The sequence below is a fragment of the Candidatus Methylobacter oryzae genome (assembly GCF_003994235.2).
Classification (GTDB): domain Bacteria; phylum Pseudomonadota; class Gammaproteobacteria; order Methylococcales; family Methylomonadaceae; genus Methylobacter_A; species Methylobacter_A oryzae.
In genome coordinates, this window is the sequence record NZ_RYFG02000105.1 from 1 (window position 1) to 57,671 (window position 57,671).

A 57,671-nucleotide genomic window follows, 5' to 3' on the forward strand; every position below is an offset into this window, starting at 1 on the left:
ATCCGTATTTTTAATAATCGTAACTGTTCAGAACACAGAAAAATAGAACACGGATGGCACGGATTAAACGGATAATCACGGATTTAAAAAAAATGTAAACAAATCGGGTTTGGATAAAAAATCAGTGTAAATCCGTCCTATCCGTGTCATCCGTGTTCTATTGAACATACGCTGAGTACTTACTAATAATCAAAGCAGCCCTAGAACACGTCCCAGCGTGCTTGAAAATGCAGGCCGTCGTCCTGCAAATCGCCTTTTTGCCGCGGCTGGGTTTTGTTTAAGGCATAACCGTAATAAAGACCTGCGCTGACGGGCTTGAACTGCCATTCGAAACCGGCACCGACCGAGTAAAGTTCGGCCGATTGTTCGCCATGATTCCAGGCTCTACCGTAATCCGCGAACGGAATCAATGTTAGATGATGTCTTGCGCCGGGATCGCTACCGCCTATCACCGGAAAATGAAATTCCGCCGACATTGTGTAGCCTTGATCCCGCACCAGTTGGTTTTCCCGATAGCCGCGCACGGTGTTCAAGCCGCCTACGGCAATACGTTCCAGAGGTAACAACGGGTCGTCGCTGAACTGGGCGTTGCCGCGCAACACGAACTGGCTGCCGTTATCGAGCATCCGCCAGGCATATTGAGCTTGCCCCAGCCAGGCAAAAAACTCGCTGTCAGGATATTGCCGGTACAGGCTGCGCAAATTATCCGGCACCGGACGTTCCGGCGTGGCTCCCAGCGCATTCATGCCGACGCTGAACGTCGAACGGAATGCCAGGGCGTGGTTATCCCAACGTTGACTGTAATCCTGAAACAGACGCCATACCGTAGCCTGGTTGCGCCCGGTCGGTTCGCCCGGCACGAACGAAAAAGACCTACCCATCAAACTGGTCTCGTTTTCGCGCACAGCCAACATGATGCCCAGATTCAAACGCTGGCGTAAAGTGTTGATGATCGGATGGCTTACCCCACCCTCGAGACTGTGCACTTGGCTTTTGATGTCGATGTTACGGATAGGCTCTTCCAAAACCATCGAATCGCCTTCATCGAAGTGAAAGAATACCTGCGTTCCCCAATCGGTAACCGGCACGCTAAAGCCGCCTGCATAACGGTCGGAACCATCGCTGGTGATATAGGTAAAGTCGAGAATATCGCCCAGGCCTGTGAGATTACGCAGCTGGCCGTTCAAACCGAAAGCTTCCGCGCCTATCGAGGGAGGACGCTGGTTGTTGCCGAAAAAACTGAGCTGATATGGTTTGGCACGGACCACATCCAAATCCAGAATACTATGCCCAGGCGTCGCACCCGGCAAAATCCGGCCGTTCATCCGAGTAATCAGCGGATCGGACAGCAGCAATTGATAATTGTCTTGCAATGCTTGTAAATTAAAAGGCTTATCCGGCCCGTCCGATAAACGGTTGATAACGTAGCCTTCGCGTAAGCGCTCCAAACCTTTTACACGCACTTCGTCAAGCCGGCCTTCGACGATGTTGATATGTAACTCGCCGTCTTTAAACGCATCCGCCGGGATAACCGCGCCCGAATTGACGTAACCATGGTCGATGTAATAGCGGGTGAGTTTTTGCCGCAATTCTTCCAGCTCGGCAATAGAAACTTCGCGTTGTTCATAAGGATGAACGATCGAACCCAAATCCTGTTCAGGAAAGACGCTGTTACCCTCGAGGTTGATATGCTTGACGAACAATTTGCGCCGATCGACGTTTTTGCCGACGGGCTCGGGAACCGGCGGCAGGCTGAAATTTTCAGGTGGTTTGTTGGGGGCATAACCGGGAGTAGGCAGTGAACGCGCACTAGGCCTGTCCATCGATTCCGCGCCGCCGACAGCCCAAACCGGTTGCGCGGAACTGACAAAAAACAACGCTGCAAGAACGGCCTGGGGTTGATTTCTAATAGTAAACACAGCGCACCTTTGTATTTGTAGATTTTAAGACTTACAGGCCAGACAATTATTTCTTGATGGATTAATAATGCGATATCGGAAACTGACTCAACGATTGCTATGACTGTACTAAGTTGGCGTTTCCGAACTGTCTAATAGCTGACGGTAAATCAATCCCAACTGGCTAAACACATTAGCTTCAAATGTTTTATACAGGACAATTTTATAGTCTGTATTCAATTTCAACGGCTTAACAACATCGGTCAAAGTACGAACCAGCTTGTCCGGAAATATCGGGCTGGGGCTGCCGGTAACAACCTGCTTCCCAGGCTGAATGGGGAATTTCTTGCTCAATCCGGTCAGTTCATCATGGAATAAGTGCTCACACTGACGAATAATCATATCAACAGCGCTATTTTCTTTTGCCGTATCCTCGCCAATTAACGCTATTTCAGACAAGTTGTGTTGACTAGCCACGGCCTGATAGCTGTTGTCGAAATTGCCGCTAACCTTGGCGATATAGTTTTGCTTAATATCGTTCCTGACAGAGCGAAGGTACTCCTGCAATTTAGAATATTGATCTTTACTTATCGCTTCGCGTTTTCTGCCTAACTGCATGCCGAATTCGAAATCGATCTGCATACAGCACCCATCGACCAACTGCTCGAAATTCTGCAAAAAGATTGATTTAATAGAATTACTGAAAACACCTGCCGAACCGGATGCTTGCCCTACTCCATGCCGATGACCGGAATTTTCAGGAATAGACCCGTTACTGCCGCTATCGTCATTATTGATAACCAGGCCGCCCGGCTCTTCCGCAGCACCGGCGACTCCGCCTTTCAAAATCTTAGCCTTAAAATAATTATTAAGTAATAAAAATGCGGCTGCCTCGCTGGCCCTGCCATCACTGCAGACAACAATGTACGGCTTCTCGCGGCTTAATGTTTTAAGTTGTATTCTTAATGAAAAGAAAGGCTCATTGATACTGCCTTCAATATGCCGTTTTTTATATTGCTCGGGCGTACTGACATCCAGCAATATGGCGCCTTTCTTGACCGCTTCCTGCATCTCTTGATACGAAATAAACGCTAAAGAGGGTTCTTTAATCAAAGATACAAACTGTTGTTTATCCAAGCGTAATAACGAAGCATCCGTCAGCGCTGTGATCGTTAAGTCCCTTGGGGCGCCGGAAATCAATGCGTCTTCGCCAAAAGTATCGCCGGTTGCAAGCTGGCGTATCTTGATACTCTTGGCGTTCGGAGATACTTTACGTGTACACAAGCATTGGCCGTCTTTGATCAGATAGTAATAATCCCCCTCGCTGCCCTGAGCGATAATGACGTCATCCTTTTTAAAGTTTACGACTTCCAATCCCATTATGATTTTTTGTAAATTAACAGGAGGAAGCCGCCGGATAACCGGCGATTTTAATAACGCAGTCATCCAATCGTCCGAATGCGCGCCAATCTCTTCTACAGCCATGTCCCTACTATCCTCGTTCTCTACATTGACGCTCATTGCCTGGTTCGCCACACTTACGAAAATTAAATTCTACGATCACTAACCTTTACTACTGCGCTTTTTATGCCCTTTGGGCATAAGTTTCGTTTGAGCAGGCAAGCTGCTCAACTCAGCTTTATATTGACCAACCTAAAAACTGTTATTTTTCATTTAAATGCCATACACCTTGTTCGGTTAATAAGCCTCGTTTAAGCCAACTTTCCAGAGTCAAGCGGTCTTGCCGGTATACCTCCGGGCACGGCAGGGCGGTTTCTTGTTGATGTTGCTCAACCGCAGCAAGCCAATTTTCCCAAGCTGCGATATTTTCGGCCGAAAAACGTTCATCTTCCGGACGGCCTAACGCATAAAGCATCGCAGGGGTATTTCTACCTTTAACGCAGATAAAGCCTAAGCGTCTGGCGGGAATATTCAATTCTCTTGCTGCCGCAAGCAGCTCTTCCGTCACAATAATCTCGGCATTGAACATTCGCGTCAAACCTTCCACTCGTGACGCCAAGTTTAACGGATCGCCGAGTATGCCGAATTTTCTCACGCCATGCTTAGGCCCCAAATCCCCCATTACCACAAGACCCGGCGTCAAGCCAATGCCGGCATTGATGGTTTTACCTATTTGCTCCAATACTGTCGGTCCGAATTTATCGCCATATCGAAAAGGTACCGACTCGAAAAAATTCTGTTGCAAAATGGACAATTCTAACGCCGCCTGTAAAGCGTTCTGGTAAACCTGCTCCTTATTGCTTTCAACAAAAGGCCAGTAGTAACAAACCATATCGCCGACATAACTTTCGAGCCAGCCGTGATATTTATCCTGCAACATCAATGACGTTTCATTCAGATAATCGTTCATCAGGTCGAGTAGGCTTTCAGGTTCCTCCAAGATACCGGTTATCGTGGTATAGCCTTCAAGATCGCTCATTAACACCACGACCTGGCTACAAGTATTCTTAAAACTTTCATCGGTTTTTAATTTGAGCAGCATGCTGTGAACTTGCTGAGGCAGATATTGGCTAGCCAGTTTTCCTTCGCGAAAACCTATTACCAAGCGCGCGCCTGTCGTCTGTAAAGCACCTGCAATAAACGTCGCCATGGCCGCGGTAACCGGCCAGAGCTGCAATACCGGATTAAATAAACACAATGCGATCATGATAGTAAAGATCAGGCTGCCCACTAACCATAACATCCAGGGTCTCAGGTAAGCGCCTGCCAAAACGCTGATTATTGCTATGCCAATGAGCAATATCACATTAATAATTTTGTCGAGCCTGCGCGGATAATCGTGATTTAGCAGCGTCTCTATAGCATCGGCAAGGTATTGCGCTCCAGGCGTTAACAGCTTGGGACCGGCAACAGCGGTCGTCATCGGCGTGATAACCGTATCGGTTGTCTCAGTGGGAATCGTGACCTGAAAGATAACAGCTTTGTTTTTGACCAGGGCTGCAGTTTTAAGTGCCAGATCCTGGTCGCAAGATGCCAACGTACTCAAAGGCAGGAACAGCCTTTCATCGCTGCTTTGAACTTGATAGAGCGGCTTGCTTAAGCGAATCCGCCGGCAGGGAAGCCCTTTGTCGCAAATCTCGTTTTGGCTTTCATCTTCCAAAGACGCCCTTAATAACTCCGGATTAACCGATTCGGCAAGTCTTAGGACGGCATGCCCCTCAGTTAAATCAATCCAGCGTGCAGTGGGGCTGTGGCGTGTGACCAAGTGGTCCAGCGCCTCGACACCTTGCCCAGAAATAAACGCAGCCGCATCGAAATCAAACAGCAGAAATTCCGGCAGATCCTTTTGCCCGGGAGGAAAAGGAGCCATGCTGAATTGCGACATAGCCTGTCCTGCCATCTTCAACGGGGCCTTGCCCGCGTCGCTGCTTAATACTTGGCACTGATTGCCCGATGTCACCGTGCATTGAGGTATAGACCAGCGAACCTCGCCGGTTGGCTCAATGCAGGATGCGTAAGGCATTCGTCCTTCCAGTTCTTTCGGCACCCTGGCATCGAGGAACATGCCTTTACTCCCTGCCGCGGCCAGGCGCTCCGCCGCCAACGCGAACAACGGCAATGACTGGATACGCGACACATCCACCGGAATACCTTCGTCCATAACGACAACGGCAACATATTTCCATTGGCCGCGAGCCTGCCTGACAACGGCCGAATCATGAATCCAATAATCCATGCTGTTGTCGAACGTGTAATCCAATCCGATACCGGCCAATGCCGCTACCAATATAAAGTTCAGCAGCAGCTTGGTATTGATCAGCGGCGATTCGGACATCGGATTTTAAAACCGGTTTGTTAACCAGACAGCTTTTGACGATTGCGGGTAGGAGAAATCCTTGATAACAGCCGTCAGACAATCGATAAACGGCTTATCGGTATTTTTGGTTTTATCAGCGGCAGGGATTACCGTGCCCGCCCGGCTATTTGTTTCTACCAACCAGGTAATTTCAACCCGTGCGTCGGTATGATTGATAGCCCGGCATAAATCGACATCCGGTTGCATGGCTGAAACAATTTGTTCCTTATCGGGCTCAGCGCCATCCTGCGACGAATCGGTTTTATCGGCCTCGCCCATTGTCGGTAATGAACGCATTCTGACCGACGTTGTTCTTTCTTCAAGCCCTTTAGGCTGTTGCTCAGCATCAATAGCTGCAATCACGCAACTGAGAGCGTTGGGACCCGCCGAGCTATCGCCGCAATTCATTTTGTTACCCGTCCATGAATTGCAGTTAACCAAGCCATTGGTTTTTATCCACGGCTGCTTGTCGCTATCTACGCTAATTTGAATAGGCTTTGACGAGCGGTTTTGACAAATCCCCTGCGTTTTTTTTGCATCGGGGCCTATGGCCTGCGACTTAAACCACAAACGCGCACCGGGCATTAAATTAAACTCGCTCCCTACGGCAATATCGTCACCCGTCTTGCAGGTATTGCCGGTAACAGCGACCCCATTACTTTTGTTAGCCAGATAGCGCAAAACGCCGCATTCATCGGCATGCGAGATGCTGGCGTAGCCCAGAAATAAAATAGTATTGATCAATATGATATTTTTCTTAAATTTTAATGGCATCTTCGCACCTAAGTTTTTTATTTACTAAAATTTATATCTAAACGTATAGCAGTCAGGTATGACCCAATCTACTCTCCGGGACTGCCGTCTTCGTCGATCCTTTTCTTCCCCCCAAACCGGACACCGATACACGACGATTCTTTTCATATCTATTTTCATATCTAAATGAGCAGAATTTAAACCTTTTTTGAGTTACTCACTAGTTTTTATCTTAATCGATAAGGAATTCGGCCGTCACGGCAAATAAACCCGCCATTTCATGCCTCCCAGCGCGTCGCTTTTTTTTCCTTCCAGCAACCCTCCCAATAGCCTGATTAATTCATAAACGACAGCCATGCCGATACCATGTCCATGAATATTCTCGTCGGCACGGACACCCCTTTTTAAAATCTCGGCCAATTTTCCGGCCGGGATTCCCGGCCCGTCATCCTCAACCTCGAGCAGCACTGCGAAATTCCGCCTGCCTTTGCGCTGATCCAGGGAAACGCTGATCTTCACTGTGTTTCGACACCATTTGCAGGCGTTGTCCATCAGGTTGCCGGCTATTTCATACAAATCGCCTTCTTCACAATAGATCGGGCTTTGTGCCGGGACGGCCAAATCGAAGCTTATATTTTTATCGATATAAACTTTAGCCAGCGATGCGCTTATTTTTGTTATGACGGCCGATAAATCGACGGTTCCGGCAGTCTTATGCTCGCCTTTTGCCGCTGCTCGCTGCAATTGATACTCGACAATCTCGTCCATGCGGGAAATCTGTTCTTTTACTGTTTCCGTATTAACGCTGAACATATCGGCGCAACCGCGCAGTATCGACAGCGGCGTTTTCAGGCTATGCGCCAAGTCGGCCAAGGCATTGCGGTAACGTTCGAGATGCGCCCGCTCACTGTTGATGAAAGCATTAAGATTTCCGGCCAACCCTTCCAATTCCGTTGCATAATCTCCGTCCAAATGGGTTTTGCGCCCTTTTTCTATTGCCTCAAGATCTTTTACGATAATTCGTAAAGGTTTTATGCTCCAACGCAATAAGATCAACTGGATAAATATCAAAAACAAACCGAGAGCCAGCAGCCAAACTCTTAAGGTTTTCCTGAATCGTTCCACCTCGCTGCTGACAAACTGGGCATCTTCGGTCACGGTAAAAATATATTCCCGCTCTATGCCGGCTACATTTTTCCAGATGACCGCATAATGCAGCGCATAGCGATTATGTTCGGCTAACAAGAATTCGGAATTGCCCGCGATTAATTCCGGAGGAGGCTTTACATCAAGGCCGATGGCCGAAGGCGAGCGCCAAACCAGGTGTTTTTTGGCTAAATGTATAAAACCGTAAAGCCCGGACCCCGGAGTAGCGAACTGAGGTTCGGGTAAATTGGCCGGCATGATCAAATCGCCGGAATTTTTCAGTTCCGCGGCCGATAACAACGAATACACATAAACCTGCAATTTTTCCTTTAAAGCCTGCTCGGCGCTCTCGCGAAAGCCCTGTTCAAGCACCACGGCAGCCAGAGCAAAGAATGCGGCAAGCACAAGGCCGGCGGAAACCAGCAATCGAAAGCTTAAGGATTTAACTTGCATGGGTTTGATGAATGAATCAAGAATCGATGAATCGTAACTATTCAGCCACAGGTGAACACAGATTAAACGAATAAGGCGAAAAGCGAAAAAAACTGAACTTCAACAAGCCTGCACTCTTAGCCTTGTGCTTTGTGCCTTTCGCCTTTTGTCTCACGCTTAATTAAGATGGGTAAGTTCTTTATATTTCAGTTTTTCAACCTGCATCGGCACAATCTGCGGCTAAAAATCAATCGCGCTCGGCATGAATCATATAGCCCCGGCCACGCAACGTTCCTATCGGTTTGCGCGTACCGTCCGGATCAAGCTTCTTCCTCAAGCGCCCGATAAACACCTCAAGAACGTTGCTGTCGCGCTCAAAATCCTCATCGTAAATATGGGCTGTCAGCACAGATTTTGAAACGACTTCGCCTTTGCGGAACATCAGGTATTCCAATACCTTGTATTCGTAAGCGGTTAATTCCAGCTTGACGCCGGACACGGTGACTTCCTGGGCCACTGTGTCCAGTTCGATATTGTCATGAGTTAGCACCGGATGAGCGACTCCGGCCGAGCGCCGAATCAAGGCATTGATCCTGGCCAGCAATTCTTCATAATGAAAAGGCTTAACCAGATAATCGTCGGCTCCGGCTTCCAAGCCTTCTACTTTTTCCTGCCAGCGGCTGCGTGCGGTCAGGATCAGGATCGGAACCGTCACCTTATCTTTACGCAAACGTTTGATTAATTCGATACCGGAAAAATCGGGTAGGCCGAGGTCGACTACGGCAGCATCGATTGGATATTCCTTGCCCATGTAATAGCCGTCTCGGCCGGTATTGGCGGTATCGACGGCAAAGCCTTTATCGGCAAAGAACTGCTGGATCTGTTCGCAGAGTTTTATTTCATCTTCAACAATAAGAATACGCATATTTTTGTCTATCGCGCTTAATTGACTAATTGACCGGTTTGAGCGTCAATTTTGTAATATTGAATACGGCCGTCGGGCGTCAGCACTTTAATAATATGAATTTCCTTGCCGTCGATCAGCTCTGTTTGCGCGCCCAGCACCTTATTATAGGTCCCTTCAATAATGTGCTTGGTAGCTTCGTCCAAACTGATGCTTGCCGGCAGGTTATCTTCTGCAAAGCAATTGGAGGAAAACATCAAGAAGAATACCGCGACTTTAAGCAAATTTCTCATAGGCAATCCGGAGTAATGAGGCTAACAGGTATGCAAAATCTACCGTTAAGCTTGAAACGAGCAAAGCAAGCTTTGGCCTCCCTGGGTACTGGAGTTAAAGCTTGCTTTGTTATTTAATAATGTTACATACAAAAATCCATCGCCCTACCTATGCATATAGAGCGAAAAGAATTTTAACCCATCACCCTGAACCGCTACTGAAGCTTTAATGTAAGGATACGCCCTGAACCATACTACCGATGGCTTGTCCAAACGATGCGCCGAGCTTGCCTGCGATTTTATCAAGCAAATGTTCCTGCTGGCTGAAATCGACCAGCGTTTCCGCGCCAATTAATTCCTTCGCAACGTAATCCTGATTGCCAACCGCGTCAACGATGCCTAATTTGACGCCTTCTTCACCGGTCCAGACCAAACCTGAAAACATGTCGGGATATTCTTTAAGCCGGTCGCCGCGGCCGGCTTTCACTGCGCCGATAAATTGCTGATGCACTTGATTTAACAGGCCTTGTACATAATGTGTTTCCTCTTCCTTGGATGGAGAAAAAGGATCAAGCATGGCTTTATGCGCACCTGCGGTGAATAAGCGGCGTTCCACGCCCAATTTTTGCATCACATCGACAAAACCGAAACCGTCCATCAGCACGCCTATGGAGCCGACCAAGCTGGAAGGATTAACGAAAATCTTGTCGCTGGCTGAAACGATATAATAACAACCCGATGCACAAATATCGCTGACCACTGCGTAAACCGGTAAATTAGGATGTTCTTTCTTGATTTTCCTGATTTCTTCATAGACATAGGAAGACTGTACAGGGCTGCCGCCCGGCGAATTGGCGTGCAAAATAATACCTTTGGTGTGTTCGTCTTTAACCGCGTTTCTCAAACTTTCGATAATACTGTCCGCGTTGGCCTCTTTACCTTCGGCGATCATGCCGACCACATCGATAACGGCGGTATGATCCTTACTGTCGACGCCAAAATCCCGGCTGATTTTGGGGTAGATCGCAACAGCGGACAAGACGATCAAATACGCAAACATCATGCTTTTAAAGAAAATCCCCCAACGCCTTGCCTTGGCTTGCTCCGCGACGGCGGCTAACGCCAACTTTTCAATGACCTCTCGCTCCCAACCGGGTTCGCGTGTAACTTCTGCTTTGCTCTGGTTGTCCATGCTTTGTTAACCTCTAATAATATTCAGTAATTCCGCCGGTTGCTGCAAGCATATCAACGGACTGTATTGTTGCAATATATGTTGCGGATGCGCTCCGCACGACACCGCTATCGATGATATTTGGGCATTCATCGCCATTTGCAAGTCATGTGTCGAATCGCCGACCATCAAGCTGCGTTCATTGGCTGCCTGCGTGTGTTGCATGATCTGATGCAGCATCAAAGGGTCCGGCTTGGAAGCGGTTTCATCGGAGCAGCGGGTGATGCTAAATAGTTCTTCGGTACCGGTCGCTGTCAGCGCCTCCTGCAGCCCCGTCCTGGTTTTGCCGGTCGCTACAGCCAGCTGGTAACCGTCCTGTTTCAGTTCGACCAGCATATCGTAAACGCCGGGGAACAAATCGTTGCGGCTTAGCTGCCTGGATAAATAGGTTTGCTGGTAACAAGCTGTCAACTTCGTCAACGTTGCTTGATCGGCATCGGGAAATAATGTGGCGCAGGCGTTCGTTATACTTAAGCCGATCACGTCTTTTGCCGCCTGGGCCTCGGGAATATCGTAACCGCACTGCTCTCCGGCCGTTTGCAGGCAATGCACTATCCAGTCTATCGAATCGATCAAGGTGCCGTCCCAGTCGAATATGATTAAATCAAACCTGTTCTTCATGTTCTAACAAATCTTCCAATTGCTGCGGCAAAGGCGCCAAAATGTTTAGCTGCGCACCGGTAACCGGATGCTGAAATTTTAATTTTTCCGCATGCAGGAACATGCGTTTGTAGCCTCTGCCCTTAAATTTTTGGTTAATGTCATCTCGTCCGTAACGCTCGTCACCGACGATCGGATGCCCAAGACTGGCTGCATGAACGCGTATTTGATGAGTACGCCCGGTTTTTGGCGAAGCCTCAACCAAGGTCGAATCGGTAAACAGCTTCAAGCGCCGAAACAGCGTCTCGGCCTCTTTGCCGGCTTGACTGATCACAACCATTCGCTCGCCGCCTTTACTGACGTTTTTCAGCAAAGGCGCGTTCACTATCAGCTTTTTCCTGGCCCACTGTCCTGCCAGCAAAGCGAGATAGGTTTTATGAATATGGTCATCGCGGAACAGCTCGTGCAAACGCTTCAGCACGCTACGTTTTTTGGCAATTATCAGACAGCCGGAGGTATCTTTATCGAGTCGATGCACCAGCTCTAAAAAGTGAGCTTCAGGCCTTATCAGGCGTAGTCCCTCGATAATGCCCGAACTCACGCCGCTACCGCCGTGCACCGCATAACCGGCCGGTTTATTGACAATCAGGAAACCGTCGTCTTCAAACAAAATGCCCTGCTGCAACGCGGCTTGCAAACCTTGCGGAACATAGGATTCTTCGTTGCGTTCGGCGACCCTGACCGGCGGAATCCTAACAATGTCGCCTGTAGCCAAACGGTATTTAATATCGACGCGTCCTTTGTTAACCCTGACCTCGCCTTTACGGACAATCCGGTAAATCCGACTCTTCGGTACGCCTTTCAAGCGGGCAATTAAAAAATTATCCAAGCGTTGATCGCAATATTCTTCGCTAATCTCGATCAGTTGAACTTTTGGTGTTGCGTTTTTTTCTTCACTATTCATAGTGCAAATAATACCAGCATCCGGTCATGATTGATTCTTTAAATTGATGTATAGCAATAAGGTTGCTATATTAAGTGCGTTTTTTTAATATAAAAAACATACTTTTGCTCTGCGGTTTTTGCTAGCAGAACTGCCTTGGAGCATACTCGATGATGATAAACGTAGCAAAAAACCACCACGCTGTTACATCATTGTAAGATTTTCGGGTTCATCGTTCGACCCTAGACGAACGATTTATAGCTCCTGTTTAAGACGGAATTTACAACCAAGACTGACATAAAGAATATTTATTTGCTTAGGCTCTGTCGGTGCAACTACCCGCGGTCATTCAATAAATGAAGACCGGGATATCAATGACAACACGCAGAAACGGAATATTAAAACCGTACAAACTAAGTTATGTAGAAGCGGACTTATAACCCTATCTACACAAACACGATGAACAAAAAACAGTCTGTCCAGTAAAATCTGACCATGGAGCAGGACACAACAAGGAATATTGAATGAAAAGAATGCTTATCAACGCTACGCAGCCGGAAGAACTGCGAGTCGCTTTGGTAGACGGTCAAAAACTATATGATTTTGACATAGAAGTACCTTCGAAAGAACAAAAAAAGTCAAACATTTACAAAGGCATAGTAACCCACGTAGAACCCAGTTTGGAAGCCGCCTTCGTCAATTACGGCGCTGAAAAACACGGCTTTTTACCTTTCAAAGAAATTTCTCCGCTCTACCGTCAACCACAAGATGGCGTCGAAAACGATGGCCGTCGTCCAGGCATAAAAGACCTGATCAAAGAAGGCCAGGAAATCGTTGTTCAAATTGAAAAAGAAGAACGCGGCAATAAAGGCGCAGCCCTAACCACTTATATCAGCCTGGCAGGCACCTACTTGGTGCTGATGCCGAACAATCCCAAGGCAGGCGGTATTTCACGGCGCATCGAAGGCGAAACCCGCAGTGACCTGCGCGAAGTCATGGCTGCGCTTGAAATTCCCGAAAGCATGGGACTCATTGTTAGAACAGCCGGTTGCGGCAAAAATGTCGAAGAATTGCAATGGGACTTAAATTACCTGTTGCAACTTTGGGAAGCCATTGAACGCTCTGCCGAAGAACATCCGGCACCCTTTTTAGTTTTCCAGGAAAGCAACGTCATTATCAGGGCTTTGCGCGATCATTTGCGCGGCAACATTGACGAAATTTTGATCGACAATGAAGACTCTTTCAGGCTGGTGCAAAATTTCTTGAAACAAGTCATGCCGCACTTTTTGCCCAAGGCAAAGCTTTATCAAGATGCGGTCCCGCTATTTAATCGCTACCAAATTGAATCGCAGATTGAAGTGGCTTACGGCCGCGAAGTGTCATTGCCGTCGGGCGGTTCAATCGTTATCGATCATACCGAAGCATTGACTTCCATCGACATCAATTCGGCACGCGCTACCAAAGGCAGCGACATTGAAGAAACGGCGTTAAACACCAATCTTGAGGCAGCCGATGAAATTGCCCGCCAACTGAGACTGCGAGACTTGGGCGGACTGTTCGTTATCGACTTCATCGATATGATGTCCAACAAGAACCAAAAAACCGTTGAAAATCACTTGCGCGACGCTCTTAAAATCGACCGCGCCCGTATTCAAACCAGCCGCATCTCGCGTTTCGGCTTATTGGAAATGTCCAGGCAAAGAATGCGTCCCTCATTGGGCGACTCGACCCAATTGCCGTGCCCGCGCTGCAAAGGCCAAGGCACGATTCGCAACGTGGAATCGGTTGCGCTTTCCGTGCTGCGTATTCTCGAGGAAGAAGCGATGAAAAAAGGCACTGAAAAAGTCATTGCCCACTTGCCTATTGAATGCGCGACTTTCCTGTTAAATGAAAAACGCAGCGCGATTGAGCAAATCGAAAACAGGCTGAAAGTCGGCATTGTGATCCTGCCCAGCAAACATTTGGAAACACCGGCCTATGATATTGAGCGTATCAAGGAAAAAGAGGCCGGCGAAAACGGCAAAGCCAGCTACTTACAGATTAAAGCTGAAGACATCACTATTCCTGAGTTCGCGCAACAAATTAAACCAAACATTCCGAAGGCCGCAGTCAAGGAATTCCTGCATGACTCTCCGGCACCGGTACAGAACAGAGCTGAGTCAGCCAGCCTGATCCAACGCTTCTGGCATAAACTGATCGGTTCCAAATCGGCACCTAAAACCGCAGTCATACAAACTGCAGAAAGAACCAAACCGACTGACGAGAACCAGCCAGGTAAAAACAGAGACAACAGGCAAGGTCAAAACCAGGACAGAGGACGCGGACGTAATCGCAGCCGAGGACAAGGGCGCGGACAAAACGGTCAAAATGAGCCGGTCCAAGCACTGGAACAGGGCCAACCTGCAAGACAAAAACCCGAACAGAACCAAGATTCTGCACGTCAAAACCGCCCTCCGCGCGGACAAGGCAGAAATGTAAAACGCAATCTCGAGCCGGCCAATACGCCTGTAGTAAAAACCGAACAGGTAAAAACGGAATCAGCCGATTTTGAGAGCGTTGTCGAAGAAGTGACTTCAAATGCGCCGGAAATTACTTCTCCGGTTGTTGCCGCGACCGAAAGAGAGCACCCAAAAAGAAACAATGCCAGAAGGGGGCCAAACCGTAGAAGGCCGCGCAATCCCAACTACAAAAAACCTGAAACAGATGGTGATTCAAATCCCGCATACGAATCGTTTAGTGTTAGCGATGAATCCAGTCCGGCCTCCCGTTCTTATGATAGCGACTTTGCGGAAAGAGTGGAAAAAGCAGGGCATGCCGAACCGCAGGTTAATGTTTCTAGCCAAGCTAGTAATACAAGTAGTCAAAATTCAGAAGCCGGAAAACCGGCCGCAACCGCTGAACCGGCTCCAACCCCCAAACCCGTTGAAGTGATAAAACAACAAGCGGAATAATCAAAAGCGAGGATAGGGCAAGACGCCCTATCCTCATTTAGTTAAGACATAGCACCACCAAGATACAAACCTCAGGTATAAGTTAAAAATCCGTTTTCAATCTTAACTATCTTTACCTGTACTTAACCTCCACTGCTTCCCTCCCAACCAAAGTCCGCAACCTCGCCACCAATTCGTCAGTAGGATGCACGCGCCAGTCGTCGCCCAGTTGCAGGCCGGCTTTGGCTTTCGCAACCGGCGAGCTGTACGCGATACCGACCGGACAATTGCCGCCTTTGAACGGCTCCAACACCTCTTTCAACTTCGCCATGAAACGATTGTTTTCCTGCTGGTTGTCGGTCGCATCCCAGACCAATTGGATACTGCGGGCAAACGCTTCCCTGGCCTGCTCCATGTTGTATAGTTTTTCTACCGTTAAGCGCAACGTACCCAAATAATCGTCGACGCCCAGCGCGCCTTCGGCAATCAACAAGCTGTCGCGGGAAAAGATAGTCCGGTATTTTTCGTAAATTTCGCCAAAGGCCGCGACTTCAAGCCTGCCGGTTCTGTCATCGATGGTCGCAAAGCCCATCATCTTGCCGCTCTTGGTCTGACGGGTGCGCACTTCGACAACCAACCCCGCTGCCCTAGCTTCCATTTTGCCGCGGGAGCGCTCGGCACTGCCCATCAGCGACTCTATCGTTCCATTCGTAAACTGGCGCAGTTCGGCTTCGTACTGGTTGATCGGGTGGCCGGTCAGGAACAGGCCCAATACCAGTTTTTCGTTGTTCAGACGCTCGTTCTCGGTCCACGGCTCGACGGCGGTCGCGTAAGCTTCTTCGTCGCCGGCGTTATCGACATTGACCGCCAAGCCGAACAAGTCGTCCTGCCCGGTTTGCGCCATTTTGCCGTGCTGCTCGGCGACTTTTAATACCGTCGTCAGTTCGGCCAAATGCCCTGCCCTGTTGTCGTCGAATTCGTCGAACGCGCCGGCTTTAATCAACGCTTCCAGCACACGGCGGTTGAATTTGCGCAAATCCACGCGCTTGCACAGATCGTACAAGCCGGAAAACGGCCCGTTTTGCTCGCGCTCGAGCAGCATTTCCTCGATCGCCGCTTCGCCGACGCCTTTCAGCGCGCCCAGGCCGTAAATGATCCGGCCTTGATCGTTGACGGTGAATTTGTATTTGGACACGTTGATCGTCGGCGGCAGGATTTTGAGGTTCATATGCCGGCATTCCTCGATCAAGATCACCACTTTGTCGGTGTTGTCCATATCGGCCGACATCACCGCGGCCATGAATTCGGCCGGGAAATGGGCTTTCAGCCAAGCGGTCTGGTAAGCGACCAACGCGTAAGCGGCCGAATGCGATTTGTTGAAACCGTAACCGGCGAACTTCTCCATCAAGTCGAACACATACGTGGCGGTTTCTGCTTCGACCTGGTTTTGCACCGAACCGGACATGAATTTGTCCCGCTCCTTGGCCATTTCCTCCGGCTTTTTCTTACCCATCGCCCGGCGCAGCATGTCCGCGCCGCCCAGCGTATACAGCGCCATTTCCCGGGCGATCTGCATGACCTGCTCCTGATACAAAATAACGCCGTTGGTGGGTTTTAAAATCGGCTCCAGCAGCGGATGCGCGTACGAAGCCTGGGCGCCGTGCTTAACGTTGATGTAATCGTCGACCATGCCCGATTCCAGCGGGCCCGGCCGGAACAACGCCACCAACGCGATAATATCGTCGAAACAGTCCGGCTTCAGCTTTTTAATCAGCTCTTTCATGCCGCGCGATTCGAGCTGGAACACGGCCGTGGTCTGGGCGTTCATCAGCAATTTATACGAGTCCTTATCGTCGCGCGGAATCGCCGATATATCGACCGGCGGCTTGCCCAGGCGCTGCTGCTTGGCGTTGATGTCCTGCAAGGCCCAGTCGATGATAGTCAGCGTGCGCAAGCCTAAGAAGTCGAACTTAACCAGGCCGACCGCTTCGACATCGTCCTTGTCGAACTGGGTGACCAGGTTGTTGCCGTCCTGGTCGCAATACAGCGCAGCGAAGTCGGTCAGCTTGGTCGGCGCGATCACGACGCCGCCGGCGTGCTTGCCGGCGTTACGCGACGTGCCTTCCAGCGACAGCGCCATATCGATCAGCGCTTTAACTTCCTCTTCGGTATCGTACAGCTGCTTCAACTCAGGACTGTCTTTTAGCGCTTTGGTCAACGTCATGCCGATTTCAAACGGCACCAGTTTGGATAAGCGGTCGACGAAACCGTAACCGAAACCCAACACCCGGCCGACGTCGCGAATAACCGCTTTCGCCGCCATCGAGCCGTAGGTGATGATCTGCGAAACCTGGTCGCGGCCGTAATGCCGGGCCACGTAATCGATCACCTCGTCGCGGCGGTCCATACAGAAGTCGACGTCGAAGTCGGGCATCGAAATACGCTCGGGGTTCAGGAAGCGCTCGAACAGCAGGTCGAATTCGATCGGGTCGAGGTCGGTGATTTTCAGCGCATACGCGACCAACGACCCGGCCCCGGAACCCCGGCCCGGACCGACCGGAATCTGGTTGTTCTTGGCCCACTGGATAAAGTCGGCCACGATCATGAAATAGCCGGGGAAGCCCATCTGGATGATCATTTTCAACTCGAAATCCAGCCGGTCGTAATAAACCTGCCGGTTTTCCTCGTCGCTGCCTTTGCCGACCGCCGGATGATGCTGCAAACGCTCTTCCAGGCCTTCGGACGCCTGCTCGGTCATGAATTCGCCGATAGTCATGCCTTCCGGCACCGGGAAATCGGGCAGGAAGTATTTGCCCAGCGTCAGCTTCAGGTTGCAGCGTTTGGCAATCTCCACGCTGTTCTCCAGCGCCTCGGGTATATCGGCGAACAGCGCCTGCATTTCCTCGACGCTGCGTAAATATTGCTGATCGGTGTAATCCTTGGGGCGGCGCGTATCGTCGAGCACCCGCCCCTGGTTGATGCAAACCCGCACTTCATGGGCCGCAAAATCCTGTTGATCGATAAAGCGCACATCGTTGGTCGCGACGACAGGCAAGCCGGTCGCCTGAGCCAGTTCAACCGCGGCGGCGATATAGCGCTCCTCGTCCGGCTTGCCGACCCGCTGCAATTCCAGGTAAAAACTTTGCGGAAACAAACCGCTCCAAAACTCGGCCAAGCGTTTGGCTGCCTCATGATTTTCAGCCAACAGCGCTTTGCCTATGCACCCGCTCATTGCGCCGGACAACGCAATCAAGCCGTTGTGATTGGCCTCTATCCATTCCTGCCTGAGCATCGGCACGCCTTGATGCTGGCCTTCCTGGTAAGCTTTGGAGATCAACTCGGTCAGCGTGATGTAACCGGCGTAATTATTGACCAGCAGTGTCAATCGAAACGGCGTGGCCGGATCTTCGGGATTAAAAACCAGCACATCGGAACCAGCTATCGCCTTGATACCCTGCCCTAACGAGGCTTTATAAAATTTGACCAGCGAGAACAGGTTGGCGTGCTCGGTGATCGCAATGGCCGGCATATTCAACTCGGCCAAACGCTTGACCAAAGGCTTGATTTTGACGATTCCGTCGACCAGGGAAAATTCGGTGTGGAGTCTTAAATGGACAAATGCCGGCTGCATGGGACTGAAAAAATGGCTTCGCGTTACATTATACTGATCGGCTATTTTACCTTGTTCATAGGACTTGGCGCGACCCGGAAAGACGACCTCTTAGCGTTCGGCGCTTAGTAATGATGTTGCGCAGTGTCCACGAAAGGCACGAAAAAATATTTGCCGTTGATTTCTCGACAGCTGTGCCCTATCCAGCTTTTATTATACCCAATAGGCATAAGTTTCGTTTGAGCAGGCAAGCTGCTCAACTCAGCTTTAAAGGTCCCGCCTGTTCAGGATTAGGCCTTCCAGGTTTTACGACTACCAGGGATGGCGGCCGAGACTGCTCCCGGCAGTCCTCGGCATTTCCTCCATCCATGATGGTCAGAAGTGCCGGAGCCGCCGGGAGCGGCTCCAGTAAAAACCTGGAAGGTCTGCCTATCGGCCTATTTCTCGCTTAACGCCAAGGTAAAGAACTATCGGAATGATTCCTTCCGCAGAAACTTGTATATAACAATATTACGTGGGAAACGATAAACAATATAGCTGATGTTCTTTTCGTGTTGTTCGTGGATCCCGCTTTTTCATAACCTGCGTAACATCAGTTAGTAATACTACTTATTGATTAAAAGCGGCGATTTTCTTATTGTAAATTCTTCGATTCAACGATTTTCGGTAGGACGTAGATAAACCAAGCAAAACCGCCGCAGAGGGAATAATCATGAAATTAACCTGGATACTCGTTGCCGATAATAGCCGTGCGCGTATTTTTACTGCCGATTCACTTTCTTCTCCTTTAGAAGAAATCGACGATTTATGTCATACGGCAGGCCGCTTGCACGACCGGGAAATAACCTCCGACCTGCCTGGAAGAATCTCAAGTTCCGGCACGGTGAGCCACACTTATGAACAACCTAACGATCCGAAAAAACACGAAATAGACAATTTTGCGCGCCGAATCGCCCACTATCTGGAGGATGCGCTCAATGCGCACCGGTTTGAGCAACTGCTGATTGTTGCCGGCCCCTCTTTTCTGGGCTTACTGCGCAACCATTTGTCGGAACAGCTTAAACAGCGGGTGCGCTTCGAACTCAACAAAGAACTCACTGCGTTGAGCGTCGCCGATATTCGCCAACATCTTCCCCAATATCTGCCGAACCTTTGACAAAATACCGCGGCTGGCTGAATATTCGACATTTTTTTAATTTGTCACGTTCAACAGCACGCACTGGAGCACGTCTGAAAAACGATGCGAGGTCCCTATTAAATATTTTTTCAATAACATCTATATCGCCGCAACATTGGGGATTGCAGTTATTTTATTTGTTTTAAAAAACTTTCAATTTATTTTCGGTTCTTCCCCGCCGTTATTACTCTTCTTGGTCGTAATCGCTTTCGCTGCCTGGATTGGAGGGCTTAGGGCGGGAATTTTTACCACACTGTTAAGTGCGGTAGTCAGCATTTACTTTCTGGACGAACCTTACAATGCGTTTTATATCGCCCAACCAAGTGAACTGCTGCGTATCGTTTTCTTAGTGACTGTAGGCGCGATGTTCAGCTTATTCATTGCTCGCCTGCACGATAAAGAACAACAAACGTTACACAAGGTCATGGAACGAGAGGAAGAGCTTAAACAGCAAATTGCCGAGCGCAATCGGACGCAAGCAGAGCGGGATTTATATATCTTACTCGCTAAAAGCAGCTCCGAATTTATCGGTATGTGCGATACACACGGCATCCCTTTTTTTATCAACGATGCCGGACTACGCTTGGTAGGCTTGGATAGTCTTGAGCAAGGCCTTAAGACTCCGGTTAAAGAGTTCTTTTTTCCTGAAGACCAAGCTTTTATTATCGAGCAATTCTTCCCCACTGTGTTCAAAAGCGGCGCAGGCGATGTCGAAATCCGTTTCCGGCACTTTAAAACCGGGGAAGCCTTATGGATGATCTACAACGTCTTCAGCCTAAAAAGCTCAGATAATAAAACGATTGGCTTGGGCACGGTGAGTACCCATATCACCGAGCGCAAACGCATAGAAAAAGCGTTGCGCGAAAGCCAGATAGACCTGAACCGCGCCCAAGCCGTCGCTCATGTCGGCAGTTGGCGCATGAACCTCCTCACAAATATCTTAGAGTGGTCCGATGAGAACTTTCGGATTTTTGGCCGGCCAAAAGGCTCACCCCAAACCTATCAGTCCTTTCTTGAGGCTGTCCATCCTGAAGACCGCGAGCGAGTCGATACGGCTTGGCAAGCAGCGCTTACCGGCAAACCTTACGACATTGAACACCGCATTATAGTCGATGGAAAAATCAAATGGGTACGTGAACTGGCTGAGCTGGAATTTGACGAAGATGGAACAGTGCTAGGCGGTTTCGGAACCACTGAAGATATTACCGATATTAAAAGCAGCCAGGAAGCCTTGCAACATGAACGCGCCTTCCTCAGACAAGTCATTGATTCCGCGCCCAGTTTGATTTTTGTCAAAGACAAGGAAGGACGATTTCTTCTAGGCAATGAGGCTTTGGCAAAGTGCTACGGCGCCAGCCCTGAAAACCTGATCGGGATGACCGATGAGAACTTCAATCCCAACGCCGACGAAGTGTCCCACTTCCATCGGAATGACCTTGACGTTATAACCAGTTGTAAACCCAAACAAATCCCCGAAGAAAAAGTTTCGCATGCCGATGGCTCCATCCATTGGTACAGCACCGTAAAAACGCCGCTGATTGACGACGGTCATTGCGACAAGCTGTTGGGAGTAGCAACCGATATTACCGAGCGCAAGCGCGCCGAAGAGGCACTACGCTTGGCGGACCGCCGTAAAGACGAATTCCTGGCGATGTTGGCCCACGAACTCCGTAATCCGCTGGCTCCTATCCGTAATGCCGTGCAATTTTTGAAAATGCAGAAAGTAGCCGACCCTAAACTGACGCTAAGCTACAGCGTGATTGACCGCCAAGTAGCGCATATGGCGCAACTGCTTGACGAGTTGCTGGATATGTCCCGCATCATGCAAGGCAAAATCAGGCTGAAGGTTGAGCATCTCGAACTTACCGACATTGTGAATAATGCGGTAGAAACCAGCCGTCCCTTGATCGATTCGCGTAAGCAGGAGCTGATTATTTCGCAAATCACGCCACCGCAACGGCTTTTAGGCGATCGCGTCAGGCTGGCGCAAGTGCTGTCTAACTTGCTCAACAATGCGGCTAAGTATACTCATGAGAGAGGAAAAATCATGTTGAACGTAAAACGGGAAGGTTCCGATGCAGTCATCGAAGTTAAAGATACCGGCATCGGCATCGCGCCTGATGTTTTGCCTCAAATTTTCGATCTTTTTTCCCAGGCCGACCACACTTTGGCCCATTCTCAAGGCGGGCTGGGGGTCGGCTTGACGCTAGTGCGGCAACTGGTAGAAATACATGGAGGAACGGTCACTGCCGCGAGCGGCGGCATTGGCCAGGGCAGTTCATTCATGGTGCGGCTGCCTGCATTACCGATGGACTCATCCGCGGCCGAACCGGCAGCAACCGAACCTACGTTATCGACGTCTAAATTCCGCATCCTGGTTGTCGATGACTATGTCGATGCGGCCGAAAGCCTGATGATGCTGTTGCAAGCCCAAGGACATGAAGTCGAAATAGCCGATTGCGGCATCAAAGCAATAGAGCGTGCCCAGGTTTTTCGTCCGCAAATTGTCGTGCTCGATATAGGCCTTCCCGATCTGGATGGTTATGAGACCGCAAAACGGCTGCGCGCAATGCCGGAGACTCAAGATGCAATTCTGATTGCTTTAACCGGTTACGGACAGCCTGAAGACATTGAGTGTTCGCAATCGGCAGGGTTTAACTATCATTTGCTGAAGCCGCTGGATTTTAGTCAACTATCGAGCTTATTGGCATCACTATAAAATCGTTGTCGATCAACCCGAAGATTAAAGCTGAGTTGAGCGGCTTGCCCGCTCAAACGAAACTTATGGCCTTTGGCTATAATTAACGGTTAATCCCATCCTGAAAGTTATTCACAAAACCTGTGGATAACTTTGTGGATTGGTTGTTTTACTTATTGCTTAACTGCGGTTTTTATTGATATTTTGTTAAATTGTACAAAAACTCAACAAATTGATAATTTCATAAACAATCAATAACTTATGACTCATTATCAGACTCTATACCGCTCACCCGGAAGCAGTGCTAAGTCACTGATTGTTGCTGTGTGCAAATGCTAATTACTCTATCGAAAACTATCTATTCAATAGCCCAAAGAACCTTGAAATCGTTAATCGCAACGACGAATTCGGCTACGATATTTTATCCCGTTTTATTTGCTTAGCCTGTTTATCGACATGTTTTTTCAAATGAAAAAACGCAACCGATTGCTGTAACTGCTCCGCCTGTCCGCTCATTTCCTCGGCAGTCGCGGCCAATTGTTCGGACATTGAGGCATTTTGCTGTGTCATTTGGTCCAATTGACTCATTGCGTCATTGATCCGGTCAATACCCTGCGCCTGCTCTTCCGAGGAAACGGTAATTTCCATTACCAAATCGGCTGTTTTCTGAATACCGGGCACGACAGCGTCCAATAACTTACCGGCTTCTTCAGCAATTTGCACACTACGCCTAGCCAGCTGGTTAATCTCTTGCGCGCTGACGCGGCTGCTTTCAGCCAATTTGCGTACTTCCGCTGCCACCACGGCAAAGCCTTTGCCGTGATCGCCGGCCCGTGCCGCTTCAATAGCGGCATTCAGCGATAACAGATTGGTTTTATAGGCAATATCCTCAATCGTGCCAATTTTTCCGGCAATTTCCCTCATCGCAGTTACCGTCCGTTTAACGGCTTCGCCGCCAATATTCGCATCTTTAGAGGAAATATTCGCGATATCATTGGTCGCTTTAGCATTATTGGCATTTTTCTGCACTGAGACGTTTAGCTCAACCACTGAGGACGTCGTTTCATCGACGTCGGCAGCTTGCTCGACAGAGGATTGACTCAGCGCGGAAGCCGTAGCGCTGATTTGCTGCGCTGCACTGGCCAAAGCGTCGGCATTCATACGCACACCAGCGACAACTTCGCTTAATTGATCACGCATGTTGTTTAACATATACAGCAGACTGTTATGATCGCCTTCGAGCAGTGCAATGTCAGAACCAAGATCGCCATTGGCGATTTTGGTCATCACTTCGGCTGCATAGGCAGGTTCGCTACCGAGTTGCTGCATCAGTGAGCGGATAATTAAATAAGCCGCAATCAGGCCAATCATCAGAGCAGCAATAGAAATGACCAGAACACTATAGAACGCCTGTACAACTAATTGATTGGCATCCTCTCCCGACTGCTTCATTGAGCCGACTTGATGCTCGACGAGCTTATCGATAGCGTTCATGTAGGCCGTTTGAAAACTGCGCATTTCTTTTAGCAGAAAGTTGACCGCTTCCTCTTGCTTCTGCTCATTAATAAGGCCGATAAGCTTTTCTTGTGCTGTTTGATAGGAAATACGGGCCTCTTTTAAATTTTTCAGTAACGCCCTCCCTTCCGTACTTTTAACGGTCTTTTCAAGCTTGTCGATATTTTCATCAATAGCCTGACGGGCTTTGTCGATGCGCTTCAGTTCGTCGTCTATTATATTTTGATCTTTAACTAACAATACATTGCGCATTGCTCGGGCCATGAGGTTGATGTTGTTGGTAATATCATGAGTCCAGATGGTTTTAGGAAACTTATCATTAATAATATAGTCAATGCTCACGTTGAGCTCGTTCATTTTACCGATACTTATGCCGGCAACGATAGCCAACAATAACAGCACACCGCTAAACCCTAATATCAAACTGGTTTTAACTTTCATAATACTCATGTTTATGCCTCAACTCTTGTAAGTTAACCGCTATTTTTTGTAGCCAGTACGACCATTTGTTATTGATGCCGTCGAGCCGCCTGAACTCGATATATTGAAGATGCGTAACACCTATCGGAAGCCGAAGCTTTGCAGCTATTCAAGGCTTGTCTGCCTTTATGCGCAAAAATATCACAATACAATAAGATGCTCATCAATCATGATTAGCTTATATTCTAATTCGTCTGACAACAATCTCTTTCAAGTTATTTCCCTATCTTCAACAACATCAAACCTAGCGCCATGGCGCTCCCGTTTACGCTCCTAGTTGGTGAGGCTGTAGCTTAAATATTTTCACATGAGTTCTTAACCGTACAAGCCGCGAACAGTCATCAACGCTTAAAAATTACTGAATAACGTGGAATAATAGCCGGCATCGCATTACTCTCTATAAATCTAAAACTGACTAATTGGACACTATGGCGCAATACATCTATTCAATGAACCGGGTCGGCAAAATTGTCCCGCCCAAGAAATATATCCTCAAAGACATCTCGCTATCTTTCTTCCCCGGCGCAAAAATCGGCGTACTGGGCCTGAACGGCTCGGGTAAATCGACGCTGCTGCGGATCATGGCCGGCATCGATAAAGAGATTGAAGGCGAAGCTATCCCGTTAAAAGGTATTAATATCGGCTATCTGCCGCAAGAACCGCAACTCGATCCTAACAAAACCGTGCGCGGCAATGTCGAGGAAGCCGTCGCTGAAATCAAAGCGGTATTGGAACAGTTGGATGCTGTTTACGCAGCTTACGCGCTACCCGATGCCGATTTCGACAAACTGGCCGCCGACCAGGCTCGCTTGGAAGACATCATCAATGCCTGCGACGGCCACAACCTGGACCGCAAGCTCGAAGTCGCGGCCGATGCGCTAAGGCTGCCGGATTGGGACGCCGACGTAACCAAACTGTCGGGCGGCGAGAAACGCCGCGTCGCGCTGTGCCGCTTGTTGCTGTCGAATCCCGATATGCTGTTATTGGACGAACCGACCAACCACTTGGACGCCGAATCGGTCGCTTGGCTGGAAAGATTCCTGCACGATTATTCGGGTACCGTGGTCGCGGTTACCCACGACCGTTACTTCCTGGACAACGTCGCCGGCTGGATTCTGGAGTTGGACAGAGGCTCCGGCATTCCGTGGGAAGGCAATTACTCCAGCTGGTTAGAGCAAAAGAGCAACCGTCTGTTGCAGGAAGAAAAACAAGAAACTTCCCGGCAAAAAGCCATGAAAGAAGAGTTGGAATGGGTGCGCACCAATCCTAAAGGCCGCCATGCGAAAAGCAAGGCGCGTCTGGCCCGCTTTGAAGAATTGTCGTCCGTCGAAGTGCAAAAACGCAACGAGACCCAGGAAATCTATATTCCGCCCGGACCTCGCTTGGGCGACGTGGTCATTGAAGCCGACAACATCAGCAAAGCATTCGGCGACAAGCTGCTAATCAACGGTTTGAGTTTTAAACTGCCGCCCGGCGGCATCGTCGGCATTATCGGCCCGAACGGGGCCGGTAAAACCACATTGTTCCGCATGATGGCCGGCATCGAAAAACCCGACTCGGGCTCGTTAACGTTGGGACAAACGGTACAGCTGGCTTACGTTGACCAGATGCGCGACGATTTGGATGCTAAGAAAACGGTATTCGACGAAATTTCCGACGGCCTGGACATGATTACGGTCGGCAAGTACGAAACGCCGTCCCGCGCTTATGTCGGCCGCTTCAACTTCAAAGGCGCGGACCAGCAAAAATTCATCGGCAATTTGTCAGGCGGCGAGCGCAACCGCGTGCATCTGGCCAAGCTGCTGAAAACCGGCGGCAACGTGCTGTTGCTCGACGAACCGACCAACGACCTGGACGTCGAAACCTTGCGGGCACTGGAAGAAGCCTTGCTCGCCTTCCCCGGCTGCGCGGTGGTTATTTCGCACGATCGCTGGTTCCTGGATAGAATCGCGACGCACATCCTGGCGTTTGAAGGCGACAGTAACGTGGTTTGGTTTGAAGGTAATTACGAAGACTACGAAGCCGACCGCCATCGCCGCTTGGGTAGCGATGCGGATAATCCTCATCGCTTGAAGTATAAGAAACTGACCGGCTAACCGGTCTAAAGGCGAAAATGCCGCTCCAGACCTTCCAGGTTTTTACTGGAGCCGCTCCCGGCGGCTCCAGCACTTCTGACCATCATGGATGGAGGAAATGCCGAGGACTGCCGGAGCAGTCTCGGCCGCCATCCCTGGCAGTCGTAAAACCTGGAAGGTCTAAACCTTACCCCGCAAACACAATATCAAACCGTTTCATCAATTCCGCGATGTCTTTCCGGTAAAACTCCCGCGCCGGCAGGCATAGATCTACCGGCTTCAAGCCGCGCTCTTGTAACGACTCCACTTCGGCGTAAATGTCGTTCACATCGTAGATTTCCAGTGCTTTGAAAATAGCTGCGGTATCTTTCATACCGGCGATTTCCGGAGTTTGGCCGTTTTTCAGCTGGAACACGCCGTCATCCAATAAAAGGATACTGACGTGCTGGTCGAACGCGGCTGTGGTCAGGATAATATCCAGCATTTCCTGAACTTGGGCCCCGCTATGCGGCGGTCTGCTAAGGACAAATAAATAACGTTTCATGCCCTCACCCGAATACGATAAAACGGTCGGCGACCAGCGTGGCCTCAACCAACTGCCCCAGCCCGGAAATGCGAAAGCCGTCGGCCAGATCGTCATCCTGCTTGCCCTGCCGCTTGGCTTCGTCGCTGTGTAACAAGCCGCGCCGTTGCGCAGCGGAAATGCAGACGACTAAATCGACCCGATGCAATCTTGCCAACTCGCTCCATTGCGCGGTGAATTGAAGCTCGTCGTCCGGCGGCGTCGCGTATTTGAACGCATGGTAAATGCCGTCCTGGTAAAAAAACACCCGGAATATTTCATGCCCGGCTGCTAACGCGGCGTTGATGAACTGGTATGCGGTATAGCCTGCATTGGACTGGTAAGGACTGGAATTAACTTGTATGGCGAATTTCATTTGGTTTTAAGCTAGCCGCCGTCAAAGGGATTGTAAGTTTCTAGCGTGAGCGCCTTAAAATTCTTAGTGTTGCGGGTTACTAAAATTGCCGAATATTGCATAGCGGTTGCGGCAATAATTGCATCGGGCAATTTAATAGCCTTTTCTTTGCGAATATCAATCACACGCCAAGCAATTTCATCCGTTAATGCCCTAACCGTGGCACATCCCACAAACTGCTCGGCTTTTAGTCTTTCCTGGAAATTAAAGGGAAATCCTAAAAACTCCATTTTTGAAATTATTGAGATTTGAAAACTCTCGCGTATTAGCCTAGAAACTTTGTCTTTTACTACGCTCTCCATATTACCGTTAAAGTAATAAATGAGAGTATTGGTATCCAGCAAATAATGACTCATGCTCTAGTGTTCCCACTCGTCGCGCATAGCTGCAAGTAATTGCTCGACATTATCTAAATGACTGACGCCAAAAAACTGTTCCGGGTTTAACTGATTTGTTTGTGTATCTTTAGACAATACGGGAAAAACAATAACTTCAACTGTTTCGGAACTAAAATCGTCAGGTATATCAATCAGGTCTTTAAGTTTTTTGGTTTCAACAATTTGTCTTATTGCTTGCATTACCGTTTCCTCTATTTAGTTATCGAGTGTTCTACTGATCTACCGCTCAATCCCGCTTAATCTCATTAAAATAAAGCGTAGCGCCAATCACCGCGGCCGGGGCAATAATCACATTCAATACAGGAATAGTCAGCCCCAACACCGCCAGCCCGCCAAAACTTAACGCGCCGAGCTTTACGCTCTTGACCAGCTCTTTTTGCTCGGCGAACAATACGCCCTGGTTTTCCAGCGGATAGGCCAGATATTCCAGTGCCATCCCCCATGCCCCGAACAACGCCCATAAAAACGGCGCAAGCACATTGATACCGGGCATAATCGACAATAACAGCAACGGCAAGGCTCTGGTCAGCAAGTAGACCATGCGCTTCGATTCCGCAAAAAGCACTTTAATTAAAGGCTGTTCAGCCGTTGCAAAAGCCTTGTCGCTTACCATAGCCATCGTTTTCGCGGATAACTTGCCGTAAAAAGGCGCGGCCAGCAGATTCGCCATGACGGTAAAGGTGAAAAAAATAACGATAAAAAAGCTGATAAAAATCAGCGGCCATAAAATCCAACTCAGCCAGTGCAGCCAGTTGGGTATGAATTGGTCGATTAAATCGGCAATATAAAAATAACCCAAGGTTAAAGCCGCGCTATACAACACAACATTGATTAGCATCGGAATGATGACGAATTTACGCAATTCCGGGCTGCTCAATAGTTTCAGCCCTTTAAATAAAAAGCTAACCGCCAGGACCGGATTGTTGCCTTTTTTATCAAATTGCATTTTTCAGACCTCTCATACTGTGCTCGGAAGGATTCAGGACCACGCCGCGCTCGGTCACAATCGCCGAAATCAATTCCGCCGGCGTCACGTCAAAAACCGGGTTCCAGGCACTCACCAAGGAACCCTTTTCGCTATAACAGGCAGGCAATAGTTCGTTTGGGTTGCGTTGTTCAATCTCTATCTTGTCGCCGTTCTCGATAGTCCAATCGATCGTCGAGGTCGGCGCGGCCACCATTAGCTTGACGCCGTGCTGCCTGGCCAGCACGGCCAGCGAATAAGTACCGATTTTATTCGCCGCATCGCCGTTCGCGGCAATGCGGTCCGCACCGACCACGATCCAGTCGATAGCCCCGGATTTCATCAGCCATGCGGCGGCCGAATCGGCAATTAAGGTTGCCGGGATGCCGTCTTGCGACAATTCCCAGACAGTCAGTCTTGCACCTTGCAGCCAAGGCCGGGTTTCGCCGGCGAAGACATTGATGCGCTGACGCTGATAAGCGCTACGGATAACGCCCAATGCAGTGCCGTAGCCGCCGGTTGCCAAGGCTCCGGCGTTGCAGTGCGTCATCACGCCTTTGGCTCCGGCCAGGATGTCGGCGCCCAATTCACCCATTTTATGATTAGCGGCAAGATCGTCGGCATGGATTTTTTCCGCGCAAGCCAACATCGCGGCGAGAGGATTTTCAAGCTGATTAGCCAGTTCGGCTTTCATCCGGTCCAAGGCCCAGAACAAATTGACCGCCGTGGGCCTGGACTTCGCCAGCATATCGATATCGGCCGCGACTTTTTTCCGCCACTGGTTGGACTGGGCATATTGCTTGCGCACCGACAGCACCACACCGTAAGCGGCGGCTATGCCGATAGCCGGCGCACCGCGAACGCGCATGCTGGCGATGGCTTCGGTGACGCCTTCGGCATCCTTGTATTCATCGTAAACAATTTTTTCGGGTAATTGCCGCTGATCCAGCACTTTTAAAGCATCGCCTGTCCATTGTAAGGCTTGTACAGTCAATCTGTTTTGCATAGTCATTTTTATCAAAAAACCAATAGTAAAAAGTTATAATTTCGGTAACCCAACACAGGAATATCTTATGACAGTTGTCGATACACTGATCCACGCCCGCTGGATTATACCCGTTGAACCGGAATCCGTAACCTATGAGCACCATACGCTGGTTGTCGACAGCGGCCGCATCATCGATCTGCTGCCCACCGAAATCGCGAAGCAAAAATACCGGGGCACGACCACGGAAAACCTGGCTTACCATGCCCTGTTGCCCGGCTTGGTCAACAGCCACGCCCATGCGGCGATGACGTTAATGCGCGGTATTGCCGACGACTTGCAACTGATGGACTGGCTGCAAAATCACATTTGGCCGCTGGAGCAAAAATGGATGTGCGAATCGTTCGTCAAGGACGGTACCGATCTGGCGATAGCCGAGATGATTCTGGGCGGGACGACCTGCTTCAACGACATGTATTTTTTCCCGGAAATCACTGCGGCCCAGGCGATACATCACGGCATCCGGGCCTGCGTCGGCTTGATCGTCATCGATTTCCCGACAGTCTGGGCAGAAAACAGCGACGCTTATATTGAAAAAGGGCTGGCCCTGCATGATCAGCTGCGTCACCATCCGCTGATTTCCACGCCTTTCGCTCCGCATGCGCCGTACACCGTGTCCGACGAGCCGCTGCAAAAAATCAAAGCCATCGTTGATGAGATGGAACTGTCGATGCATATGCACGTGCACGAAACCCTGCACGAAGTCGAACAAGCACAGGAACAAACCGGAAAGCGCCCCTTGCAAAGATTGCACGAACTCGGCTTGGTCAATCCGTCATTCATCGCCGTACATATGACGCAATTAACCGACGATGAGATTGCCCGGTTTGCCAAAGCCGGCGCTCATATCGTGCATTGCCCGGAATCCAATTTAAAACTGGCCAGCGGCTTTTGTCCGGTTGCCAAATGTATCGAGGCAGGCATCAACGTCGCGTTGGGCACCGACGGCGCGGCCAGCAACAATGACCTGGATATGTTCGGCGAAATGCGCACCGCGGCGTTGCTCGGTAAAGCGGTTGGCGGTAACGCCAGCGCGATTCCGGCGATGACGGCGCTACGCATGGCGACCATCAACGGCGCCAAGGCATTGGGCCTGGATAATGAAATCGGCTCGCTGAGTATCGGCAAGGCCGCCGATGTGATTGCCGTCGATTTATCGCACCTGGAAACCCAGCCGTTATATTGCCCTATTTCGCAGATTGTTTATGCCGCCAGCCGCCAACAAGTTACCGATGTCTGGGTGGCCGGCAAACGCTTGCTGCAACAGCGCCGCCTGACGACGGTTAATGTTGATGAGCTAAAGGTAAAAATTGCCGAATGGCGAGAGCGGCTATCGGCTTGATCGTCACTCATGCTATCCGGGAGAAGCCGTCATCTTGCTTATAGAAGCATAGCGTCACTGTACCTTCGATTTAGCAAATAAAACTTCCACCAGAAAACCGCCTAATTTATCCGACCGTCCCATGTTAAGTTGCCCGCCATTTTGTTCAACAATGGTTCGGGCAATCGACAGCCCCAAGCCATGACCACTAACCGTCTCGTCCAGCCGGGTGCCGCGCTGGGCTAACCGGATTACATCGTCTTCGGAAACTCCGGGGCCATCGTCTTCAACGATAAGACGGGGCTCAGGATCGGTATTGAAACTGACCGCCACTTTAGACTTGGCCCATTTACAGGCATTATCGAGCAGGTTTCCTATCAGCTCCAATATGTCTTCCCTATCGATCACCATCAACTCCACGTCTTCCGGCGCGGAAAAAGTAACCGAGAGATTTTTATCCCGGTACATATTTTGTAACACATGAATGAGCGTAGGTACTTCCTGCTGAACATCGAATTTTAAAGCCGCAGAACCTTCGCCGGCCAAACGCCCCCGTTTAAGAACGCGCTCCATGGTACTTTGCATATTTTGCGTTTGTGCTTGCATGGTAACGACGAGTTCCGGCTGCGATTGCAAGGTTTCTTCCCTGGATAATTGCTGAAGTACGGTTAACGGCGTTTTTAGCGCATGGGCAAGATCGCTCAAGCTATTGCGCGAACGTTGCAAGCGCTGTCCCATCATACTCAACAGCCGGTTGAACTCACTAACCAATACCAATACTTCCTGCGGAACATTAGTGTCCAGCTGCGTTATCTCGCCCTGCTCCAGCGCCCTGATCTGCTTTTGTATGCGCGCTAAGGGATAAAACCCTACTCGTAAGATAATGACTTGCACAACAATCAATGACAAAAACAAAATCAATGAAATCAGCGTGTACCGATGTTGAAACGTTGAGATACGTGCAAAGGTTGGCGACAAGTCCTCAGCGATTGCAATAGTGATATTACGGTCCAGCTTTCTATAGCCATAGACCATAATCAGTAAAGGTTGCTGCTTGGGGCCGGTTACATAAAGCTTGTTGGTTCGTCCGGCTAACAGTTCTTGGACACTGAAGCTTTCTCCCCTCAGCGACCGGGAATGAATGACCTGCTTACCGGTTATAACCTGGTAATAGTCGCCTGAGAACGGCACCAGATAGATCGGTTCGACCCGCTCATCATCCAGTACGATGTTGTTGCCGGAATCGGTAGAAAGTGCGGCGAGTATGCTCAACGCATCGTGCTCCATATGCTCGGCAACAGACTCCTCGGCCAGATTGCGAAGCGTATGGCTGATCAACCACCATAAGGTGACAAAGACAATAATAAGACTGATAAACAAGCCTATAGCCAAACGCAACTGTAACGATTTCACCCGGACATTTCCCTAAACACATAGCCTTGCCCGCGCCGGGTTTCAATACGTTGCTTGCCGATAATATGGCGCAAGTGGTTTACGTAGACCTCAATGACATTGCTATCTTTATCGGATTCGAAATCGTAGATCTGCCCAATCAATACCGATTTACTTAAAACCTGGCCCGGGTGTAGAAGAAAGAAGCGCAACAATTTGAACTCAGTACCGGTTAATTCGTGAGAAGCTCCGTTTTTTAACGTAACTTGCTGCCGGTCTTCATCCAAAATCAAATCGCCTATTTGCAGCTTGCCGCCAGGCGTTTGATGGGCACGATGAATGATCGCATTGACGCGAGCCAACAATTCTTCGATATGAAAAGGCTTGGCGAGATAATCGTCGGCGCCTGCTTTAAATCCATCGACTTTTTCATGCCATGCATCCCGCGCCGTCAATATCAGCACCGGAACATTATTACGGTTAGCCCGCCAATTTTGTAAAACTTCAATACCGTTGCGCTTTGGCAAGCCTAGATCCAATATGACCAATTCATAAAGGCTCTCATAGCCCATGTATTCGCCTTCTATACCATCATAGGCAACGTCGACAGAGAAACCTGCTTTAGCCAGGTCTTTTTTTAAAATACTTACTAAATCGTCGCTATCTTCAATGAGCAGCAGGCGCATAATCCATCCTCTATATTTGATTTACTACGTAAGTATATAACTACGAATAATGAAAAAGCGCGAACTGTACAAGAAATTAACAACCGAAAGGCGGCCCGGTTGCCGACTTGTCCCTGCAAAAACGCCGGTGCTTGACTCGGCAAACGGGAGAAATACGCCCTATGCGTAACATCAGTTATTACTTCCAGCTAATCTACTAATCCCATTTCATAACCGGTACCGATGAAATGGAATTCTTGGGCGAACCTTCAATCACCTTGTCGCTGTACGCCAAATAAACCAGCACATTACGTTTCTTGTCATAGAAACGCACCACTTGCAAAGTCTTGAAAACCAGCGACAGGTTTTCTTTAAACACCACGTCGCCGTTTTTCAATTTAGCCAGTTTGCTCGTATCGATTGGTCCTATTTGGCGGCACGCGATCGATGCTTCCGATGGATCTTCGGCCAAACCTACAGCGCCTTTCATGCCGCCTGTTTTAGCCCGCGATATATGGCAGGCCACGCCGGGAACATCGGGATCGTCGAAGCCTTCAACGATAATTTTATGATTGGCTCCCAACAACTTAAACACCGTGCTGACCTCGCCGATTTCTTCGGCCGATACGGTAAAAGCCAACACGCTAAAAAAAGCTGCCAGCGTAAATAAATTTTGTCTTTTCATAAATTATCCAAAAATTAAAAACATATAACCTTTACCCAGAATTCTGCGGCAAATCGATTCAGGCATAACAACAGAACAGCGCTATTGTATTGTCAGCCGCGCGTATTGTACCGATTTGCTTTAATCGATAAGTACCGGCTCGTAAATAATTCCAAAAAAACACGGCGGCGGCCGGCTTGACGGATACATGTCCTTATAAAGATCGGTAATTTCCTGCTTAATGGCCGTTTACACAAAAACTCTTACACTCTCCGTTGTGGAGGGCTATTACCGTTCTCAATGCTGACCGGATTTAAAGATTAAACGGCTGGACATCGCCGGGTTTTCGCAGCATTTTGTTCACTTCGTCAAGATGCAGCTCTTCCCCGGCAATCATCTCCCTTGCATAGTCTTCCAGCAGCACCGAAACTCCTTCGGAAACTTTCAGCAACTCGAAATACTCGGCTACCGCTGCTTTCTCATGCCCTAGACTTTCTCTTAGAATATCGCCGATGTCGTGCTTTGCCGTTTCCAACAGCGGGCCTATTTTAAGAGAAGGGTGTCCGCCCAATAATGTCACCAGCTCGCCCGCTTTATGCGCATGCACCAAGCTTTCTTCGGCATTGCTCTTAAGCCAGGAAACAATGGGGATGCGGTTATAGCCGTAGACCATCAGCGAGTAATGCGTATAACGAACAACGCCCGCCAGCTCAAGCTCCATAATCCGGTTAAGAATTTCTACAGCCCGTTGTTTTTCTTGATCGTTCATGTCGCTTCTCCTTCTTCATGATAGAAAATGGGAAATGCCGCTTACTTCAACCCGATCCTATAGCAACAATAATTTTTCTCAAAACGAATTGATGAAGAAATAACCCGGAGTTTGAATTAAATACTCGAACTGTTTGGCGGTACAATAGCTTGCTTATTTTTAAACGCATAAATTGCTTAAATAATAAAAACAAATCCACTTTAGGGGATATCCGATGAACTATGCAGACATGTTGGCGATAGCGCTTGCCGAAGCGCAAACCGGCTTTGACGAAGGCGGCGTACCGGTTGGCGCGGCGCTGTTCGATGCCGGCGGCAATTTGCTCGGACGCGGCCGTAATCGCCGCGTGCAGGATAACGATCCTTCCGTTCACGGCGAAACCGACGCGTTCCGCAAAGCCGGCCGTCAAACCGACTATCGCGACAAGATTTTGGTTACCACATTGGCGCCCTGCTGGTATTGCTCGGGCCTGATCCGGCAATTCAATATCGGCACGGTCGTGGTCGGCGAATCGGTCAACTTCGACGGTCACCTGGATTGGCTCAAGGAAGCCGGCGTTAACGTCATTGAAATGAATAACGCCGATTGCATTGCGTTGATGCGCCGCTTTATCGAGCAATCGCCGCATATCTGGTTTGAAGACATCGGCGAATGCGATTGTGCCTAAACGTCTTATTCAAACCCTTGCGATAGCCTGGCTGCTGTTGGGCGCCTCCACGGCCGGAGCCGACGAATTGGATCCGGTCACGCTGCAATTGAAATGGAAGCATCAATTCCAATTTGCCGGTTATTATGCGGCCAAGGAAAAAGGCTTCTACCGCGACGCAGGCCTTGACGTTAATATTGTCGAGGCGGCTCCCGGCGTGGATCCGGCCCAGGAAGTCATTGCCGGACGCGCCCAGTTCGGCGTCGGCACCAGCGAGCTGATACTGAACCGCTATCGCGGCGACCCGGTCGTAGTACTGGGAGTGATTTTCCAGCACTCGCCGCTAAGCCTGATCGCCCTGTCCGATTCGGGAATCGATAATATCCACAAATTGATCGGCCGTAAGGTGATGATTGAGCCGAGTTCGGCGGAATTATTTGCCTACCTGCTTCAGGAAGGCTTTACTTCTAAAGCTTTCGACCTACAGCATCACAGCCTTGATTTAAACGACTTACTCTCGGGCAAAATCGATGCGATGTCGGTGTATGTGACCGACGAACTGTACATGCTGAAACAGCAGAAACGGACTTATATCCAGTTCAGTCCAAGGATGAGCGGCATCGATTTTTACGGCGACAATTTCTTTACGCTGGAAACCGAACTGGATCAAAACCCTCAGCGCGTTAAAGCGTTTAGGGAAGCCTCACTGCGCGGTTGGCGCTACGCGATGCAAAATCCCGACGAAATCGTGCAACTGATTTACGACCGTTATTCGCAACGCCACAGCATCGAGCACTTGCAGTTTGAAGCCAAAGCGATGCATGATTTGATGCAGCCGGAACTGATCGATCCCGGCTATATGAATATCGGACGCTGGCAGCATATCGCGCAAACTTACCGTCAACTAGGCTTGTTGCCGGAACGTTTCGACGTCGAAGCGATGCTGCACTTTCCGAACTCCGCAATCGACCTGAAAAAGCTCAAAATCAAGCTTTACTATGCAGCGGCCGGTTTGTCGTTGCTGGCATTGCTGTCGGTTATCCTGTTCCGCTTCTACCGGGCGGCGCGCATTAATGAAGCCCGGCTCAACACAATGTTCAATCATGCCCCGTTGAGCTTGATTGTGCTGGACGACCAAAACCGGATTCAAAACTGGAACGCCGAAGCCGAAAAAACGTTTCTCTGGCGCGCCGAAGACATCCTGGGCAAAGACATCTCGACAATAATTCCACCGGCAGACCACCAAGAAGTGGAAGAAGTGCTGGCGGCCGTGCACAAAAAGCGCGCGATTTCTCACACAGAGAACTCCAACATCAAAAAAGACGGTAGTGAGATCCTATGCGAATGGCTAAATGCCCCTTTTAAGGACAAACACGATCAAGCGAATTTCATCATCTGCATGGCGCGAGACATCACCGAGCAAACGCGGCTAAAACAAAAACTCGAGCAAGCCGCGCATTACGACAATCTGACAAAGTTACCGAATCGGGCGCTGATTCTCGATCTGCTAAAACAATCCATCGCGACTGCCGCGCGGCAAAAAACCAAGCTGGCGATCCTGTTTCTCGACTTGAACGGTTTTAAAGCTATTAACGACCGGCTCGGACACGAATCCGGCGACAGGCTGCTGCTGACTGTCGCCGAACGTTTGCCGCAAGCCATCCGCGAGTGCGACTATGCCGGCAGGCTGGCCGGAGACGAGTTTTTAGTCATTCTGCAAGATATAGGCTCGCTGCAAAACGCACAAAAAGTTGCCGGTAAGTTACAGGGATTGATTTCCCAACCTTGTATGCTGAAAGATCAAGCTGTCGCCATTAGCGCCAGCATCGGCATCAGTCTTTATCCCGACGACGCGATAGAAATTAATGAACTGATTCACCACGCCGACCAGGCCATGTATCAGGTCAAACAGGTCAGTCGTTCCGACAAGCATTCTTCGGCTGTTTAACCGATGGCGGCGCATCAAACGTGCCCGCCTGAATATGCATAAAGCCAATCTAACGAACGCTATGCCCCATAGCGTTTTTTTCAGTTATAATCCCCCACTTTTTATTGCCCAAGAGCGTTAATCCGTGTCCAGCATAAACAACGACTTATCTACTTTTCAGGGACTCATCCTAGCCTTACAGAAATACTGGTCGGACCAGGGTTGTATTTTATTGCAACCGTTGGATCAGGAAGTGGGCGCAGGAACCTTCCATCCCGCCACCTTTCTGCGCGCCATAGGCCCCGAGCCTTGGAACACCGCCTATGTGCAACCGTCGCGCCGGCCGACCGACGGCCGTTTCGGCGAAAACCCGAACCGCTTGCAACATTACTACCAGTTTCAGGTCGTGTTGAAGCCGTCGCCGGACAATATCCAGGAGCTTTACCTGGGTTCGTTAAAGCATTTAGGCCTGGACTTGCTCGAACACGACGTGCGTTTTGTCGAAGACAACTGGGAATCTCCGACGCTGGGCGCGTGGGGCCTGGGTTGGGAAGTCTGGCTGAACGGCATGGAAGTGACGCAGTTCACCTATTTCCAACAAGTCGGCGGCCTTGAATGCCGGCCGATCACCGGCGAAATCACTTACGGCCTGGAACGTATCGCGATGTACTTGCAGGGCGTTAAAAGCGTTTACGATTTGGTCTGGACTAACGGCCCGTTCGGCACAGTCACTTACGGCGACGTGTTCCACCAAAACGAAGTGGAAATGTCGGCGTTCAATTTTGAACATGCCAACGTCGATTTCATGTTCGAGTGCTTCAACACTTACGAAAAAGAATGCACCAAGCTGATCGAACTGAACCTGCCGCTGCCGGCTTATGAGATGGTGCTGAAAGCTTCACACTCTTTTAACCTGCTGGATGCGCGCCATGCGATTTCGGTTACCGAGCGCCAACGCTACTTGTTGCGCGTCAGAAACCTAGCCAAATCGGTCGCCGAAGCCTATTACCAACGCCGGGAGTCGCTGGGATTTCCGATGTGTCAGAATAATTAATAAAAGGATTAATTGCTTATGCTGAAAAGACTATATGTCCATAACTACAAATGCTTGGTTAATTTTGAAATTAACTTTGATAAGGACATTAGTCTTTTTTTGGGGGCGAACGGTTCGGGGAAATCTACGGTTTTTGAGGTTTTAACTAAATTACGCAGAGTAATTATTGATGAGGAAAAAATTGAAAATGTATTTAATAAATATCACATTACTCGTTGGCTAGATGAAAGTGAGCGTAAAAATGTCAATATACATTTTGAACTGGATATTGAGATTGGTGAATCAATTTATAAGTATAAATTAGTATTATGGCATCTGTACGTCATATCTGACGATATTATGATGAGTGAAGAATCTTTATATCATAATAACAAAATGCTTATTGAATCTAAGGATGGTAAAACCTCAGTTATATCTTTTAAAGAGAATGAGGAGCTTTTGCTTGATATTACTCGTTCCGGTATAAATCGCTATCTTTCATTTTATGCAAAAGAATTTTTACAGTATTTACGTACTTTATTAGTAGTTCGCATTAATCCTTATGAAATGGCTTCTTCTATAAGCAAAGCTAATGCAGAGGTAAAAACAGATTTTTCTAACTATGCCGAATGGTTTAGTCACCTCAATGAAAAAAATAGAAGAGGCGTATCAGAATTTGAGAAAGCGATGCGCGATATTATTCCAGGTTTTGATTATTTTAGAATTGATCAAGCTGGACAAGCCAAAGTATTACAAGTCGATTTTGAAAATAATGGAATTATTACTTATTACTTTAACGAACTCTCGGAAGGCCAAAAAGTATTAATAGCTCTTTATTCTGTGATTTATTGCGCTCCCGAAAGTTCACTTATTTGCATTGACGAACCTGAAAATTTTTTAGCCTTGCCGGAAATTCAGCCTTGGTTGAATGCACTGCGAGAACAATGCAGGGAAAGAAATATGCAAGTCTTATTGATTTCACATCATCCTAGTCTAATCAATTTTTTAGCTGCCGGCTCAGGATACTGGTTTTCAAGGCAAGATAACCATACTCGAATAGAAAAGATTACAGAGCAAGATAATGATGGCTTATCTCTTGCCCAATTAATTGAAATTGGCTGGATTTATGGCGATTAATCTTAACGGTTACCGCATTACTGTATTGTGTGAAGATATAGCTCAATATGATTTCATTTGTGCTTATGCGAAGCTCTTAGGTGCAGATAATAAAATTACAAAGCTACCTGCCTATAATAACGACACCGTATTAAAACTTTACGCTAAAGCTGTTAGCTCTTATCGCAAATACGCTACTCAAAATATTATCTTAATAGCAATGATAGATGCCGATGAAAAAACAGTTAATGAGAGGCTACGCTCATTTGATAGAGTGTTAGATGAAGAGAAATACCGTTTAAATCAACCAACTCGGTTACCCAACGAAAAAATATTATTATTTGTTCCAATCCGTAATATTGAATCTTGGTTTTATTATGTCGATAAGGGAAATACTAATGGTGAAACTCTAAAAGGTAGCGATGGAAAACTTATCAGTTACAAAAATCAGTATGCAAATAAAGACGTAAGTGTATTTGCCAAAAAATTAAAAGAAGAAATCTGTGTTAATAGTTTGCCCGAAAATGCCCCATCTTCTTTACATCATGCTTGTAACGAGCTGAAACGTCTTAATAATTAAAGAGATTACCGTGATAGAAAAACAGAATTTACTTTTTGAATTGGGCTCGGAAGAACTGCCGCCTAAAACCCTGCTAAAACTCAGCAACGCTTTATTAAGCGGCATCATTCAAGGCCTGAACGCGGCCGAACTGACGTTTACCGGCAGCAAAGCTTATGCGACGCCAAGACGTCTGGCTGTTCTTATCGAAAACTTGGCAACTTCACAACCCGATAAAACCGTCGAAAAACGCGGCCCTGCGCTGCAAGCCGCGTTCGCGCCGGACGGCTCGCCCAGCAAGGCGGCTCAGGGTTTTGCGGCCAGTTGCGGCACGACTTTTGATCAACTGGAGCGACTGAAAACCGATAAAGGCGAATGGCTCAGCTTTACCCAAGCAGTAAAAAGCCAAGCGACTGAGGAGTTGATTCCCGACATCATCCGCCAAAGCATCGCCAACTTGCCGATTGCGAAGCGCATGCGCTGGGGCAGCTTTACAACCGAATTCGTCAGACCGGTGCATTGGGCTGTTTTATTGTTCGGCGACAAAGTGATTGAGACCGAAATCCTCGGCCTCAAAACCGGCGCTGCCACGCAAGGCCATCGCTTCCACGCGCCGCAACAAATCACGCTAACGAAGCCCGAAGATTATGCCGCCGCGCTGTATAGCCAAGGCCGCGTCATTGCCGACGTCGAACAAAGAAAAACTATTATCCGCGAAGCCGCGCAAAAAGCTGCCGATGCGGTGGGCGGCATTGCGCATATCGAGGACGATTTGCTCGAAGAAATCGCCGCACTGAACGAATGGCCGGTGCCGATCACCGGAACTTTCGATCCGCGCTATCTGGAACTGCCGCCGGAAGTTTTAATTACGACGATGCAAACCAACCAGAAATATTTTCCGGTTGAAAACACCGACGGCGGCTTGCTGGCTAACTTCATTACTTTCAGCAATATCGAAAGCACGAATCCCAAGTCGATACAGCAAGGCAACGAGCGCGTCGTCACTCCCCGCCTGTCCGATGCGGAATTTTTCTGGAACCAGGACCGCAAGAAAAACCTCGAAGACCGTTTGGACAGCTTGCGCAACGTGATATTCCAGGAGAGCCTGGGCACGGTTTACGACAAGACCATTCGGGTTCGCAACCTGGCCAAATTTATTGCCGGACATTTGAACGCCGATGTCGATCTGGCCGAGCGCGCCGCATTACTGGCAAAAACCGACCTGATGACCGAAATGGTCGGCGAATTCGGCAACCTGCAAGGCATCATGGGGCGCTATTACGCCACGGCGGAACACGAACCGAAAGCGGTCGCGCTGGCGCTTGAAGAACAGTACTTCCCGAAACAATCCGGCAGCCCGACGGCGAGCAGCACTATCGGGCAAATTCTGGCGATTGCGGAAAAAATCGATACGCTGGTCGGCATTTTCGCGGTCGGCTTGATCCCTACCGGCGATAAAGATCCTTACGCATTGCGCCGCGCCGCCCTAGGCATTCTCCGGACCATCATAGAAAACAAACTCAACATCAGCATCGTTGAGTTAACCGAGTTTGCCGGCGCGCAAATTAAAACCGACAAAGATCAATCCGCAACGGCGGACCGGGTTATCGATTTTATTTTCGACCGTTTGAAAGGCTATTGCCTGGATCAAGGCTACACCGCCGACGAATTCGACGCGGTCATTAGCGTAAATCCTGCCGAACCGTTGGACTTCATGCAGCGTCTGCAAGCCGTTAAAGCCTTCAGGCAATTGCCCGAAGCCGAAAGCTTGGCCGCTGCAAACAAGCGTATCCGCAATATCCTGAAGAAATCGGATACTGAACCTGCAAGCAGCGTCGGCGCATTGCTTGAACCGCAAGAAAAACAGTTATTGCAAACGGCATTGCAGTCCGCCGACGACATTAAACCGCTGCTGGCGCAACGCGATTACCAGGCAACGCTTAACCGTTTGGCAGCTTTACGCAATGACGTCGATGCATTTTTCGATCATGTGATGGTCATGACAGACGATCTTGACTTGCGCGCGAACCGTTTGGCGTTGCTGAACTTGTTGTCCGAGCAGTTTTTGACTTGTGCCGATATTTCTAAATTGCAATCGTAGATGAATCTATCTCCTAGATTATCGTTCCCACGCTCCGGCGTGGGAACGCAGCAGCCACCGCTCCGGCGATACGGGAACGCGATATAAAGCATGTCCCAAAACCGCTACGTATTGCTGGATCGCGACGGCGTTATCAATCACGATTCGGATGAATTCATCAAATCCCCGGAACAATGGCTGCCGATTGACGGCAGCCTTGAAGCCATCGCCCTGCTCAATCGCCATGGTTATAAAGTCGTTGTGATTACCAATCAGTCCGGCCTGGCTCGCGGTTTATTCGATGCCGACACGCTGGAAAAAATCCATGCAAAAATGCAGCGGATGACTGAGGAAAAAGGCGGAAAAATCGATGCGATCTATTTCTGCCCGCATGGCCCGGACGATGACTGTGCCTGCCGCAAACCGAAGCCGGGATTGTTCAAAGCCTTTGCAGCCGACAACAACATTAAATTGGACGGCATGACTGCGATCGGCGATTCGCTCCGCGATCTCCAGGCAGCAAAAGCCGCCGGCGCAAATCCGATATTGGTCAAAACCGGCAAAGGCCAAAAAACCCTAACTGAAAACCCTAATCTCGATATTCCTGTTTTTGAGACTTTATATGACGCAGCCCAATACCTCACCTCAAGACCCCAGACCTAAAAACTATATTGGCTCGGCCCTGCTGTTTGTCGGCATCTTCTCTACCGCTACTGTAGTTGGCGCATTACTGATTGCCGGCTGTATGCTGCCTTTCAAAATACGCTGGAGAATCGGCCATGCTTGGTGCGCTATTATCGGTTGGATGACCAAGATTTTTTGCGGTCTCACTTATGAAGTCGAAGGACTGGAACACATTAATCCCGAGCAGCCGGCCATTATCCTGAGCAACCATCAATCGGCATGGGAAACACTGGCATTAAGATACCTGCTCCCGCCTCATTCAGTGGTCATCAAGCGCGAATTATTGTATCTGCCGATCTGGGGCTGGGCCTTGCTTACGTTGAAATCCATCGTCATCAACCGGAAAAACCAGCGCGCCTCATTGCGTTCCTTGCTCGAGCAAGGCAGTCAATATTTAAACGAAGGCCTATGGGTGTTGATTTTTCCGGAAGGCACGCGCGCCGGCGCGGGAGAAGTATTGAAATTTAATATCGGCGGCGCGATGCTGGCGCATAAAACCGGCTTTCCGGTCGTTCCGGTCGCACATAATGCGGGCGATTTTTGGCCGCGCTACAGCTTTTTAAAATATCCCGGCGTGATCAAACTGAAAATCGGCCCCGCCATTGAAACCAAAGGCCGCAAAGCCGCCGACATCAATGCCGACGCCGAAGCCTGGATTACACAAGCAATGAAAGAGATACGGTAAGGCTCAAAACGAAAAAACCTTTCCCCTTGAACCTTTTACCTTGCACCTGACGTATAATGCCGCACATCGCGTTTTCACTCATTACGGATATACAGACATGAAAAAACTACTGCTTCTTTCCCTCTCGGCATTATTACTCTCAGGTTGCTCGGATAAAAAACAATTCGAACAGGCTGTATTGGATCAAATGCAGTTGGAAAAAGATGTTAAGGACTATAAATTATCCCCCGAACGCATGGCTAAATGCGTCGTCGATACAACGTCAAACCGCATGCCCGGTATTTTTGCGCTCGACCCCAAGCGTCTGACTGCTTACCGTAACTATACAAAATGGCTGACGCTGTCCTCGTCTCAAGATCCAAAAAAGACTATTGATGAATTGAACAAGGATTTCGGTTCGCCAAAAGAGTTTGCAGAGGCTCGCGCGAACTATACCGAAAGCCAGATGGACTGTTTATCTGCGTTGATCGGGGAATCGGAAGAACCGACAAAAGATGAAAAATAACTTTTTTAAGTAATCCGAGCAAGGGCGGCAGCCAAACCGGCCGCCCTTTAGACTCAACCTCACGCAGCTCCGCAGCAGCGTTTAAACTTTTTGCCGCTACCGCAAGAACACGGCGCATTCTTACCCAGGTTAGTCTGCTGGCCTACCTTGCCGATCGATTTAACCACGCCGTCCAGATAAAACCAGCCGCCCGCCCGTTTAACAAACTGGCTGATCTCGTTCATCACGTATTCTTCGCCATCCTGTAAATAATACGCCTTAAACTCCACTACGCCTTTGGCATCCTTAACGCCGCCTTTTTTAGTGTTGCCGATTTCCAGCCGTTGCCATTCGACTTTTTCCTTGGAAAAATCGATCAATTCAGGCCGCACAGTGGCGTCCCAAGTCTGTTGTAAATAGCCGGCGTTATGCATCGCATAAGCGGTGAAGCGCGAGCGCATCAAAGCTTCGGCAGTTAACGGCTTTTTTTCGCCGGAATGAAACGGGCCGCAACATTGAGCGTATTCGATGCCGGAGCCGCAAAGGCAGAGAGTCTGTGTGTCCAAAAGTAATTCCTCGTTAAAATTCCGGCTTATTTTACATGGATCAGGATTCGAGAGCAGGATGAAAACCGACACGGTTGCCTGCCCGATTCCTGCTTATACCCAAAGGGCATAAGTTTCGTTTGAGTAGACAAGCTAACTCAACTCAGCTTTATACCCAAAGGGCATAAGTTTCGTTTGAGTAGACAAGCTAACTCAACTCAGCTTTATACCCAAAGGGCATAAGTTTCGTTTAAGCAGGGAAGTCCCGTTATAATATCGCTTCAAATCGGATTCACCCCCTGCCCCAACGCCACCCCGTAACTCACTCAACTACCCGGTAAGAAATTGACACATAGCAAAGAAACACAGACATATCCCAGCAGAAAATTCTGCGTTGCGCCGATGTTGGATTGGACCGACAGGCACTGCCGTTATTTTCACCGGCTGATCTCGCAACACGCGCTCTTGTATACCGAGATGGTGACGACCGGCGCGTTGATTCACGGCGACCATCACCGTTTTTTGCAATTTAATGCCGCGGAGAAACCGGTTGCGTTTCAATTGGGCGGCAGCAATCCGCGCGAGCTGGCTATCTGCGCGAAGATGATTGAAGATTACGGCTACAACGAGGTGAATTTAAATGTCGGCTGCCCGAGCGACAGGGTCCAAAACGGCCGTTTCGGCGCTTGCCTGATGGCAGAGCCCGAGCTGGTTGCCGCCTGCGTTGCCGCAATGGCTCAGGCGGTTTCGATTCCGGTCACGGTCAAGTCGAGAATCGGCATTGACGAGCGCGATTCTTACGAAGAATTGGCGCATTTTATCTCGGCCATTGCCGATGCTGGCTGCAAGACTTTTATTATTCATGCCAGAAAGGCGTGGCTGAGCGGCTTATCGCCCAAACAAAACCGCGACATTCCGCCGTTGCGCTACGATGTCGTCTATCAAATAAAACAGGATTTTCCGCAGCTGGAAATCATCCTGAACGGAGGTGTCCTGACACTGGATCAGGCCGAAGAAGTCTTGCAGCATGTCGACGGCGTGATGGTAGGCCGGGAGGCTTATCATAATCCGTATTTGCTGGCCGAAGTGGACAGGCGCTTTTATGGCGAGTCCGAAGCCCCCCGTTCCCGGGAAATGATTATGGAACGGCTAATCCCCTATATTCAGGAACAGCTGGACCGTAAAGACGGCGTGCGCTTAAACAGCATAACCCGTCATATTTTGGGCCTGTTTCATGGCGAACCGGGCGCCAGGGGCTGGCGTCGGCATCTTAGCGAGAATGTCTGTAAACCCGGCGCGGACATTAATGTGCTGTTGAATGCGCTTCAGACAAGAGAACGCGGATGACGCGAATTTAAGCGGAAGCACACAGATAAAAATCAAATTTGCCAAGCATAGGTGTTGAAGATCAAATCCGTGTCATCCGTATTCCATTTTCTTATATCCCAAACTAGGAACGTGGAACTGCCCCGCATTGCTTCATAGAAAAAGGTAAGCGAGAGTCAGAGCCGATACCTCGCATTAGCTGTAACCGAGACATGTGAAAACACATGAAGGGCTAACTCTCTTAATACTTGAAATAGCTTGTCCGCTGAAATGCTTTAATTCCGGTATCTTACATCAAACGATTAACATGCAAGCGGCTAAAGAATTAAGCTTAATGTTTTAACGGCCAAACTGTTTAGTGAAGTGGTGGTTTTGATGGGAACCAGGCTTCCGATAACGGCCGAAGCCATGGACTGGCAACGGAGTTTCGTGGGTACGGTGTTCGTAGCTTTTGCTACTTCATTACCCGAAGTGGCGGTCCTGTTTCGGCGTTGAGAATCGGAGCGTTGAACATGGCCATCAGCAACTTGTTGGGCAGCAACTTGTTCAATCCGGTCATTATCGCCATTGATGATATGGCGTGCTTGAAGTGCCCTCTCCTCGCCAACGTTTCGCCGGTGCATCTGGTTACGATCCAGTCTGCCATCATGATGACCGGCATTGCCATTGTCGGGCTTCGGTAGCGTCCGCAACAACGCTTGTTCAAGACGGTAGGCTGGGGCAGCCTGTTCATGTTCATCATTTACATCCTTAATCTGTCGGCGCTGTATTTGCAACAAGAATAGCGCTTAAACAGGCTGAGTATTTTGACCATGATTATCGAATAGTGACGCGGGATACAGTAATGTTAACTTCGAACAAAAAACGGGATACTATGAATGTATGATTGAATGCATAGAGGTGGTGTTATGAAAATGCTCGTTTTTTCTTTTGTTGCAGGAACTGTGTTGCTCTATTTTTTGAATATAGCGTTATTAAAAACCCCGTTACTCGATCTTCATTGGTCAATCCATGCAGGCCTAAGGTTTTTAATAGGTTTTATCGTCCTAGGCGTTAGTTATTTTCATGCGCACGCCGTTAAATTTAAAAGCGCTGTATATATAACAGCTTGCATTGTAACAATAGATTATTTCTACGATTACTATGCGCAAGGCCATAGGCTTAATTTGGAAATCATATTACACGGAGTCTTTATGATGATATGGGGAGCGATTTTGGGCTACCTGACCGCAAAATACCTAAGAGAGCGATTAATGCGTGATTAATCCAGCGCTAAAATCCGTCATTTTCGTCGACAATGACGATTCTCCGCACATCCGCGCAAGCTGTGGCTGAATGGATACGGAACGACTACGGCCATGTCCAAACTTTAATCTTCCAGCTTCCGATACAGCCTGCCACGGTCAATGCCCAGAATTTTAGCGGCTTGCACCTTGTTGCCCTGGGTTATTTCCAAAATGCGGCGGATATAGGCAATTTCCAATTCCGCCAAGGTCATCGACTGTGTTGCGGCTTTTCCTAAAAAGTTGTCCTCAACCGGTATCTGGGTGGCCTGGGCCAAGTCTTCCAACAGGATCGTGTCATGATCAGTCAAGGCCACCGCTCTCTCCAGCATATTAGCCAATTCGCGCACATTACCCGGCCAAGAGTACGCGCGAATCCACCTCATCGCTTCGGCGGATATGCCGTGGATTTGCCGTTGCAGCTTTGTTTGGGCATTTTGCAATAAATGATCTACCAAGTATTCCAGATCGGGCAGGCGCTCTCTTAAGGGCGGAATTTCAAAACGAATGACATTAAGCCGATAGTAAAGGTCCTGGCGTATCAATCCGTTTTGCAAGGCTTTTTCTATGGATTGGTTGGTAGCGGCGATAATACGGACATCGGTGGCGATTTCGCTACCGGCTCCTACGGGTCTGACCTTGCCTGTTTCCAATGCTTGCAGCAGTTTGGGTTGAATCGCTAACGGCATTTCCGCGATTTCATCCAGAAACAGGGTGCCGCCCTCAGCTTCAACAAACAATCCCGGACGATGTTCACGCGCATCGGTGTAGGCGCCTTTGCGCACCCCGAACAATTCGCTTTCCACCAATGTAAACGGTAATGCGGCGCAGTTGATTTGCAAAAAAGGGCCGTTGGTGCGCGGACTATGCTCGTGAATAAAGCGCGCCAAAGCGCCCTTGCCGACACCGCTTTCCCCTGTCAGCAGTACCGGCGAATCGATCCGGGCCGCCCGATCGGCAAGTTGTAGGATTTTCTGCATCTTCTGGCTTTCCGCAACCAATTCGCGAGGAATGAAATCCCGGTCCGCTGTAGCGACACGCACAATTTCTCTACGCATTTGCCGATCTCTAAAGGCGCGTTCAATGGCGGACGTTAAATCGTTCAAAGAAAACGGCTTAGTGACAAAACCGCAGGCCCCCGCTTGTAAACTGCGCACCCCCAGATCAATGCTGCCGAAAGCGGTGATCAACAGAACCAACTGTCCAGGCTTGCGCTCATGAATGGCCGCCATCAAATCCAGGCCGCGCATGCCGGGCATTTCTACATCGCTGATCACTAGGTCGAAGTGCTCGGTTTCCAAACGCTGCAACACCTGTTGCGGATCGGTTTCGCCGCTTGCGCTATAACCGCTGACGGTGAGTATTTCGGTCAAGTACTCGACAACGCCGACATCGTCATCAATGACCAATAACTGCTTATTTTTTTGCATTGCTTGCTCAGCCAAGACCATGACCGGGGTTCTCCACAGGCAAAATGATGGTAAAGGTGCTGCCTTGCCCAAGCGCGCTTTCGGCTTTAATGCTGCCGTGGTGCGCGGTAACAATGCTTCGGGCTACAGCCAGGCCAAGCCCAACGCCGCCTTGTTCTTGGCGGGTAGTAAAAAACGGGTCGAACAGGTGTTTTAGCGTTTCTTCGGACATGCCGCAGCCGTCATCCCGAACAGTGAGCTGTATCGCTTCGGCAGTTTTGCTGTGGGCGGGACAGGGCTCGACGGCAACAACAATCCGGCCTCCCGCGCCGGTTGCGGCTAAGGCATTGGTAACCAGGTTTAAGATAATTTGTTGGATGCCGTCGCTATCGGTAAGGATCGGAGGCAGGTCTGTTACGGCTTCATAACTTAGTTCGACCTGTTTCTTATGCGCTTCGTATTTCAATAGATTGAGTACGGCATTCACGGGTTCGCGTAAATCAATACGGGTGAAATGGGGCGGGCGCCTCCGCGTGAATTCCAGCAATTGTTGGACGATGCGAGTAATGCGCTCGGTTTGCGAAGCCAATATCCGTGCGTGGCGGATGATTTCTTCGGGTTGGCCGGCGCACAACAGCAGATAGTCGGCCCGGCCTTTCAATATCTGCAGCGGTGAACCGATTTCATGCGCCAGCCCGGCTGATAACTGTCCGATGGTAATCAATTTGTCCGCTTCCTGAAGCGCGGCCTGGACTTGGCGACGTGATTGCGCCTCCTCCTTAAGTTTTTGCCGGGCGTTGGCCAATTCCGCAGCCATTATATTGAAGGTCTTCAGCAGTACGCCGATTTCATCCTGGTGATTGATAAAGCTGAGTTGAGCAGCTTGTCTGCTCAAACGAAACTTATGCCCTTTGGGTATAAGGGGTAGCGGGGAGAAATTTCCGTCCCGAATTTGTTTCATGCCATCGCTCAACCGTTGCAAGGGCCAGCCGATATAAATCAAACAAATAAGCGTGCAAAGCGGTGCGGCAATCACAATAAAAGCAATCGTGGAAGTCGCCAGGTTACGCCGGGTCACGTCAAGGTCGCGGCGCATTTCATGCAGGACGCGCACAAACACCAGAACGCCAAGCCTTTCCCCCTGCGCGTTTTGTAGAGGCAAAAGCAGGGTAATGTATTCGGGGTCTTCTTCGGGATAAAAAAACTGATCGTCTTGATCATCTTTCAAAGCGGCATGCAGCCTTTCCTGAAAATCGCTTGCGTAAGAATTACCGATAGCATCCGGGAAAGCCTTACCGTTTTCATCGTAAATCCGAACTTTCAATGCCGGTTCAATTTGCTCAAGCCCTTGCAACAGTTCTGTAATGTCAGTCAACTGCTTGTCTCGCATGGCATTTTCAACAGCGATTTGCAGACTTTTACCGAGTAGTTTTGTTTGCAGGCTGATATTTCGGGCTAAATCACGTTTTTCAATCGAAAGATGATAAAGACCGTATCCGATAAATATCAACAAGCCAATGGACGTTAAAGACAGCGTGAGCTTAGTGGAAATGCGCATGAAAATAATGTGTTTCGATTTACTACAGCCTTGTAGTTTATCGCAACACAATCATTTTGACTAACGGATTAATAACAGCGCAAGTTTGCCGTTCAAACTTTCTTTTTAGACATATTTTATAATTTAAAACAAAGCCTTGTAATTCATAATCAGCGCCAACGGTCTTGTCGAGAGAATTTGGCATGATTATTGACAATATTCACAAAGCCCTGACAAGCGAGTACCTCAACCCGCTTAAGCAAGAAGTTATTTTTAACCAAACCCTTAATATTTCACGCAATACATAACTCATGACCCCATACCGTCGATCGGAAACATCCTGTCGTTGCGCGGAAGATAAACAAGATGACAGTTAATCAAGCGTATCGATACCGTAATATGAGCAACTTCACTAAGACTAAAACTTTAGTTTGCCTGATTTTTTCTTTATGGATTACAACGTTACAAGCTGCAACACAAGCACAGGGAACCGGATTAGCCATTACTGAACAGCAGGCTATCGCCCTGTTCTATCAACGCAACCTCGGTTTGATTGCCGCAAGCTTCAATATCGACGATGCGCGCGCGCAAGAGATTATCGCGGCCGCGATTCCAAACCCGGTATTCAGTTTTACTATCTCATCGCTGACCCCGAATATGTTCCGCGAGCCAAACAATAGCGTAAGCTCCCTACCCGCCATATCGCCGCAAATCGAGCAGCTTATCGAAACCGCCGGTAAACGGCGGTTGCGGATAGAAAGCAGCGAACTGGCGACCGAAGCGGTCAGCCTCGATTTGAAGGATACCGCCCGGACCTTGACCAATGCGGTGCGGCGCGGTTTTTACAGCCTGTTGCTGGCGCAAAAGAGCGCGCAAATCGCCGGCGAGAATTACGAGCGCTACCGCGAAATCCTGCGCGTCAACGAGGTCAGGCTCCGGGTCGGCGACATCGCGGCAACGGACTTTACCCGCATCGAAGTCGAAAGCCTGAAAGCCCAGGCCGATCAAGACCAAGCCAAAACCGTGTTGAACCAGGCCAGGGCTGACTTGCTGTTACTGCTGGGGTGGCCGGAAAACAGCCTGGAGATTTCCGCGGTCGATGCCTGGCCGGAAACCAATCCGGCGCTGGCCAAAGCCGGCCAGGATCAATTGGCCGAGTTGGCGCTGGAGCGCCGGCCGGACTTGCAAGCGGCGCGCGTGCGCATTGAGCAAGCCGGCAAAATGCTGACGTTGGCGAACCGGTTGGCGATTCCCGACGTGACCGTCAATGCGTTTTACCAACGCGATCCGGGCAACTTTTTTACCGAAAGCGCCGGCCTCGGTTTCAGCGTGCCGCTGCCGTTGTTTTACCGCCAGGAAGGAGAGATTTCCAAAGCCCGCATCAACCTGAGCACGTCCGAACTGGCATTGAAACAGGCGGAGCAGAGCGTTCGGGCCGACCTGATGAAAGCCCTGTCGGCTTGGCAAAGCGCCGCGGCTATCTCGCAACGGTTCGAATCGTCGGCGCTAAAACGCATCGAAAATCTGCGCAAAGCCCAGGAGATTGCCTATCAAAAAGGCGCGGTAGGACTGTTGGAGCTGATCGACGCGGAACGCAATTACAAAGCAATGATGCTGGATTATTACACCGCCCTGGCGAACCGCAGCAACGCCTGGGCGGATTTGTTGATGGCTTATGGAGAAGAAGTCAAATTATGAATATGAAGTTTTTTAGTCCGGTCCGACTGGCCGCAGGACTGCTCGGTTTGTCTTTGCTGGCTTGCCAACCTGACAACAAGCAGCAACGTCCGGCGCCAAAGCCGCCTAAGAATGAAGTCTTCCTCAGCCCCAATTCGCCCAAGCGCAATTACATTAAGGAAGCGGTTGTCGAACCGGTACGGCGGCCGTTGATGGAACCGGTTACCGGTAAAATCAGTTACGACGAAACCCGCACGGCCCGTGTGTCCTCACCTATCGCCGGACGCGTGACCGGTTCTATCGCTACGTTGGGCGCCCATGTTAAAGCCGGCGATACGCTGGCGGCGCTGGACAGCCCCGAGCTGGGACAGGCGCAGTCCGATTATGCAGGCGCGACGGCCGATTTAAAACTGGCCGAACGGGCCTTCCAGCGCATGATGGAACTGTACAAGCACGGCATCGCGCCACGCAAGGACCAGGAGCAAGCCCAGGACAGTTTGGCGCGGGCGCGTAGCGAAGCCGAACGGGCCAAACTCAGATTGGCCAATCTTGGCGTGCGTACCGGCCGCACCGACAATCGCTTCGCGCTGCAAACGCCTATCGCGGGCGTGGTCACCGAACGCAACATCAATCCCGGCATGGAAATCAGGCCCGACTTGGCCGATCCGCTGTTCGTAATTTCCGATTTGAGCTCGCTTTGGGTGCAGATGGATATTTTCGAAAAAAACCTCGGCCTGATCCGGTCCGGCGCGCAAGTGCAGGTCCGCGTGCCGGCGTACCCGAACGAGGTTTTCACCGCGACCGTCAGCCACATCGGCCAGGTTGTTGACGAAGCCACGCGCACGGTTAAAGTGCGCTGCTCGCTGTCTAATGACGACCTGCGTCTGCTGCCGGCCATGTACGCGGCTATCGAAGTGCAAAGCGCGCCGGACGATAAAGCAGTGGTAGTGCCGTTGACGGCACTGTTTACCGAAGAAGAATCCGATTGGGTTTACGTTGACATCGGCGATTATCACTATCAAAAACGCCCGGTCAAAGCAGGCCTGCGCCTTAAAGATAGAGCCGTGATCCAGGAGGGCTTGAATCCGGGAGAACATTTGGTTATCGATGGCGCTCTGCTGCTGCGCACCGAACAAGATTCCGAACAACAAAGCGGAGAAGGCGAATTGTGATTCATAAAATCATCGCATTCTGTTTACAGCAACGGTTGTTAATTATCGGCACGGCAGTGCTGCTGGTCATCGCCGGCGTGATTTCGTTCCAGCGTCTGCCGGTGCAGGCTTTTCCCGATGTGCAGAACGTTTTCGTGCAAGTCGTGACCCAATATCCGGGGCAAGCTCCGGAGGAAGTGGAAAAGCTGATCAGTTTGCCGATTGAGAAAGAAATGAACGGCTTGCCGCATCTGATCAACATGCGTTCGGTATCGATTTTCGGTTTGTCCGTGGTCACGTTAACTTTTGATGATGAGGCTGAGGATTATTTCTCGCGGCAGCAAGTTGTTGAGCGACTAAGGGCTGTCAGCAGCAGCTTGCCGGATGGAGCGCAGCCTGTGATGGGGCCGTTGACCACCGGCGTCGGCGAGATTTACCGCTACCGTATTGAAGCGCCTAATTATCCGCTGATCGAACAACGGGCGTTGCAGGATTGGGTCATCGAACGGACGTTGCGTTCCGTGCAGGGCGTCGCCGATGTCGTGGCTTTCGGCGGCGGCGTCAAGCAATACCAGATTGAAGTCGATCCCGATAGACTCCGGGATTACCGGCTGACGCTGCCAGAAGTTTACCAGGCGGTCGCGGCCAATAACGCCAATACCGGCGGCGGCTATATCGAGCACGGCTACGAGGCGTTGGTCGTTCGCGGCGCGGGCCTGCTGAAAACCGCCGACGAAATCGGCAACATCGTCATCGCCAGCCGCGACGGCGTACCGGTATTGGTCAAGAATGTCGCCAAAATCCAGGTCGGGCCGCAGCCGCGCAACGGTATCGTCGGCTTCAATGAACGCGACGATGTCGTCGAGGGCGTGGTCCTGTTGATTAAAGGCTGGGACGCAATCGCGGTATTGCAGGGTGTCAAGGAAAAAATCGACGCGCTGAACAGCCATATGCTGCCGCCCGGCGCCAAAATCATTCCGATATACGACCGTACCGAGCTGGTGCAGCATACGGTTCATACCGTCGGGCACAACATGATCGAAGGCGCGGCGCTGATTCTGGCGATCCTGGTCGTGTTCCTGCGCCGGGGATTGGCGTCGGCGGTCGTTATTGCCGTGATTCCGCTGTCGCTGATGTTCGCGTTTATCCTGATCGACGCCCAGCATGTATCCGCCAACCTGATTTCGTTGGGCGCGATCGACTTTGGCATCATCGTCGACAGCGCCGTGGTACTGGTCGAGGCGATCATGGTTAAAGTGACGCTGGAGATGGCGCAGAAAGCCAGCGTCGCGCATATGCGCCAGTCGATGCTGATCACTGCGGTGGACTTGGCGCGGCCTATCCTGTTTTCCAAGGCCATTTTCATTATCGCATTCCTGCCGATTTTCACGTTCCAACGGGTCGAGGCGAAGATATTCTCGCCGATGGCGTTCACGCTCAGTTTTGCATTGCTGGGCTCGTTGATCATCAGCCTGACGCTGGTGCCGGTGTTGTTGAGCTACTTGCTTGGACCCAAATTGATTGAAAAACACAACCCGATGGTCGAGAAAATGGAAAAATGGTATCGCGCTGCGCTGGAAGCGGTGTTGCGGCATCCGCGCAAACTGTTCGCCGGCGCGGCCCTGGCACTGGCGTTGTCGCTGGCGACGACGCCGATGATCGGCACCGAATTCATGCCCAAGCTGGACGAAGGCAATATCTGGCTGACGATCACGTTGCCGACGCCGGTATCGCTATCCAAGGCCAAGATGCTGGAACGGGACGTGCGCGAACGCTTGCACGAGTTCAGCGAAGCCAAATCGGTGTTGACCCAATTGGGACGGCCCGAGGACGGCACCGATCCTAAAGGCTTCAATAATCTGGAAGTCCTGATCGACTTGAAGCCTAAAGACACCTGGCGCTACCGCGATAAAAACGAATTGGTCGAAGCCATGCAAAAACGCCTGGAAGTGTTCCCAGGCTTGCAGTTCAATTTCTCGCAAGTGATACAGGATAACGTCGAGGAGGCGATTTCGGGCGTTAAAGGCGAGATTGCGATCAAGATTTTCGGCGAGGACCTGAAAGTGTTGCAGGACAAAGCCAACCAGATTACCCGTATCCTGCGCTCGATAGAGGGCTCCACCGACGTCGCCGCCGAGCAGCAATCGGGGCTGGCGCAGATGGTGATAGCGATAGACCGGGCCAAGACCGCGCGCTACGGCATCAACGTCGACGACGTGGAAGATGTGATTGCAATGGCCATCGGCGGCAAGACCGCGACGCAAATGCTCGAAGGCGAGCGCCGTTTCGACATCACCGTGCGGCTGACCGGCGCGGCCCGCGATTCGGCCGGCGCCATCGAGGACATTACCGTGATGTCGCCGACCGGCGCGCGCATTCCGTTGGCCGAATTGGCCGAGATTAAAATCAACCAGGGCGCGTCCCGGATCAGCCGAGAAGACAACATGCGCAGGATCGCGATCAAGTGCAATTTGATCGGCCGCGACCAAGGCAGCTTTGTCGCCGAAGCGCAGGAAAAAGTCGCCGAACAGGTCGTGCTGGAACCGGGCTACCGGATTGTCTGGAGCGGCCAGTTCGAGAACCAGCAGCGGGCGATGAAACGGTTGTCGTTCATCGTGCCGATCAGCCTCGTATTGATTTTTGTTTTGTTGTTCTGGGCGTTCCAGTCGCTGAAAAACGCCGCGCTGATCGTCATGAACGTGCCGTTCGCGATGATCGGGGGCTTGGTGATTTTATTGCTGGCCGGCATCCATTTGAGCGTGTCGGCGGCGGTCGGCTTTATCGCGTTGTTCGGCATCGCGGTGCAAAATGGTGTTATTTTGCTGACCCAGATTAATCATCTCCGGCGCGAAGGCATGCCGCTGCATGACGCGATCGTGCAAGGTTCGGTCAGCCGGTTGCGGCCGGTGGTGATGACCGCGCTGATGGCGATATTGGGCTTGCTGCCCGCGGCGTTATCGACCAGCGTCGGCTCTGAAACCGCGAAACCTTTCGCGGTAGTGATTATCGGCGGACTTATTACGGCGACAATCCTGACGTTGACTATGTTGCCGGCGCTTTACCGTCATTTTGAAGAAGAACATGAAACGCGAGACATGGCATGAAAGAAATTCGCGCTTATATTCAACCGTTTATGCTGCCCAAACTGACGCAGACATTGCTTGAGATACCCGGTTTTCCAGGCATGAGCGTGTCCGATTACGAAGGTTTCGACAGTAAAAGAGTCATCGAGCAGCAGAATTACTCACCGTTCATGCCGAAAAAGCGTATCGAGATTTTCGCCAGAGACGAATTGGTGAGCACTATTTTCAATGCCATCATGACCGTTGCCAATACGCATCAGCATGGCGCGGGTAAGGTCTACGTTATCAATGTCGATGAAGGCGGGCATATTAGCACCGGCGAGCGAGGCAGCGACCTAACTTGAGATTGCGCGCAGGGAAACCATTGCCGAGCCTGAAGCAGATGGCGTCACAAATTAAAGGAATGCCAAGACTAAAGATTGTCTGCATTGATACAGGTAAATCATTATTTAATGTTTTATGCAATATATATCGAGTTTCCGTCTTTTTTTAAAAACCCAGGAGCCCAACATGCTTAGTTTTATCAAATCGAGCCTGAAATATTTTATCGTCGGCATTTTAGCGCTGATTCCGGTCGTTATTGTCATGCAAGTCCTGGTGTTTTTAGAGACCATCCTCAGGGACTTTTTTATTTATGTTTACGGATACTCCAACAATATCTTTTTGACTGTCTTGGCATTCACGCTGTCTTTTGTTGCAATCGCTTATACCGGCTATCGGGTCACCGTATCCGAAAAAATGTGGATGCTGCATCGGTTGGAATTATTGATTAACCGGATTCCAATGATCAGGACGATTTACAGGGTCAGTAAAAAACTGGTCAATCTGCTCGGCAGCCAGGAAAAAAGCGTCGCCAAAGAAATTGTTTTTATCGAATACCCCAAAGAAGGCTTATGGGTGCCGGGTTATGTCACCAATAAGGCGGGCGAAATGCTGGTTGTTTACGTACCCACTTCCCCAAACCCTACTTCAGGGTTCACTGTTGTTGTGCATCAATCAAAGGTTGTAAAGTCGGATATGGATATTGAAGCGGTTACCAGTTTTATAGTCAGCGTCGGGGTGGATTCGGCTAAAAAAGAGGAGCTTGAAAAGCTTGCTGACATGAATCGCGCTGGAACCGGCGACGCAGAGTAGCAGGCAACACATATATCGTTTTATTGTCAGTAGATGGGGGTAATTATGAATATGAAGAAACTTATGCTTTTTAGCATCCTTGCCGCATTTATATGCCTTGCAACGCCTGTCTCGGCTAAGGATGTTCCGTTTACAGCGATACTGGAAATCGCCACAGCAAATCCTGGGGCTCCTTTAAGCGCCCTTCGTTCGCCAAAAAGGCTCGATCCGTGGTTTGCTGAGCCGTACCGATGAGAAAGGTAACTCAGTCGTTGTTGAAGCGAAATAGCAGGCTTGCTTGGCTTTCACCGGTCATCGTAAAGCGATGGCTAAGGCTAATCTTGTTCTAAAAATAGGCAATTCCACCGTAAACCTAATTACTCAAGCATATCCATATCTAATCTAATGCTACTGAAATTACTGCCGCTACTTTCCACGACGCTGTTTTATGCGTTGTATTACCTGATCAGCACTTTCCAATTCGATGTACAAATATTGCCGGCATCGGTGCCTTACGATTACTTGCTGCAACTGCTTGCCGCTTACGTACTTTATGCCTTATCGAGGCGAGCATGGATTTTTCTGGTGATTCATGCGCTGCTGATGGGACTGTTGTATATCGGTAACGCGGTAAAAATATCATTTTTCGGCGGGCCG

Annotated in this window: 48 protein-coding genes (1 of these 48 running past the window's edge); 23 read left to right on the plus strand and 25 right to left on the minus strand. The window is 49.8% G+C overall.

What is annotated here, in order from left to right:
* Positions 1-200: 200 nt before the first annotated feature.
* The 10 genes from EKO24_RS13950 to rluC all read right to left on the minus strand — a co-directional run bounded on the left by EKO24_RS13950 (position 201) and on the right by rluC (position 12,017).
* Entirely contained in the window at positions 201-1,919 is a 1,719-nt protein-coding gene (locus EKO24_RS13950; protein WP_127028530.1) for a ShlB/FhaC/HecB family hemolysin secretion/activation protein, read from the minus strand.
* 108 nt (positions 1,920-2,027) lie between these two features.
* Positions 2,028-3,419, minus strand: coding sequence for a DUF1631 family protein (locus EKO24_RS13955; protein ID WP_127028531.1), 1,392 nt, complete (start codon positions 3,417-3,419; stop codon positions 2,028-2,030).
* Positions 3,420-3,561: 142 nt separating this feature from the next.
* On the minus strand, positions 3,562-5,694 hold the full coding sequence (locus tag EKO24_RS13960) for an adenylate/guanylate cyclase domain-containing protein (protein WP_127028532.1): 2,133 nt from the start codon (positions 5,692-5,694) through the stop codon (positions 3,562-3,564).
* Between the two features lie 6 nt (positions 5,695-5,700).
* On the minus strand, positions 5,701-6,489 hold the full coding sequence (locus EKO24_RS13965; protein WP_127028533.1) for a hypothetical protein: 789 nt from the start codon (positions 6,487-6,489) through the stop codon (positions 5,701-5,703).
* A gap of 234 nt (positions 6,490-6,723) precedes the next feature.
* Positions 6,724-8,067 carry an ATP-binding protein gene (locus EKO24_RS13970; protein WP_127028534.1) on the minus strand — a complete coding sequence of 448 codons (1,344 nt, stop codon included), beginning with the start codon at positions 8,065-8,067 and terminating at the stop codon, positions 6,724-6,726.
* Positions 8,068-8,293: 226 nt separating this feature from the next.
* Complete coding sequence (locus tag EKO24_RS13975; protein WP_127028535.1) at positions 8,294-8,971, minus strand: response regulator transcription factor; 678 nt, start codon at positions 8,969-8,971, stop codon at positions 8,294-8,296.
* 17 nt (positions 8,972-8,988) lie between these two features.
* Positions 8,989-9,243: a PepSY domain-containing protein gene (locus EKO24_RS13980; RefSeq protein ID WP_127028536.1), complete on the minus strand. Its 255-nt coding sequence runs from the start codon at positions 9,241-9,243 to the stop codon at positions 8,989-8,991.
* A gap of 205 nt (positions 9,244-9,448) precedes the next feature.
* On the minus strand, positions 9,449-10,414 hold the full coding sequence (gene sppA / locus EKO24_RS13985) for a signal peptide peptidase SppA (RefSeq protein WP_127028537.1): 966 nt from the start codon (positions 10,412-10,414) through the stop codon (positions 9,449-9,451).
* 6 nt (positions 10,415-10,420) lie between these two features.
* Positions 10,421-11,074: an HAD family hydrolase gene (locus EKO24_RS13990; protein WP_127028538.1), complete on the minus strand. Its 654-nt coding sequence runs from the start codon at positions 11,072-11,074 to the stop codon at positions 10,421-10,423.
* On the minus strand, positions 11,058-12,017 hold the full coding sequence (gene rluC / locus EKO24_RS13995; RefSeq protein WP_127028539.1) for a 23S rRNA pseudouridine(955/2504/2580) synthase RluC: 960 nt from the start codon (positions 12,015-12,017) through the stop codon (positions 11,058-11,060). The genes EKO24_RS13990 and rluC overlap by 17 nt, the downstream gene beginning before the upstream one ends.
* Positions 12,018-12,520: 503 nt before the next feature.
* Here rluC and EKO24_RS14000 point away from each other — a divergent pair.
* On the plus strand, positions 12,521-14,947 hold the full coding sequence (locus EKO24_RS14000; RefSeq protein ID WP_127028540.1) for an Rne/Rng family ribonuclease: 2,427 nt from the start codon (positions 12,521-12,523) through the stop codon (positions 14,945-14,947).
* A 112-nt stretch (positions 14,948-15,059) separates the two neighbouring features.
* Here the strand turns inward: EKO24_RS14000 and dnaE are convergent, their stop codons facing one another.
* The gene (gene dnaE, locus EKO24_RS14005; RefSeq protein ID WP_127028541.1) at positions 15,060-18,557 is read right to left on the minus strand and encodes a DNA polymerase III subunit alpha; all 3,498 of its coding nucleotides are present in this window, start codon (positions 18,555-18,557) and stop codon (positions 15,060-15,062) included.
* A gap of 691 nt (positions 18,558-19,248) precedes the next feature.
* On the opposite strand from dnaE, the gene EKO24_RS14010 reads away from it, so the two are divergent.
* Positions 19,249-19,692 (plus strand): host attachment protein, encoded by a 444-nt coding sequence (locus tag EKO24_RS14010; protein WP_127028542.1) that lies wholly within the window; start codon positions 19,249-19,251, stop codon positions 19,690-19,692.
* 124 nt (positions 19,693-19,816) lie between these two features.
* Entirely contained in the window at positions 19,817-22,432 is a 2,616-nt protein-coding gene (locus EKO24_RS14015; RefSeq protein WP_127028543.1) for a PAS domain S-box protein, read from the plus strand.
* 390 nt (positions 22,433-22,822) lie between these two features.
* Here EKO24_RS14015 and EKO24_RS14020 read toward each other — a convergent pair whose 3' ends face one another.
* Positions 22,823-24,376, minus strand: a complete 1,554-nt coding sequence (locus EKO24_RS14020) for a methyl-accepting chemotaxis protein (RefSeq protein ID WP_127028544.1) — start codon at positions 24,374-24,376, stop codon at positions 22,823-22,825.
* Positions 24,377-24,834: 458 nt separating this feature from the next.
* Between EKO24_RS14020 and ettA the strand changes: the two genes are divergently transcribed.
* Positions 24,835-26,502 carry an energy-dependent translational throttle protein EttA gene (ettA, locus tag EKO24_RS14025; RefSeq protein ID WP_127028545.1) on the plus strand — a complete coding sequence of 556 codons (1,668 nt, stop codon included), beginning with the start codon at positions 24,835-24,837 and terminating at the stop codon, positions 26,500-26,502.
* A 166-nt stretch (positions 26,503-26,668) separates the two neighbouring features.
* Here the strand turns inward: ettA and tusC are convergent, their stop codons facing one another.
* From tusC to mtnA, 6 genes are read right to left on the minus strand one after another with little or no spacing between them, the layout of a single operon-like run.
* The gene (gene tusC / locus EKO24_RS14030; RefSeq protein ID WP_127028546.1) at positions 26,669-27,025 is read right to left on the minus strand and encodes a sulfurtransferase complex subunit TusC; all 357 of its coding nucleotides are present in this window, start codon (positions 27,023-27,025) and stop codon (positions 26,669-26,671) included.
* Between the two features lie 4 nt (positions 27,026-27,029).
* Positions 27,030-27,419, minus strand: coding sequence for a sulfurtransferase complex subunit TusD (tusD, locus tag EKO24_RS14035; protein WP_127028547.1), 390 nt, complete (start codon positions 27,417-27,419; stop codon positions 27,030-27,032).
* 11 nt (positions 27,420-27,430) lie between these two features.
* A complete protein-coding gene (locus EKO24_RS14040) occupies positions 27,431-27,814 on the minus strand; it encodes a type II toxin-antitoxin system VapC family toxin (protein ID WP_127028548.1) in 384 nt (127 codons plus the stop codon).
* 3 nt (positions 27,815-27,817) lie between these two features.
* Positions 27,818-28,036 carry a hypothetical protein gene (locus EKO24_RS14045; RefSeq protein ID WP_127028549.1) on the minus strand — a complete coding sequence of 73 codons (219 nt, stop codon included), beginning with the start codon at positions 28,034-28,036 and terminating at the stop codon, positions 27,818-27,820.
* Positions 28,037-28,082: 46 nt separating this feature from the next.
* Positions 28,083-28,802, minus strand: coding sequence for a sulfate transporter CysZ (cysZ, locus tag EKO24_RS14050; RefSeq protein ID WP_127028550.1), 720 nt, complete (start codon positions 28,800-28,802; stop codon positions 28,083-28,085).
* Positions 28,792-29,832 carry an S-methyl-5-thioribose-1-phosphate isomerase gene (mtnA, locus tag EKO24_RS14055; RefSeq protein ID WP_127028551.1) on the minus strand — a complete coding sequence of 347 codons (1,041 nt, stop codon included), beginning with the start codon at positions 29,830-29,832 and terminating at the stop codon, positions 28,792-28,794. Before mtnA ends, cysZ begins: the two co-directional genes overlap by 11 nt.
* A 61-nt stretch (positions 29,833-29,893) precedes the next feature.
* On the opposite strand from mtnA, the gene EKO24_RS14060 reads away from it, so the two are divergent.
* Positions 29,894-31,207, plus strand: a complete 1,314-nt coding sequence (locus EKO24_RS14060; protein WP_127028552.1) for a TRZ/ATZ family hydrolase — start codon at positions 29,894-29,896, stop codon at positions 31,205-31,207.
* Between the two features lie 54 nt (positions 31,208-31,261).
* Here EKO24_RS14060 and EKO24_RS14065 read toward each other — a convergent pair whose 3' ends face one another.
* The 4 genes from EKO24_RS14065 to EKO24_RS14080 all read right to left on the minus strand — a co-directional run bounded on the left by EKO24_RS14065 (position 31,262) and on the right by EKO24_RS14080 (position 34,676).
* The gene (locus EKO24_RS14065; RefSeq protein WP_127028553.1) at positions 31,262-32,599 is read right to left on the minus strand and encodes an ATP-binding protein; all 1,338 of its coding nucleotides are present in this window, start codon (positions 32,597-32,599) and stop codon (positions 31,262-31,264) included.
* A complete protein-coding gene (locus EKO24_RS14070; RefSeq protein ID WP_127028554.1) occupies positions 32,596-33,264 on the minus strand; it encodes a response regulator transcription factor in 669 nt (222 codons plus the stop codon). Before EKO24_RS14070 ends, EKO24_RS14065 begins: the two co-directional genes overlap by 4 nt.
* Positions 33,265-33,460: 196 nt before the next feature.
* Positions 33,461-33,928, minus strand: a complete 468-nt coding sequence (locus EKO24_RS14075; protein ID WP_127028555.1) for a CreA family protein — start codon at positions 33,926-33,928, stop codon at positions 33,461-33,463.
* A 292-nt stretch (positions 33,929-34,220) separates the two neighbouring features.
* Positions 34,221-34,676, minus strand: coding sequence for a ferritin-like domain-containing protein (locus EKO24_RS14080; protein WP_127028556.1), 456 nt, complete (start codon positions 34,674-34,676; stop codon positions 34,221-34,223).
* Positions 34,677-34,890: 214 nt separating this feature from the next.
* Between EKO24_RS14080 and EKO24_RS14085 the strand changes: the two genes are divergently transcribed.
* From EKO24_RS14085 to EKO24_RS14125, 9 genes are all read left to right on the plus strand, one after another.
* Positions 34,891-35,343 carry a nucleoside deaminase gene (locus EKO24_RS14085; protein ID WP_127028557.1) on the plus strand — a complete coding sequence of 151 codons (453 nt, stop codon included), beginning with the start codon at positions 34,891-34,893 and terminating at the stop codon, positions 35,341-35,343.
* The gene (locus tag EKO24_RS14090; protein ID WP_241674550.1) at positions 35,336-37,270 is read left to right on the plus strand and encodes an ABC transporter substrate-binding protein; all 1,935 of its coding nucleotides are present in this window, start codon (positions 35,336-35,338) and stop codon (positions 37,268-37,270) included. Before EKO24_RS14085 ends, EKO24_RS14090 begins: the two co-directional genes overlap by 8 nt.
* 124 nt (positions 37,271-37,394) lie before the next feature.
* Positions 37,395-38,303 (plus strand): glycine--tRNA ligase subunit alpha, encoded by a 909-nt coding sequence (glyQ, locus tag EKO24_RS14095; RefSeq protein WP_127028558.1) that lies wholly within the window; start codon positions 37,395-37,397, stop codon positions 38,301-38,303.
* Between the two features lie 18 nt (positions 38,304-38,321).
* Positions 38,322-39,419: an AAA family ATPase gene (locus EKO24_RS14100; RefSeq protein WP_127028559.1), complete on the plus strand. Its 1,098-nt coding sequence runs from the start codon at positions 38,322-38,324 to the stop codon at positions 39,417-39,419.
* Positions 39,409-39,978, plus strand: coding sequence for a hypothetical protein (locus tag EKO24_RS14105; protein WP_127028560.1), 570 nt, complete (start codon positions 39,409-39,411; stop codon positions 39,976-39,978). Before EKO24_RS14100 ends, EKO24_RS14105 begins: the two co-directional genes overlap by 11 nt.
* Positions 39,979-39,988: 10 nt before the next feature.
* On the plus strand, positions 39,989-42,058 hold the full coding sequence (glyS, locus tag EKO24_RS14110; RefSeq protein ID WP_127028561.1) for a glycine--tRNA ligase subunit beta: 2,070 nt from the start codon (positions 39,989-39,991) through the stop codon (positions 42,056-42,058).
* A gap of 90 nt (positions 42,059-42,148) precedes the next feature.
* The gene (gene gmhB / locus EKO24_RS14115; RefSeq protein WP_127028562.1) at positions 42,149-42,700 is read left to right on the plus strand and encodes a D-glycero-beta-D-manno-heptose 1,7-bisphosphate 7-phosphatase; all 552 of its coding nucleotides are present in this window, start codon (positions 42,149-42,151) and stop codon (positions 42,698-42,700) included.
* The gene (locus EKO24_RS14120; protein WP_127028563.1) at positions 42,660-43,406 is read left to right on the plus strand and encodes a lysophospholipid acyltransferase family protein; all 747 of its coding nucleotides are present in this window, start codon (positions 42,660-42,662) and stop codon (positions 43,404-43,406) included. The genes gmhB and EKO24_RS14120 overlap by 41 nt, the downstream gene beginning before the upstream one ends.
* Before the next feature lie 97 nt (positions 43,407-43,503).
* Complete coding sequence (locus EKO24_RS14125; protein ID WP_127028564.1) at positions 43,504-43,911, plus strand: hypothetical protein; 408 nt, start codon at positions 43,504-43,506, stop codon at positions 43,909-43,911.
* 59 nt (positions 43,912-43,970) lie between these two features.
* On the opposite strand, the gene EKO24_RS14130 is transcribed toward EKO24_RS14125, so the two are convergent.
* Positions 43,971-44,456: a YchJ family protein gene (locus tag EKO24_RS14130; protein WP_127028565.1), complete on the minus strand. Its 486-nt coding sequence runs from the start codon at positions 44,454-44,456 to the stop codon at positions 43,971-43,973.
* Positions 44,457-44,837: 381 nt separating this feature from the next.
* On the opposite strand from EKO24_RS14130, the gene dusA reads away from it, so the two are divergent.
* The 3 genes from dusA to EKO24_RS14140 all read left to right on the plus strand — a co-directional run bounded on the left by dusA (position 44,838) and on the right by EKO24_RS14140 (position 47,026).
* Positions 44,838-45,782, plus strand: coding sequence for a tRNA dihydrouridine(20/20a) synthase DusA (gene dusA / locus EKO24_RS14135; protein ID WP_241674553.1), 945 nt, complete (start codon positions 44,838-44,840; stop codon positions 45,780-45,782).
* A gap of 491 nt (positions 45,783-46,273) precedes the next feature.
* Complete coding sequence (locus tag EKO24_RS22410) at positions 46,274-46,444, plus strand: hypothetical protein (RefSeq protein ID WP_154671597.1); 171 nt, start codon at positions 46,274-46,276, stop codon at positions 46,442-46,444.
* A gap of 225 nt (positions 46,445-46,669) precedes the next feature.
* The gene (locus EKO24_RS14140) at positions 46,670-47,026 is read left to right on the plus strand and encodes a hypothetical protein (RefSeq protein WP_127028567.1); all 357 of its coding nucleotides are present in this window, start codon (positions 46,670-46,672) and stop codon (positions 47,024-47,026) included.
* Positions 47,027-47,130: 104 nt separating this feature from the next.
* Here EKO24_RS14140 and EKO24_RS14145 read toward each other — a convergent pair whose 3' ends face one another.
* On the minus strand, positions 47,131-48,474 hold the full coding sequence (locus tag EKO24_RS14145; RefSeq protein WP_127028568.1) for a sigma-54-dependent transcriptional regulator: 1,344 nt from the start codon (positions 48,472-48,474) through the stop codon (positions 47,131-47,133).
* Positions 48,475-48,481: 7 nt separating this feature from the next.
* A complete protein-coding gene (locus EKO24_RS14150; RefSeq protein WP_127028569.1) occupies positions 48,482-50,011 on the minus strand; it encodes an ATP-binding protein in 1,530 nt (509 codons plus the stop codon).
* Between the two features lie 345 nt (positions 50,012-50,356).
* Between EKO24_RS14150 and EKO24_RS14155 the strand changes: the two genes are divergently transcribed.
* From EKO24_RS14155 to EKO24_RS14180, 6 genes are all read left to right on the plus strand, one after another.
* Positions 50,357-51,688, plus strand: coding sequence for a TolC family protein (locus EKO24_RS14155; protein WP_206667278.1), 1,332 nt, complete (start codon positions 50,357-50,359; stop codon positions 51,686-51,688).
* Positions 51,685-52,839: an efflux RND transporter periplasmic adaptor subunit gene (locus tag EKO24_RS14160; protein ID WP_127028570.1), complete on the plus strand. Its 1,155-nt coding sequence runs from the start codon at positions 51,685-51,687 to the stop codon at positions 52,837-52,839. Before EKO24_RS14155 ends, EKO24_RS14160 begins: the two co-directional genes overlap by 4 nt.
* A complete protein-coding gene (locus EKO24_RS14165; RefSeq protein ID WP_127028571.1) occupies positions 52,836-55,922 on the plus strand; it encodes an efflux RND transporter permease subunit in 3,087 nt (1,028 codons plus the stop codon). The genes EKO24_RS14160 and EKO24_RS14165 overlap by 4 nt, the downstream gene beginning before the upstream one ends.
* Positions 55,919-56,245 (plus strand): P-II family nitrogen regulator, encoded by a 327-nt coding sequence (locus EKO24_RS14170; RefSeq protein ID WP_127028572.1) that lies wholly within the window; start codon positions 55,919-55,921, stop codon positions 56,243-56,245. Before EKO24_RS14165 ends, EKO24_RS14170 begins: the two co-directional genes overlap by 4 nt.
* A 166-nt stretch (positions 56,246-56,411) precedes the next feature.
* A complete protein-coding gene (locus EKO24_RS14175) occupies positions 56,412-57,035 on the plus strand; it encodes a DUF502 domain-containing protein (RefSeq protein ID WP_241674551.1) in 624 nt (207 codons plus the stop codon).
* Between the two features lie 384 nt (positions 57,036-57,419).
* A protein-coding gene (locus tag EKO24_RS14180; RefSeq protein WP_127028573.1) for an LTA synthase family protein crosses the window boundary here: on the plus strand, positions 57,420-57,671 show its start. It continues 1,602 nt past the right edge of the window; only the first 252 of its 1,854 coding nucleotides appear in the window; it begins with the start codon at positions 57,420-57,422; its stop codon lies beyond the right edge, outside the window.

Coding starts and splice junctions, on each gene's coding strand:
- EKO24_RS13955 (WP_127028531.1), bottom strand. CDS start 3,419: ATGAGCGTCAATGTAGAGAACGAGGATAGTAGGGACATGGCTGTAGAA.
- EKO24_RS13960 (WP_127028532.1), bottom strand. CDS start 5,694: ATGTCCGAATCGCCGCTGATCAATACCAAGCTGCTGCTGAACTTTATA.
- EKO24_RS13965 (WP_127028533.1), bottom strand. CDS start 6,489: ATGCCATTAAAATTTAAGAAAAATATCATATTGATCAATACTATTTTA.
- EKO24_RS13970 (WP_127028534.1), bottom strand. CDS start 8,067: ATGCAAGTTAAATCCTTAAGCTTTCGATTGCTGGTTTCCGCCGGCCTT.
- EKO24_RS13975 (WP_127028535.1), bottom strand. CDS start 8,971: ATGCGTATTCTTATTGTTGAAGATGAAATAAAACTCTGCGAACAGATC.
- EKO24_RS13980 (WP_127028536.1), bottom strand. CDS start 9,243: ATGAGAAATTTGCTTAAAGTCGCGGTATTCTTCTTGATGTTTTCCTCC.
- sppA (WP_127028537.1), bottom strand. CDS start 10,414: ATGGACAACCAGAGCAAAGCAGAAGTTACACGCGAACCCGGTTGGGAG.
- EKO24_RS13990 (WP_127028538.1), bottom strand. CDS start 11,074: ATGAAGAACAGGTTTGATTTAATCATATTCGACTGGGACGGCACCTTG.
- rluC (WP_127028539.1), bottom strand. CDS start 12,017: ATGAATAGTGAAGAAAAAAACGCAACACCAAAAGTTCAACTGATCGAG.
- EKO24_RS14000 (WP_127028540.1), top strand. CDS start 12,521: ATGAAAAGAATGCTTATCAACGCTACGCAGCCGGAAGAACTGCGAGTC.
- dnaE (WP_127028541.1), bottom strand. CDS start 18,557: ATGCAGCCGGCATTTGTCCATTTAAGACTCCACACCGAATTTTCCCTG.
- EKO24_RS14010 (WP_127028542.1), top strand. CDS start 19,249: ATGAAATTAACCTGGATACTCGTTGCCGATAATAGCCGTGCGCGTATT.
- EKO24_RS14020 (WP_127028544.1), bottom strand. CDS start 24,376: ATGAGTATTATGAAAGTTAAAACCAGTTTGATATTAGGGTTTAGCGGT.
- ettA (WP_127028545.1), top strand. CDS start 24,835: ATGGCGCAATACATCTATTCAATGAACCGGGTCGGCAAAATTGTCCCG.
- tusC (WP_127028546.1), bottom strand. CDS start 27,025: ATGAAACGTTATTTATTTGTCCTTAGCAGACCGCCGCATAGCGGGGCC.
- tusD (WP_127028547.1), bottom strand. CDS start 27,419: ATGAAATTCGCCATACAAGTTAATTCCAGTCCTTACCAGTCCAATGCA.
- EKO24_RS14040 (WP_127028548.1), bottom strand. CDS start 27,814: ATGAGTCATTATTTGCTGGATACCAATACTCTCATTTATTACTTTAAC.
- EKO24_RS14045 (WP_127028549.1), bottom strand. CDS start 28,036: ATGCAAGCAATAAGACAAATTGTTGAAACCAAAAAACTTAAAGACCTG.
- cysZ (WP_127028550.1), bottom strand. CDS start 28,802: ATGCAATTTGATAAAAAAGGCAACAATCCGGTCCTGGCGGTTAGCTTT.
- mtnA (WP_127028551.1), bottom strand. CDS start 29,832: ATGACTATGCAAAACAGATTGACTGTACAAGCCTTACAATGGACAGGC.
- EKO24_RS14060 (WP_127028552.1), top strand. CDS start 29,894: ATGACAGTTGTCGATACACTGATCCACGCCCGCTGGATTATACCCGTT.
- EKO24_RS14070 (WP_127028554.1), bottom strand. CDS start 33,264: ATGCGCCTGCTGCTCATTGAAGATAGCGACGATTTAGTAAGTATTTTA.
- EKO24_RS14075 (WP_127028555.1), bottom strand. CDS start 33,928: ATGAAAAGACAAAATTTATTTACGCTGGCAGCTTTTTTTAGCGTGTTG.
- EKO24_RS14080 (WP_127028556.1), bottom strand. CDS start 34,676: ATGAACGATCAAGAAAAACAACGGGCTGTAGAAATTCTTAACCGGATT.
- EKO24_RS14085 (WP_127028557.1), top strand. CDS start 34,891: ATGAACTATGCAGACATGTTGGCGATAGCGCTTGCCGAAGCGCAAACC.
- EKO24_RS14100 (WP_127028559.1), top strand. CDS start 38,322: ATGCTGAAAAGACTATATGTCCATAACTACAAATGCTTGGTTAATTTT.
- EKO24_RS14105 (WP_127028560.1), top strand. CDS start 39,409: ATGGCGATTAATCTTAACGGTTACCGCATTACTGTATTGTGTGAAGAT.
- gmhB (WP_127028562.1), top strand. CDS start 42,149: ATGTCCCAAAACCGCTACGTATTGCTGGATCGCGACGGCGTTATCAAT.
- EKO24_RS14120 (WP_127028563.1), top strand. CDS start 42,660: ATGACGCAGCCCAATACCTCACCTCAAGACCCCAGACCTAAAAACTAT.
- EKO24_RS14125 (WP_127028564.1), top strand. CDS start 43,504: ATGAAAAAACTACTGCTTCTTTCCCTCTCGGCATTATTACTCTCAGGT.
- dusA (WP_241674553.1), top strand. CDS start 44,838: ATGTTGGATTGGACCGACAGGCACTGCCGTTATTTTCACCGGCTGATC.
- EKO24_RS22410 (WP_154671597.1), top strand. CDS start 46,274: ATGGCCATCAGCAACTTGTTGGGCAGCAACTTGTTCAATCCGGTCATT.
- EKO24_RS14140 (WP_127028567.1), top strand. CDS start 46,670: ATGAAAATGCTCGTTTTTTCTTTTGTTGCAGGAACTGTGTTGCTCTAT.
- EKO24_RS14145 (WP_127028568.1), bottom strand. CDS start 48,474: ATGCAAAAAAATAAGCAGTTATTGGTCATTGATGACGATGTCGGCGTT.
- EKO24_RS14150 (WP_127028569.1), bottom strand. CDS start 50,011: ATGCGCATTTCCACTAAGCTCACGCTGTCTTTAACGTCCATTGGCTTG.
- EKO24_RS14155 (WP_206667278.1), top strand. CDS start 50,357: ATGACAGTTAATCAAGCGTATCGATACCGTAATATGAGCAACTTCACT.
- EKO24_RS14160 (WP_127028570.1), top strand. CDS start 51,685: ATGAATATGAAGTTTTTTAGTCCGGTCCGACTGGCCGCAGGACTGCTC.
- EKO24_RS14170 (WP_127028572.1), top strand. CDS start 55,919: ATGAAAGAAATTCGCGCTTATATTCAACCGTTTATGCTGCCCAAACTG.
- EKO24_RS14175 (WP_241674551.1), top strand. CDS start 56,412: ATGCTTAGTTTTATCAAATCGAGCCTGAAATATTTTATCGTCGGCATT.